The organism is Sphingobium sp. AP49 (assembly GCF_000281715.2).
Taxonomy (GTDB): domain Bacteria; phylum Pseudomonadota; class Alphaproteobacteria; order Sphingomonadales; family Sphingomonadaceae; genus Sphingobium.
The window spans coordinates 4,347,501-4,403,996 of the sequence record NZ_CP124576.1; the positions used below are offsets into that span (position 1 = coordinate 4,347,501).

At 65.0% G+C, this 56,496-nt stretch carries 54 protein-coding genes (2 of these 54 running past the window's edge); 30 read left to right on the forward strand and 24 right to left on the reverse strand.

Annotated elements, in window-relative coordinates; translation table 11 throughout:
* The 3 genes from cysD to PMI04_RS20535 form a co-directional block, all read left to right on the forward strand.
* A protein-coding gene (gene cysD, locus PMI04_RS20525) for a sulfate adenylyltransferase subunit CysD (RefSeq protein WP_283184824.1) crosses the window boundary here: on the forward strand, positions 1 to 248 show its end. Its footprint begins 685 nt before the window's first position; 248 of the gene's 933 nt are visible here — the last part of the coding sequence; its start codon lies beyond the left edge, outside the window; the stop codon is at positions 246 to 248.
* Between the two features lie 127 nt (positions 249 to 375).
* Positions 376 to 2,295, forward strand: a complete 1,920-nt coding sequence (cysN, locus tag PMI04_RS20530; protein WP_007709140.1) for a sulfate adenylyltransferase subunit CysN — start codon at positions 376 to 378, stop codon at positions 2,293 to 2,295.
* 8 nt (positions 2,296 to 2,303) lie between these two features.
* Positions 2,304 to 3,035 (forward strand): 3'(2'),5'-bisphosphate nucleotidase CysQ, encoded by a 732-nt coding sequence (locus tag PMI04_RS20535; protein WP_283184825.1) that lies wholly within the window; start codon positions 2,304 to 2,306, stop codon positions 3,033 to 3,035.
* Here the strand turns inward: PMI04_RS20535 and PMI04_RS20540 are convergent.
* Together PMI04_RS20540 and PMI04_RS20545 are read right to left on the reverse strand one after the other, a co-directional pair.
* The gene (locus tag PMI04_RS20540) at positions 3,032 to 4,483 is read right to left on the reverse strand and encodes a carboxylesterase family protein (RefSeq protein WP_007704427.1); all 1,452 of its coding nucleotides are present in this window, start codon (positions 4,481 to 4,483) and stop codon (positions 3,032 to 3,034) included. The two genes, PMI04_RS20535 and PMI04_RS20540, sit on opposite strands and share 4 nt — an antisense overlap.
* 97 nt (positions 4,484 to 4,580) lie before the next feature.
* Entirely contained in the window at positions 4,581 to 5,141 is a 561-nt protein-coding gene (locus PMI04_RS20545; protein WP_007704426.1) for a TetR/AcrR family transcriptional regulator, read from the reverse strand.
* Between the two features lie 123 nt (positions 5,142 to 5,264).
* Here PMI04_RS20545 and PMI04_RS20550 point away from each other — a divergent pair, with 123 nt between their 5' ends.
* From PMI04_RS20550 to PMI04_RS20575, 6 genes are all read left to right on the forward strand, one after another.
* Entirely contained in the window at positions 5,265 to 5,777 is a 513-nt protein-coding gene (locus PMI04_RS20550; protein ID WP_007704424.1) for a nuclear transport factor 2 family protein, read from the forward strand.
* Positions 5,778 to 5,883: 106 nt separating this feature from the next.
* Positions 5,884 to 6,705 (forward strand): TauD/TfdA family dioxygenase, encoded by an 822-nt coding sequence (locus PMI04_RS20555; protein ID WP_193378279.1) that lies wholly within the window; start codon positions 5,884 to 5,886, stop codon positions 6,703 to 6,705.
* A 48-nt stretch (positions 6,706 to 6,753) separates the two neighbouring features.
* Complete coding sequence (locus PMI04_RS20560) at positions 6,754 to 7,506, forward strand: 3-oxoacyl-ACP reductase family protein (protein ID WP_007704420.1); 753 nt, start codon at positions 6,754 to 6,756, stop codon at positions 7,504 to 7,506.
* Positions 7,507 to 7,714: 208 nt separating this feature from the next.
* Positions 7,715 to 8,299, forward strand: a complete 585-nt coding sequence (locus tag PMI04_RS20565) for a TetR/AcrR family transcriptional regulator (protein ID WP_238535864.1) — start codon at positions 7,715 to 7,717, stop codon at positions 8,297 to 8,299.
* A gap of 72 nt (positions 8,300 to 8,371) precedes the next feature.
* The gene (locus tag PMI04_RS20570; RefSeq protein WP_007704416.1) at positions 8,372 to 9,211 is read left to right on the forward strand and encodes a TauD/TfdA family dioxygenase; all 840 of its coding nucleotides are present in this window, start codon (positions 8,372 to 8,374) and stop codon (positions 9,209 to 9,211) included.
* 79 nt (positions 9,212 to 9,290) lie between these two features.
* Positions 9,291 to 10,298, forward strand: a complete 1,008-nt coding sequence (locus tag PMI04_RS20575; RefSeq protein ID WP_007704414.1) for an LLM class flavin-dependent oxidoreductase — start codon at positions 9,291 to 9,293, stop codon at positions 10,296 to 10,298.
* A gap of 144 nt (positions 10,299 to 10,442) precedes the next feature.
* Here PMI04_RS20575 and PMI04_RS20580 read toward each other — a convergent pair whose 3' ends face one another.
* Positions 10,443 to 11,429: a transketolase C-terminal domain-containing protein gene (locus tag PMI04_RS20580; RefSeq protein WP_007704412.1), complete on the reverse strand. Its 987-nt coding sequence runs from the start codon at positions 11,427 to 11,429 to the stop codon at positions 10,443 to 10,445.
* Complete coding sequence (locus PMI04_RS20585; RefSeq protein ID WP_007704409.1) at positions 11,426 to 12,421, reverse strand: thiamine pyrophosphate-dependent dehydrogenase E1 component subunit alpha; 996 nt, start codon at positions 12,419 to 12,421, stop codon at positions 11,426 to 11,428. The genes PMI04_RS20580 and PMI04_RS20585 overlap by 4 nt, the downstream gene beginning before the upstream one ends.
* A 204-nt stretch (positions 12,422 to 12,625) precedes the next feature.
* Here PMI04_RS20585 and PMI04_RS20590 point away from each other — a divergent pair, with 204 nt between their 5' ends.
* Both PMI04_RS20590 and PMI04_RS20595 read left to right on the forward strand, forming a co-directional pair.
* Complete coding sequence (locus PMI04_RS20590) at positions 12,626 to 13,633, forward strand: NAD(P)-dependent alcohol dehydrogenase (protein WP_007704407.1); 1,008 nt, start codon at positions 12,626 to 12,628, stop codon at positions 13,631 to 13,633.
* A gap of 16 nt (positions 13,634 to 13,649) precedes the next feature.
* Positions 13,650 to 13,922: a hypothetical protein gene (locus PMI04_RS20595; RefSeq protein ID WP_007704405.1), complete on the forward strand. Its 273-nt coding sequence runs from the start codon at positions 13,650 to 13,652 to the stop codon at positions 13,920 to 13,922.
* Between the two features lie 33 nt (positions 13,923 to 13,955).
* On the opposite strand, the gene PMI04_RS20600 is transcribed toward PMI04_RS20595, so the two are convergent.
* A complete protein-coding gene (locus tag PMI04_RS20600) occupies positions 13,956 to 15,638 on the reverse strand; it encodes an FAD-dependent oxidoreductase (protein ID WP_007704402.1) in 1,683 nt (560 codons plus the stop codon).
* 137 nt (positions 15,639 to 15,775) lie between these two features.
* On the opposite strand from PMI04_RS20600, the gene PMI04_RS20605 reads away from it, so the two are divergent.
* Together PMI04_RS20605 and PMI04_RS20610 are read left to right on the forward strand one after the other, a co-directional pair.
* Positions 15,776 to 16,576: an enoyl-CoA hydratase/isomerase family protein gene (locus PMI04_RS20605; protein WP_007704401.1), complete on the forward strand. Its 801-nt coding sequence runs from the start codon at positions 15,776 to 15,778 to the stop codon at positions 16,574 to 16,576.
* A gap of 215 nt (positions 16,577 to 16,791) precedes the next feature.
* Positions 16,792 to 19,344: an HWE histidine kinase domain-containing protein gene (locus tag PMI04_RS20610; protein WP_007704400.1), complete on the forward strand. Its 2,553-nt coding sequence runs from the start codon at positions 16,792 to 16,794 to the stop codon at positions 19,342 to 19,344.
* Between the two features lie 21 nt (positions 19,345 to 19,365).
* Here the strand turns inward: PMI04_RS20610 and PMI04_RS20615 are convergent, their stop codons facing one another.
* The 8 genes from PMI04_RS20615 to PMI04_RS20650 form a co-directional block, all read right to left on the reverse strand.
* A complete protein-coding gene (locus PMI04_RS20615; RefSeq protein ID WP_238535863.1) occupies positions 19,366 to 19,977 on the reverse strand; it encodes a biliverdin-producing heme oxygenase in 612 nt (203 codons plus the stop codon).
* 49 nt (positions 19,978 to 20,026) lie between these two features.
* Positions 20,027 to 21,130: a Gfo/Idh/MocA family oxidoreductase gene (locus PMI04_RS20620; protein WP_007704398.1), complete on the reverse strand. Its 1,104-nt coding sequence runs from the start codon at positions 21,128 to 21,130 to the stop codon at positions 20,027 to 20,029.
* A 1-nt stretch (position 21,131) separates the two neighbouring features.
* A complete protein-coding gene (locus PMI04_RS20625) occupies positions 21,132 to 21,362 on the reverse strand; it encodes a biotin/lipoyl-containing protein (RefSeq protein WP_004209482.1) in 231 nt (76 codons plus the stop codon).
* A gap of 117 nt (positions 21,363 to 21,479) precedes the next feature.
* Positions 21,480 to 22,133: a carboxymuconolactone decarboxylase family protein gene (locus PMI04_RS20630; protein ID WP_007704396.1), complete on the reverse strand. Its 654-nt coding sequence runs from the start codon at positions 22,131 to 22,133 to the stop codon at positions 21,480 to 21,482.
* A 21-nt stretch (positions 22,134 to 22,154) separates the two neighbouring features.
* Positions 22,155 to 22,457: a DUF1330 domain-containing protein gene (locus PMI04_RS20635; protein ID WP_007704393.1), complete on the reverse strand. Its 303-nt coding sequence runs from the start codon at positions 22,455 to 22,457 to the stop codon at positions 22,155 to 22,157.
* A 17-nt stretch (positions 22,458 to 22,474) separates the two neighbouring features.
* A complete protein-coding gene (locus tag PMI04_RS20640; protein WP_007704390.1) occupies positions 22,475 to 23,839 on the reverse strand; it encodes an MFS transporter in 1,365 nt (454 codons plus the stop codon).
* Between the two features lie 161 nt (positions 23,840 to 24,000).
* The gene (locus tag PMI04_RS20645) at positions 24,001 to 25,419 is read right to left on the reverse strand and encodes an acyl-CoA reductase (RefSeq protein ID WP_007704387.1); all 1,419 of its coding nucleotides are present in this window, start codon (positions 25,417 to 25,419) and stop codon (positions 24,001 to 24,003) included.
* Complete coding sequence (locus tag PMI04_RS20650) at positions 25,416 to 26,801, reverse strand: hypothetical protein (protein WP_238535862.1); 1,386 nt, start codon at positions 26,799 to 26,801, stop codon at positions 25,416 to 25,418. The genes PMI04_RS20645 and PMI04_RS20650 overlap by 4 nt, the downstream gene beginning before the upstream one ends.
* A 69-nt stretch (positions 26,802 to 26,870) precedes the next feature.
* On the opposite strand from PMI04_RS20650, the gene PMI04_RS20655 reads away from it, so the two are divergent.
* The 3 genes from PMI04_RS20655 to PMI04_RS20665 are packed head-to-tail and all read left to right on the forward strand — an operon-like array spanning position 26,871 to position 29,663.
* Positions 26,871 to 27,524: a TetR/AcrR family transcriptional regulator gene (locus tag PMI04_RS20655; protein ID WP_238535861.1), complete on the forward strand. Its 654-nt coding sequence runs from the start codon at positions 26,871 to 26,873 to the stop codon at positions 27,522 to 27,524.
* Between the two features lie 52 nt (positions 27,525 to 27,576).
* Positions 27,577 to 28,803, forward strand: coding sequence for an MFS transporter (locus tag PMI04_RS20660; protein WP_007704379.1), 1,227 nt, complete (start codon positions 27,577 to 27,579; stop codon positions 28,801 to 28,803).
* On the forward strand, positions 28,800 to 29,663 hold the full coding sequence (locus PMI04_RS20665; protein WP_007704376.1) for an SDR family NAD(P)-dependent oxidoreductase: 864 nt from the start codon (positions 28,800 to 28,802) through the stop codon (positions 29,661 to 29,663). The genes PMI04_RS20660 and PMI04_RS20665 overlap by 4 nt, the downstream gene beginning before the upstream one ends.
* On the opposite strand, the gene PMI04_RS20670 is transcribed toward PMI04_RS20665, so the two are convergent.
* The 4 genes from PMI04_RS20670 to PMI04_RS20685 all read right to left on the reverse strand — a co-directional run bounded on the left by PMI04_RS20670 (position 29,660) and on the right by PMI04_RS20685 (position 35,655).
* On the reverse strand, positions 29,660 to 30,595 hold the full coding sequence (locus PMI04_RS20670; protein ID WP_007704374.1) for an SDR family NAD(P)-dependent oxidoreductase: 936 nt from the start codon (positions 30,593 to 30,595) through the stop codon (positions 29,660 to 29,662). The genes PMI04_RS20665 and PMI04_RS20670 overlap by 4 nt on opposite strands.
* A 2-nt stretch (positions 30,596 to 30,597) precedes the next feature.
* Entirely contained in the window at positions 30,598 to 31,635 is a 1,038-nt protein-coding gene (locus PMI04_RS20675; protein WP_007704372.1) for a hypothetical protein, read from the reverse strand.
* A 26-nt stretch (positions 31,636 to 31,661) separates the two neighbouring features.
* The gene (locus PMI04_RS20680) at positions 31,662 to 33,842 is read right to left on the reverse strand and encodes a TonB-dependent receptor (protein ID WP_007704370.1); all 2,181 of its coding nucleotides are present in this window, start codon (positions 33,840 to 33,842) and stop codon (positions 31,662 to 31,664) included.
* A gap of 148 nt (positions 33,843 to 33,990) precedes the next feature.
* Positions 33,991 to 35,655, reverse strand: coding sequence for an MFS transporter (locus tag PMI04_RS20685; RefSeq protein WP_007704367.1), 1,665 nt, complete (start codon positions 35,653 to 35,655; stop codon positions 33,991 to 33,993).
* Between the two features lie 161 nt (positions 35,656 to 35,816).
* Between PMI04_RS20685 and PMI04_RS20690 the strand changes: the two genes are divergently transcribed.
* Positions 35,817 to 37,073 (forward strand): acetyl-CoA C-acetyltransferase, encoded by a 1,257-nt coding sequence (locus PMI04_RS20690; protein WP_007704363.1) that lies wholly within the window; start codon positions 35,817 to 35,819, stop codon positions 37,071 to 37,073.
* A gap of 82 nt (positions 37,074 to 37,155) precedes the next feature.
* Positions 37,156 to 37,620, forward strand: coding sequence for a MarR family transcriptional regulator (locus PMI04_RS20695; RefSeq protein ID WP_007704361.1), 465 nt, complete (start codon positions 37,156 to 37,158; stop codon positions 37,618 to 37,620).
* 175 nt (positions 37,621 to 37,795) lie between these two features.
* Here PMI04_RS20695 and PMI04_RS20700 read toward each other — a convergent pair whose 3' ends face one another.
* Positions 37,796 to 38,098 carry a hypothetical protein gene (locus tag PMI04_RS20700; protein WP_007704358.1) on the reverse strand — a complete coding sequence of 101 codons (303 nt, stop codon included), beginning with the start codon at positions 38,096 to 38,098 and terminating at the stop codon, positions 37,796 to 37,798.
* Between the two features lie 199 nt (positions 38,099 to 38,297).
* Positions 38,298 to 39,089, reverse strand: a complete 792-nt coding sequence (locus PMI04_RS20705) for an SDR family oxidoreductase (RefSeq protein WP_007704356.1) — start codon at positions 39,087 to 39,089, stop codon at positions 38,298 to 38,300.
* Between the two features lie 219 nt (positions 39,090 to 39,308).
* Between PMI04_RS20705 and PMI04_RS20710 the strand changes: the two genes are divergently transcribed.
* The 7 genes from PMI04_RS20710 (at position 39,309) to PMI04_RS20740 (ending at position 46,387) form a co-directional block, all read left to right on the forward strand.
* Positions 39,309 to 40,535 (forward strand): CoA transferase, encoded by a 1,227-nt coding sequence (locus tag PMI04_RS20710; protein ID WP_007704354.1) that lies wholly within the window; start codon positions 39,309 to 39,311, stop codon positions 40,533 to 40,535.
* A 37-nt stretch (positions 40,536 to 40,572) separates the two neighbouring features.
* Positions 40,573 to 40,863: a hypothetical protein gene (locus PMI04_RS20715; RefSeq protein WP_007704352.1), complete on the forward strand. Its 291-nt coding sequence runs from the start codon at positions 40,573 to 40,575 to the stop codon at positions 40,861 to 40,863.
* A gap of 10 nt (positions 40,864 to 40,873) precedes the next feature.
* Entirely contained in the window at positions 40,874 to 42,370 is a 1,497-nt protein-coding gene (locus PMI04_RS20720; RefSeq protein WP_007704350.1) for a fatty acid--CoA ligase family protein, read from the forward strand.
* A 1-nt stretch (position 42,371) separates the two neighbouring features.
* Entirely contained in the window at positions 42,372 to 42,533 is a 162-nt protein-coding gene (locus tag PMI04_RS20725) for a hypothetical protein (protein WP_162129633.1), read from the forward strand.
* A 71-nt stretch (positions 42,534 to 42,604) separates the two neighbouring features.
* Positions 42,605 to 44,176: a fatty acid--CoA ligase family protein gene (locus tag PMI04_RS20730; protein ID WP_037485141.1), complete on the forward strand. Its 1,572-nt coding sequence runs from the start codon at positions 42,605 to 42,607 to the stop codon at positions 44,174 to 44,176.
* A gap of 77 nt (positions 44,177 to 44,253) precedes the next feature.
* Positions 44,254 to 45,120, forward strand: a complete 867-nt coding sequence (locus PMI04_RS20735; RefSeq protein ID WP_007704348.1) for a helix-turn-helix domain-containing protein — start codon at positions 44,254 to 44,256, stop codon at positions 45,118 to 45,120.
* Positions 45,113 to 46,387, forward strand: a complete 1,275-nt coding sequence (locus tag PMI04_RS20740) for an amidohydrolase family protein (RefSeq protein ID WP_007704347.1) — start codon at positions 45,113 to 45,115, stop codon at positions 46,385 to 46,387. Before PMI04_RS20735 ends, PMI04_RS20740 begins: the two co-directional genes overlap by 8 nt.
* 165 nt (positions 46,388 to 46,552) lie before the next feature.
* Here the strand turns inward: PMI04_RS20740 and PMI04_RS20745 are convergent, their stop codons facing one another.
* From PMI04_RS20745 to PMI04_RS20765, 5 genes are all read right to left on the reverse strand, one after another.
* Positions 46,553 to 47,914: an aromatic ring-hydroxylating dioxygenase subunit alpha gene (locus PMI04_RS20745; protein WP_007704346.1), complete on the reverse strand. Its 1,362-nt coding sequence runs from the start codon at positions 47,912 to 47,914 to the stop codon at positions 46,553 to 46,555.
* Between the two features lie 75 nt (positions 47,915 to 47,989).
* Entirely contained in the window at positions 47,990 to 48,769 is a 780-nt protein-coding gene (locus tag PMI04_RS20750; RefSeq protein WP_007704345.1) for an enoyl-CoA hydratase-related protein, read from the reverse strand.
* Positions 48,769 to 50,016, reverse strand: coding sequence for an acetyl-CoA hydrolase/transferase C-terminal domain-containing protein (locus PMI04_RS20755; RefSeq protein ID WP_007704343.1), 1,248 nt, complete (start codon positions 50,014 to 50,016; stop codon positions 48,769 to 48,771). The genes PMI04_RS20750 and PMI04_RS20755 overlap by 1 nt, the downstream gene beginning before the upstream one ends.
* Entirely contained in the window at positions 50,013 to 50,894 is an 882-nt protein-coding gene (locus PMI04_RS20760) for a CoA ester lyase (protein ID WP_007704341.1), read from the reverse strand. Before PMI04_RS20760 ends, PMI04_RS20755 begins: the two co-directional genes overlap by 4 nt.
* Positions 50,895 to 50,905: 11 nt before the next feature.
* Positions 50,906 to 52,072, reverse strand: a complete 1,167-nt coding sequence (locus PMI04_RS20765) for an acyl-CoA dehydrogenase family protein (protein ID WP_007704339.1) — start codon at positions 52,070 to 52,072, stop codon at positions 50,906 to 50,908.
* Between the two features lie 165 nt (positions 52,073 to 52,237).
* Between PMI04_RS20765 and PMI04_RS20770 the strand changes: the two genes are divergently transcribed.
* From PMI04_RS20770 to PMI04_RS20790, 5 genes are all read left to right on the forward strand, one after another.
* Positions 52,238 to 53,413 carry a CoA transferase gene (locus PMI04_RS20770; RefSeq protein ID WP_007704338.1) on the forward strand — a complete coding sequence of 392 codons (1,176 nt, stop codon included), beginning with the start codon at positions 52,238 to 52,240 and terminating at the stop codon, positions 53,411 to 53,413.
* 102 nt (positions 53,414 to 53,515) lie between these two features.
* The gene (locus tag PMI04_RS20775; RefSeq protein ID WP_007704336.1) at positions 53,516 to 54,898 is read left to right on the forward strand and encodes an aromatic ring-hydroxylating dioxygenase subunit alpha; all 1,383 of its coding nucleotides are present in this window, start codon (positions 53,516 to 53,518) and stop codon (positions 54,896 to 54,898) included.
* A 20-nt stretch (positions 54,899 to 54,918) separates the two neighbouring features.
* Entirely contained in the window at positions 54,919 to 55,269 is a 351-nt protein-coding gene (locus PMI04_RS20780; protein ID WP_007704330.1) for an EthD domain-containing protein, read from the forward strand.
* A 13-nt stretch (positions 55,270 to 55,282) separates the two neighbouring features.
* Positions 55,283 to 56,203, forward strand: coding sequence for a TIGR03619 family F420-dependent LLM class oxidoreductase (locus tag PMI04_RS20785; protein ID WP_007704318.1), 921 nt, complete (start codon positions 55,283 to 55,285; stop codon positions 56,201 to 56,203).
* Positions 56,204 to 56,228: 25 nt separating this feature from the next.
* Positions 56,229 to 56,496 carry the start of a PD40 domain-containing protein gene (locus PMI04_RS20790; RefSeq protein ID WP_007704313.1) on the forward strand. The gene runs 1,592 nt beyond the window's last position, so 268 of the gene's 1,860 nt are visible here — the first part of the coding sequence; its start codon is at positions 56,229 to 56,231; its stop codon lies beyond the right edge, outside the window.

The window sequence follows — 56,496 nt, forward strand, 5'->3', positions numbered from 1 at the left end:
TGCTGCTGATGGTCGATGATGACCGCTTCCCACTCGCGCCCGGCGAAGTGCCGGTCGAACGCTCGATCCGCTTCCGGACGCTCGGCTGCTATCCGCTGACCGGCGCGGTCGAGAGCGAGGCCTCGACCCTGTCGGAGGTGATCCAGGAGATGCTGCTCACCACCACATCCGAGCGCCAGGGCCGCGCCATCGACAAGGATGCCGGCGGCGCCGGCATGGAGAAGAAGAAGCAGGAGGGGTATTTTTGACGCGCCACGGAATGCGTAGCGTTCCGAAGCGTCAACCCCGGCGAAGGCCGGGGCCTCAGGCCTCCGGGCTGCCCCTCACCAAGATCAACGAGATCCCAGCCTTCGCTGGGATGACGGGACAAAGCCAATGACCGACACGCTCGCCGACCCGATCTACCAGACCGATGCCCTCATCGCGCAGGACATCGACGCCTATCTCGACGTCCATCAGCACAAGACCATGCTGCGCTTCATCACCTGCGGCAGCGTCGATGACGGCAAGTCCACCCTGATCGGGCGGCTGCTCTATGATTCGAAGATGATCTTCGAGGATCAGCTCGAAGCGCTGCAGGCCGACAGCAAGCGCGTCGGCACGCAAGGGGGCGAGATCGACTTCGCCCTGCTGGTCGATGGCCTCGCCGCCGAGCGCGAACAGGGCATCACCATCGACGTCGCCTATCGCTTCTTCGCCACCGAGAAGCGCAAGTTCATCGTCGCCGATACGCCGGGCCATGAACAATATACCCGCAACATGGTCACCGGCGCGTCCACCGCCGACCTGGCCGTCATCCTGATCGACGCGCGCAAGGGCATCCTCACCCAGACGCGGCGCCACTCCTACCTCGCCCATCTGATCGGCATCCGCAACATCGTGCTCGCCGTCAACAAGATGGACCTGGTCGGCTATGACCAGGCCGTGTTCGACGGCATCGTCAAGGATTATGCCGAGTTCGCGCAGAGCATCGGCATCAGCGCCTTCACGCCCATCCCCATCTCCGGCTTCAAGGGCGACAATATCACCGCCCATTCGGAGAATACGCCCTGGTACAAGGGGCCGACCCTGATGGCCCATCTCGAAAGCGTCGAGGTCGATGCCACCACCGCGGCCGCCAAGCCCTTCCGCATGCCGGTCCAGTGGGTCAATCGCCCGAACCTCGACTTTCGCGGCTTTGCCGGCCTGATCGCCAGCGGATCGGTCAAGCCGGGCGACGCCGTGCGCGTCCTGCCCTCGGGCAAGACATCGACGATCAGTCGCATCGTCACGCTCGACGGTGACCTGGACGAGGCGATCGCCGGCCAGTCGGTGACCTTGTGCTTTGCCGACGAGATCGACTGTTCGCGCGGCGACGTCATCGCCGTGGCCGACAATCCGCCGGAGGTCTCCAGCCAGTTCGAGGCGACCATCGTGTGGATGGATGACGAGGCGATGCTGCCGGGTCGGCCCTATTGGCTCAAGATCGGTACCCAGAGCGTCTCGGCCACCGTCCAGGCGCCCAAATATGTCGTCAACGTCAACACCATGGAGCATCTGGCCGCCAAGACGCTGGACTTGAATGCCATTGGCGTGGCTGAACTGGCGACCGACAAGGCCATCACGTTCGAGCCCTATGCCGATAATCGCACGCTCGGCGGCTTCATCCTCATCGACAAGATCAGTAACCGCACCGTCGCGGCAGGCATGCTCCACTTCGCGCTGCGCCGCGCCCAGAATGTCCATTGGCAGGCGACCGACATCGGCCGCGACGCCCATGCGAGCCTCAAGAACCAGACCCCGCGCGTGCTGTGGTTCACCGGCCTGTCCGGCTCGGGCAAGTCGACCATCGCCAATGAGGTGGAAAAGCGGCTCGCCCTCATGAACCGCCACACCTTCCTGCTCGACGGCGACAATATCCGCCATGGCCTCAACAAGGATCTGGGCTTTACCGATGCCGACCGGGTGGAGAATATCCGCCGCGTCGGCGAGGTCGCCAAGCTGATGACCGATGCGGGCCTCATCGTTCTCACCGCCTTCATCTCCCCCTTCCGCGCCGAGCGCGAGATGGTGCGCCAGATGCTCCCCGAGGGCGAGTTCATCGAGATCTTCGTCGATACCCCGCTGGAGGTGGCCGAGGCGCGCGACGTCAAGGGTCTCTACAAGAAGGCCCGCTCGGGCAGCCTCAAGAACTTCACCGGCATCGACAGTCCCTATGAGGCGCCCACCGCTCCGGAAATCCGGGTCAACACCGTCGAGATGACCCCGGAAGAGGCCGCCGAGCATATCATCCGCAAGATCATGCCGCTCAAATGAGCAACGTCATGACAGACGCGGACCTCGCCGCCCATCTCGCCGAGACCGCCGGCCGCCTGCTGCTGGAGGTCCGCGCCTCGGGCCTGTTCAGCGCCAAGGCGCTCGGCAAGGCCGGCGACCAGACCGCCAACCAGTTCCTGGTCCATGCCCTCCAGGAACAGCGGCCCGACGACGGCCTCCTCTCCGAGGAGATGGCCTGTGACGGCGCGCGGCTCCAGCATAGTCGGGTGTGGATCGTCGATCCGGTCGACGGCACCCGCGAATATGGCGAGGCGCGCGCCGACTGGGCCGTCCATGTCGGCCTCGCCATCGACGGCGTCGCCACCATCGGCGCGGTCGCGCTACCCGGCCATGAGGACGGCATCGTCCTGCGCACCGACCAGCCGCGCATCGTGCCGCCCGCGCCCCAGAAACTCCGCATGGTCGTGTCCCGCACCCGCCCCGCACCCCAGGCGGTCGCGGTCGCAGAGGCGCTGGGCGCCGAACTGGTCCCCATGGGATCGGCCGGCGCCAAGGCCATGGCCGTGATCCTGGGCCAGGCCGACATCTATCTCCATGCCGGCGGCCAATATGAATGGGACAGCTGCGCCCCCGCCGCCGTCGCACTCGCTCACGGCCTCCACGCCTCCCGCATCGACGGATCACCGCTCACATACAACCAGCAAGACACATACATGCCTGACCTCCTCATCTGCAGGCACGAACATGCCGACAGCGTGCTGGAGGCACTGAAGGGCTAGGCGCGGGTCGCCAGCCCGGCGCCGACATCGCGGCCCGCCCAGGCGCGCCAGCGATCGCCGTCGGGGTCGACCTCCACCCGGTCCGTCAGGTCGAAGATCTTCACCGCCGGCCGATCCACCGTATAGGCAGGCCAGTCCGGCTCGGGTGCGCCATGGCGGACGAAATGGGCGATATGGTCGGTCATCCGCCGGCCAAGCGCAGCGCGGCGCCCGCGCATCGGCCCGCCCCGGACGAAGGCGGCGCGCAGGCCGCGCATCGGCCAGGCCAGAGTCAGGTCCAGCCCATGGGCGGCGCCGGCAATCGGATGGCGATAGTCGAAGCGGTAGAACCAGGTCGGTGCCTGCCCCGACTGCCGATCGGCGAAATGGCGCGTCGGCATCAGGAAGGCGAGATCCGTGCCGAGCGCGCGGCGCCCCGCCTTGTCACGCGGATAGGCGGCGAGGATGCGCGCGGCATGATCGGCCGGCAATTGTGCATGCAGCAGTGCTTCCAACGCCGGCCAGTCGGTCGGCAGGATATCGCCCGGCATCAGTTCAAACAGGCGGATCTCCTCGCGCGTGGCGCCAGCGAGCAAGGGCACCGGAGCCGCCGGTTCAGCCACCGCTTCCGCCAGCGAGCCGGGCAGCAGGTCGCCGTCGAACCAGGGAGCGGAAGGAATGGTGCCGGGATTGGCCGCGCCGGCCGCGCCCTGCGCCTCGAACAGGTGCAGCAGGTCCATGCTGCGCAGCCGGGCGAGATCGGGATCGCCGAGCGCCGCCATATAATCACGCGCCACCTGTTCGCTGCGGTCCCGGCCATGAATCAGGCTGACCGCACCGCTCTGCATGATCGCCCCGGCAAAGAGGCCGCGCGCGGACGGCGCGTGGAGCAGCAGCGAGACCGACATCGAGCCGGCCGACTGGCCGCCAACCGTCACCCGCGCAGGATCGCCGCCGAAGGCCGCGATATTGTCGCGCACCCAGGCGAGCGCCGCAATCTGGTCACGCAGGCCGAGATTGGATGGCACGCCGGGCACGACCGCGCCGAAATTGACGAAGCCGAGCACACCCAGCCGATAGTTGAGGGTGACGACGATGATGTCACCGTCGCGCGCCAGTTCGCTGCCGTCATAGGCGTGACCGCCGCCCGCAACGAAGGCGCCGCCATGAATCCAGACATAGACCGGCAGCGGGCCGGCAGCGCCGTCGGGCACATGGATATTGAGCGACAGGCAGTCCTCGGCAAAGTCGGGCGTCGTCAGGCGCGCGCGTTTCGCCTGATTGCCATACATTTGCGGGCATTGCGGTCCAGGGCGCGATGAATCGCGCACATCATTCCAGCGGGTCGGCGCTTCGGGAGCGGCGAAACGCTCCGCCCGCGCATAGGGAATACCGCGCCAGCAGCGCACGCCGTCTGCCATGATGCCACGCACCGGCCCGGCCGTCGTCGCCACCGTCAATCCGTCCATGCCATGCCCCTCCTGCTTTGTGGCGGGATGCTAGGCGGCGTCGGATGCGCCGCCAACGCGCAAGACACAGATAGCGGCGGGGCGATGCCCCTTGCGATCAGGGCTGCATCGAGGGGGTGACGACCAGCCGGTCGAGAATTTCCGCCATGCGGTCGAGGGGATAATCCGGCTCCTGCTGCAGCCACCAGGCGAGAATTTCCACCGTGGCGCTGACCGCGAAGACGATGCGCAGTTCGTCGGGCAGCCAGCCGGCATCATGCGGGGTCTGCTGCGCCAGTTGCCGGGCCTGGTCGGTAAATTCCTGCTTGAGCATCGTCGCCGCGCCGCCGGTGAGGAAAGCGGACCAGAGCGCCCGCCGCTCCGCGACATAGGCGAAGAGCGTCAGGCAGGACTGCCGCGCATCGTCGGCGAACAGGATCGGCAGCGCGCGTTGCAGCAAATCGGCGATCTGTCCGGCGGCCAGATCGTGCAGCAGCGCGTCCTTGGAGGGATAATGACGGAAGAAAGTGGCGTAGCCGACCTCCGCCTCGCGCGCGACCTCGCGGATCGTCACCTGGTCATAGGGCCGGGTTTCCAGCAGGTGGAGCATCGCGTCGAGCAGCTGGCGGCGGGAGCGCAGCTGGCGCGCATCGGTGGGCGGGGTATCCATCTTGGCCATGGCTTAGGGCTTTCGCGCCCGGCTGAACAGGGGGATGGATCGCCAGACCGATGATCCGACCCCGGCCCATTGCCCGACGGCCCCGCCCGACTAGGGTCTGCCCGACAGGAGAGGATGGGCATTATGGACAAGCGGATCGAAATGCTGATCGCCAAGGAGGAGATCAGGGACCTGGCGCAGCTCTATTCGCGCGGGGTCGACCGCCAGGATATCGGGCTGCTCAAGACGCTCTATACGCAGGACGCCACCGACAGCCATGGCCCCTATTATGACGGGCCGGCCGACGCCTATATCGGCTTTCTGGAGGCATCGCTGCCGCACATGCATATCGGCGGCCATTTCATCTGCAACCATCTGATCAGTGTCGACGGCGATCATGGCGAGGGCGAGGTCTATGCCATCGCCTGGCACCTGATCCCCGACGGCAAGGGCGGATTGCTGCACGACATGCAGGGGGTGCGCTATATCGACAGCTATCGCCGCGTCGATGGCCAATGGCGCTTTGCCAAGCGGGTGGTGAGTTTCGACATGAAGCTGCTGCACCCCGCCGGCGACCATGGCGACAAGCCCGTGCCGGTGAATGACCCGAGCTATGCGCTGCTGGCGCCGCTGTTTGCCCGGGGGGCCGGCCGCTAACCGCTTCGCTGCAGCGATGTCGCCACCGCTTCCTTGACAGTCAAATCAACAATCCTGTTGATGACAGCGCAGAAGAGACGGGCGCAGCAGGCGCCCGCTGGAGCGGATGATGGCCTTTTCGACGATCGATCTGACCCCGCGCATCGGCACCGAGATCCGGACCGATGCGGCGACTTTGGTGTCGGGTGACCATGCCGATAACATCCTGGAGCTGTTGCAGCAGCGCGGCGTGCTGATCGTGCGCGGCCTGCACATGAGCAGCGACGATCAGCTGGCCTTTTCCCACACGCTTGGCCGGGTCCAGCCGCAGGGCGAGGGCGGCATCTTCAAGGTGACGATCGATCCCAGGGAAAATCCGGGCGCCGAATATATCAAGGGCGCCTTCTTCTGGCATATCGACGGGGCGAGCGACGATGTCCCCAATTTCGCCGCGACGCTGAACGCCAAGTCGTTGTCGAAGACCGGGGGCAGCACCTATTTCGCCAATACCTATGCAGCATGGGACGACCTGCCCGAGGACGAGAAGGCCGCCTATGACGGGCTGCGCGTGGTCCATAGCTTCGAGACGTCGCAACGCTATGTGAACCCCGAGCCGACCGTGGGCGAGCTGAATTTCTGGCAGATGCGCACGCCCAAGGTCCATCCTTTGGTCTGGACCCATGAGACCGGGCGCAAGTCGCTGGTGCTGGGATCGACCGCCGACCATGTCGAGGGGATGGACCCGGCGCAGGGCCGCGTGCTGCTGTCGAAGCTGCGTGAATGGGCGATCCAGCCGCAATTCGTCTATCGCCATGACTGGACGCAAGGCGACCTGCTGATCTGGGACAATAGCGGCACGATGCACCGGGTCGATCCCTATCCGCTGGAAGAGAATCGCATGATGCACCGCACGACGATCGAGGCGATCGAGCAACTGGTCGGCGCCTGAAATCGCGCCAAGCGCGACACCGAAATTGACACATGGGAAGGATGAAGGATGACAAGGTCTCTAAATGGTCGCACGGCCGTGGTCACGGGTGCGGGATCGGGCATTGGCCGCGCCATCGCGCTGCGCCTGGCCGAGGACACGGCAAAGATCGCGGTGTGGGACATTAATGGCGAGGGCGCAGCCGAGACCGTCAAGCTGATCGAGGCGGCCGGCGGCACCGCCATCGCCATCACCGCCGACTGTTCGGACAAGGCGGCGATCCATGCGGCGGCGGAAGAGACGCGCACCAAGCTGGGACCGATCGCGATCCTGGTGAACAATGCCGGCATCGCTCCCTTCACCCCGTTCATGGATATTGACGACGACCTGTTCGACAAGGTGATCCACATCAACCTGCGCGGTCCCTATCTGCTGACCAAGGAAGTGCTGCCCGACATGCTGGCCGCCGGCTGGGGCCGGGTGATCAACATCACCTCCTCCTCGGTCCAGTCGGGCTCCTTCGCCCAGGGCCATTATGTCTCGTCCAAGGGCGGCCTGATGGGCATGACCAAGGCGCTGGCGCTGGAATTCGCGCCGAGCGGCGTGACCTTCAACATGGTGCCGCCCGGCTTCATCGACACGCCGATGCTGCGCGCCGCGCCGATCGACGCCGATGCCTTTGCCCAGACGCTGCCGATGAAGCGGATCGGCAAGCCGGAAGATATCGCCGCCGCCTGTGCCTATCTGGCGTCGGAAGAGGCCAGCTACATTACCGGCCAGACGATCAGCACCAATGGCGGCCGCTACATGGGCTCGCACTGAGAGCTTGATTGAAAATGCGCGAAAGAGCGCATTTTCAAGAGACCGCACCGGCCCACCCCCCCACCCGACCACCCAGCCATGATATCCTGATGGGCGGTCGGGTGGGGGTGTGGGCCGGTGCAGATGCGCCGAAGGCGCCAAACGAAAGCGCAAGCGCTTGCATGGCCAAGGCGCTTGCATGGGCGGCCCGGCTATTTATGCTCCGGCCATGGTCCAGAAACGTCGCGTCGGCGCCGAAAGCTCCGAAACCCGCGCCCGGATCGTGGAGGCCACCGAACAGGTGATCCGCGACGAAGGCTATGCCGCCGCCAGTTCGCGCCGCGTCGCGCTGCGCGCCGAGCTGCCGCCTTCGCTCGTCCATTATTATTTCCCCAGCACCGACGATCTGCTGCTGGCAGTGTTCCGGCGCGGCGCGGAACAGAGCGACGCGATGATCGAGGCGGCGCTGACCAGTGCCGATCCGGTCCGCGCGCTGTGGCGCTTCTTTTCCGACCCCAGCCGCAACGCGCTGGCGATGGAATTTGTCGCCATGGCCAATCATCGCAAGGCGATCCGCGCCGAAATCGCCCGCCACAGCGAGGCGATGCGCACCCGCCAGGCGCAGTTGATGGAGCAGGTGCTGGGCGATCGCCTGGCCGGACACAAGGTGACGGCGGCGGGCCTCAGCCTGTTGCTGGCCGCGGTCGGCCGCACATTGGTGATGGAAGCCGACATGGGGGTCGCCAGCGGACATAGTGATGCCCGCGCGTCGGTCGAAGCCCTGCTGGACGAATTGCTGCCACCCGAAAAATGAGAGGCATTGACTTTTCCATGCCCCTATGTTGAACATGTGTTCAAACGTGCAGGGACGCATAGGAGAGCAGGCATGTCCGCTACAACGATTACCCGTTTTTCGCATGAAGCCATCAAGCCGAGCATCGGCAGCCGTATCCTCAACAGCAAGGAGGAGTTGCTGGCGGGCGAACTGGCGCCGCAGATCCGCGAACTGCTGGAACAGCGCGGCGTGCTGGTCTTCCCGAAGATCAATTTCACCGACGAGGAACAGATCGCCTTCACCAAGACGCTGGGCGCCTTCGCCCCCGAGCACAAGGGCGGCGAGGAAATCCACAAGATCACGCTCGACGTGAAGGAAAATCCGCAGAGCGCCGAATATCTCAAGGGCTCGCTCTACTGGCATATCGACGGCACGATGAACGATGTGCCGATCCTTGCCTCTTTGCTGTCGTGCAAGGTGCCGGCGACCTGGGGCGGCAATACCGGCTTCTGCAACACCTATGCCGCCTATGAGGCGCTGACCGACGAGCAGAAGGCGGAGTATGAGAAGCTGCGCGTGATCCACTCGGTCTGGGCGACGGTCTTCTATTATGAGCCCGAACCCAGCCTCGCCAAGCTGAAGGGCATGCGCCAGGTCGGCGAGAATGAGTTGCCCCTGGTGTGGAACCACAAGTCGGGCCGCAAGTCGCTGGTGCTGGGCTGCACCGCCCAGCGGGTCAAGGATCTCGATCCCTATGCCAGCGCCGAAATCCTGGTCGGGCTGCGCGAATGGGCGACCCGCGAGGAGTTCAGCTACAGCCATGAATGGAGCGTCGGCGACCTAGTGATCTGGGACAATACCGGCACCATGCACCGGGCCGAGAAATATGATCCCGACTGCAACCGCATGATGCACCGCACCAAGCTGCAGGGCGAAGAACCCTTCGAGTAAGAAACGGCCGACCGGCCTTTCCACGCCCGCCGCCCATCCCGGGTTGGCGGGCGTTTCTGTCCTGCCATCGGAGCACGCCATGACCAATCCCCTGACCTTCGGCTATCTCTATGATTTCCGAAACCCGACCCAGTGGGAACGGCGTCCGGCCGACCTTTATGCCGAAATACTGGATTTCGTCGCCTGGAGCGAGACAGCGGGCTTTGCCGGCGCCTGGGTGCCCGAACATCATGGCGCCGACGATGGTTATATGCCCGCGCCCAATGTCGCGCTGGCGGCGATCGCGGCGCGGACCAGCCGGATCAAATTGGGATCGGCGATCGCCCTCGCCCCGCTCTATCATCCGCTGCGCTTTGCCGAGGAATGCGCGATACTCGACATCCTGTCCGACGGCCGGCTGGAGATGGCGCTGGCGATCGGCTATCGCCGCCGCGAGACGCAGGCCTATGGCGTCGATTTCGGCAAGCGCGGCGCGCGCTTCGACGAGTTTCTGGCGATCGTCCAGCGGCTCTGGGCCGGCGAGACGGTCAGCTTTGCCGGCCAGCATTACAGCATCGACAATGCCGTGCTGAAACCCGGCGCGCCGCGCGGTCGCATCCCCCTCTATATTGGTGGCTTCGCCGAAAAGGCGCTGGCGCGGGTCGCGAAATATGCCGACGGCTATTTCGGCAATGAGGAGGTGTGCGGCCTTTATGCCGACAAGCTGCGCGCCGAAGGCAAAGACCCCGCATCAGCGCGCATCCGCATCCAGAGCCTGTTTACGCTGGTCGCCGACGATCCCGAGGCGGCGATGGAGGAAATGGCCCCCTATTTCCACCATGTGAACGAGACCTATGGCGCCTGGCTGGCGGAGGACCAGGCATCGGGGATCGACAATGTGGCGCTGAAACCGATGTCGCTCGACGCGTTCAAGCGCAGCGGCATCTTGCAAATTCTTACCCCCGACGCGGCGATCGACCATTTCCGCGCGATGCAGCAACGCATCAATGTCGAGCATATCATGATGATGCTGCCCCCCGGCCTGCCGCCGGCCAGGTTCCAGCCCTATGCCCAGTGTTTCGCCGACAAGGTGATGCCTGCCTTTTGAGGGGGAGGATCGGCATCTGGCAGCAGACGGTGGAGATGCCAGCGGACACCGTGCCCCTGGACAGTCCCCGCTGAGCGCCAGGACAAAGGGGCCGGGGCGATGATCGCCCCGGCCCCTTGCAGCCTTTCCCTCTGAACAGCCTGATTAGGCCATCAGCGCCTTGACCGCATCGGCCACACGGTCAGGCGAGACGATATAAGCATCCTCCAGCACCTTGGCGAAGGGCACTGGCGACTTGGGCGCACCCAGGCGGCGGACCGGGGCCTTGAGCTGGCCGAACAATTCCTCCGCAATGGTCGCCGCAATCTCGCCGCCCGGGCCGAAGTCCCGCACCGCTTCATGCGCCACCAGCGCGCGCCCGGTCTTGGCGACCGAGGCCAGCACCGCCTCCCGATCCCAGGGCGACACCGTGCGCAGGTCGATCAGTTCGGCCGAGATCCCCGCCTCGGCCAGCGCCGGCAGTGCCGCCTGGCAGCGCAATACCTGCGAAGACCAGGAAATGATCGTGATGTCCGTGCCTTCCTGCACGATCCGCGCCTTGCCCAGCGGGATCGGGGTCGCGACCTCGTCCACCTCGCCGGGGATGAACAGGCTGCCGGCAGATTCGATGAAGATGCAGGGGTCGGGGTCCTGGATGCAGGACAAGAGCAGCCCCTTGTAATCGGCCGGGGTCGACGGCGCGACCACCTTGATGCCGGCGGTATGGGCGAACCAGCCTTCCAGATGGTCGGCATGCTGGCCCGCCGTCTGCCAGCCCGCGCCGGTCAGGGTGCGGATGGTGATCGGCACCGTGCTCTGCCCGCCCGACATGAAGCGCAGCTTGGCGGCATGGTTGAAGATCATGTCCATGCAGACGGTAGTGAAGTTCATCAGCATGATTTCCGCCACCGGCTTGTAGCCGGCCAGCGCCGCGCCGATCGCCGCACCGATGATCGCCTGTTCGGAGATCGGCGTGGATTTGACGCGATCGTCGCCGAAGCGGGTCGACAGGCCAGCGGTCGCGCCGGTGACGCCACCGCCCTCGCGATCGGCGACATCCTCGCCCAGCACCAGCACCTTGTCATCCTCCGCCATCGCCTGGGCGAGCGCCGAATTGACGGCCTGGAGCGAATTCATCTTCTTGGCCGTCATGCGGGCATCTCCTCGGCAAACACGTCGCGGCGCAGTTCGTCGACCGACGGCAGCGGGCTGGCGAGCCCGAATTCCTGGGCATCCTCGACCTCGGCCTCGATCTTGGCCTGCATCTGCGCCAATTGATCTTCGGTCGCATGGCCCTGTGCCACCAGCCATGCCTTGAAGGCCGGCAATGGATCCTTGGCGATCGCCGCAGCCTTTTCTTCCTTGGTCATATATTTGTCGTCGTCGCCCAGGACGTGACCCAGGAAACGGAAGGTCTTGCATTCCAGCAGGGTCGGCCCCTCGCCCTCGCGGGCGCGGGTGATCGCCTCATGCGCGGCGGCATACATGGCGAGCGGATCATTGCCGTCGACGGTATGACCGGGCATGCCGTAACCGATCGCGCGCTTGGCGATGAAGTCGACCGAGGTGCCATTTTCGTAGCGCGTATGTTCGGCAAAACCGTTATTCTGGCAGACGAAGATCACCGGCAGCTTCCACACCGACGCCAGGTTCAGCGCCTCGTGGAAGGCGCCGATGTTCGATGCGCCGTCGCCGAAATAGGCGATCGTCACCCGCTTCGATCCGTCGAGCTTTGCCGCCCAGGCAAGGCCGTTGGCGATCGGCATGGAGGAACCGACGATGCCGGTCGTCACCATCACCCCGGTTTCGGGATGGGTAAGGTGCATCGGTCCGCCCTTGCCCTTGCAGGTGCCATCGACGCGGCCGGCAATCTCCGCCCAGAGCGGGCGCAGCGGCATGTCCTTGGCCACCATGTCGTGAATGCCGCGATAGATGGTGCAGATCTTGTCATCATCGGTCAGCAGCGACGAGATGGTGGCGGGAATCACCTCCTGCCCGCGTGCCGAATAATAGGGCATGACCAGCCGCCCGAGGCGAATGGTCTTGCGGATCGCGTCGTCGTTGCGCTCGATCCGGATCATGCGGCGGTAGATGTCCACCAGCGCTTCCGGGCTTGGCGCCGGGGCGTTGCTCAGCTCTGCCATGGGTTCCTCAATGGCTATTGGATGTGCCCCTTGCATTGGCCGTCCGGGACCGGGGGTCAACTCGCCCCGGCGATATGTGCCGGATGCAGCGGGAAGGCCGGGAAAAGGCCCGTTTTTCCTGCCGATTTCGCTCCACCGATATAGGGTGGCCAATGCTTGCAATGCGAACCGATCGGCCCAAGCTGCCGGCGAGGAGAGCGCGCGATGACGAATATGCTGACCGCCGTCGCCAGGGGTGGCGAAGGGATTGAAGGGATCGCGATCCGCACGGCGCCGATCCCGGCGGCCGGCCCCGGCGAGGCGCTGGTACGGTTGACGGCAGCGACGCTCAATTTCCGCGATCTCATCATCGCCAGAGGCATGATGCCGGGCCTCGCCAAGGAACCCGATTATGTACCGCTGTCCTGCGCCACCGGGGAAGTCGTCGCGATCGGCGAAGCTGTATCGCATGTAAAGCCGGGCGACCGGGTCAACCCGATCTTCGCGCTGGGCTGGCTGGAGGGACGCCAACCGAGCATGGCGATGCTGGGCGGCAGTACCGATGGGGTCGCGCGCCAATATGCCGTTTTTCCGGCTGAAAGCCTGTGCATCGTGCCGGACTCGCTCGGCGATCTGGAGGCGGCAACGCTGACCTGCGCCGGCCTCACTGCCTGGAATGCGCTGTTCCTGCCGCGCCCGCTCCAACCCGGCGAATGGATATTGTGCCAGGGCACCGGCGGCGTCTCGATCGCCGCACTGCAATTTGCCAAGGCGGCGGGTGCCCATGTCGCGATTACATCCTCCTCCGACGCGAAGCTGGCGCGCGCCCGTGCGCTGGGCGCCGACGTCACGGTCAACTATCGCACCGATCCGGATTGGCCCGGTGCGATCCGCCGCGCACTTGGCGGACGCGGAGTCGACATATTGGTCGATGTGGTCGGCGCCAGCCAGATCGAGACCGCAGCCGCCCTGCTCAACCCCGGCGGCGTGATCGCTGCGATCGGCATGCTGGGATCGGAATTCAGCTGGCACTTCGCGGATGTCGGCGGCCATCCGGTCGCCCGCATCTCGGTCGGCAACCGCGCCGAACATGAGGCGATGCTGGCCTTCTGCGCGCAGCACCGCATCCGCCCGGTGGTTGATGCCGTCTATGATTTATCCCGCCTGGCCGACGCCTATCGCCATCTGGAAAGTGGCGATTTCTTCGGCAAGATCGGGATCAACCTGCTTTAGGATCTGGAAGAGACCAATGAACAAGGATGAACAGGCGCGCGAAGCGGCCGAACGGGTGCTGCAGCTGGAGGCCGAGCTGGAGGCGGAGGGCGACGCCCGCACCGGCGGCGATGAACTCGCCCACTCGCGGGCAGTGCTGCATCAATGGGTAGACAGCGTGGTTGCGGTCGTCGCCTCACCCGGCGTGGGTCGGGTGACGCTGATCCATGGCGATGGCAGCCAGACCAAAATCGCTTCGCCCAACCTGCCCTTCCTCCTGTCGCGCCCCGCCCGTTTCGCGGACGAATAGCCAGCGCGGATCAGAAAGGGCTGGCCGCATCACCTAGAATTGATTGTCCAGCCCGGCCGCATGCTTGGCCGCAATATAGCCGAACACCATCGAGGGTCCGATACTCGAACCGGCACCGGGATAGACATTGCCCATCACCGACGCGGTCGATACCCCGGTGGCGTACAGCCCTGGGATCACACCACCATCTGCGCCGACCACCCTGCCCTTCGCATCGGTGATGACACCGCCATAAGTGCTGACGTCCCCGGGCACGACAGGCACGGCATAGAAAGGCCCCTGTTCGATCGAACCGAGCGCGCTCTGATCCGAGAACGGGTCACCGACGAAACCGCAATTGTCATAGGCGCGTTCGCCACGGTGAAAATCCTCGTCCACACCCTTGGCAACGAAGCCGTTCCAGCGCGCAACCGTGGCCGCCAGCGCGACGGCATCGACGCCGATGCTGTGGGCCAGACCCTCCAGCGTATCGGCCCTATGAAGATAGCCGTCCTCAATCCAGCCATCGGGGATCGCCTTGTCAATGAAGCGGCCGGCGACCGCATACAGGCCGACATATTGTCGGTCGAAGATCGCCCAGCTCGGTACGGCCGCGTTTCGTTTGAGCATGGTTTCGCAATATAGTTCGTAACTGCCGCCTTCGTTCATGTAGCGGACGCCGCTCTGGTCGACCAGGATGGCATGCGGCTTGCCAGTCATCGACTGGGCGCCAGGCGCGACATAACCCTTGTCCCAGCCAGGCGCCGGGGTCATCTGATAGCCGACCATCTGGTCCATCTGGGCCAACTGGCCGCCGACCCGTTCCAGTTCCTGAAGCATCTCGCCGGTATCGCCTTCGGGGGTCTGCGACCATTGCGCGCGCGTTCCCGGCATATAATGGTCACGCATCGCCTGATTCCGGGCAAAGCCGCCCGCATTGACGAGCACGCCCAGGCGCGCGCCGATCCGCCATGGCTTGCCGTCCTTCATCGTCACAGCACCAATGACGCCATCATCCCCGACGATCAGTTCGCTGACCGGCGAATCCAGCCGGACGTCGACGCCCGCCGCCAACGCCGCCTTGAGCATCCGTCCCTGCAGCGCCGCGCCGGCCGTGGTATATTTGCGCCCGAACAGCTTGTCGCGAATGGTACGCAGCGCGATCCGGGCGAGCAGCCTGCCCGCCGCCTTGTTCGTTCGCCGATGCCCCTGCGCTTCCATCCCCTCGACCAGGGTCACATTGAATTCCGCGAAACCCTGGCGCAGCTTGTCGGCCCAATCGCCCAGTTCCTTGCGGTTGAACGGCTTGGCGACGACCGTGCGCGAGGTTTTGCAGCCGCCCGGCTGTTCGTCATAATAATCCGGCCAGAAGGTCGATCCGCGTTGCAACGCGATGCCATTATCGACCAGAAAGTCGATCGCGCGTGGCGCCTGGCTGACATAGGCCAGCCGCTTGTCACGCGAGGTGCCCGGGGCCGGATTGCCATCCAGTTGCTGCAACGCATCAAGATAGGTCATCGCCGCGTCCGCGCTGTCCTTCTCGCCATCCGCCAGCATGAAAGGATTGGCCGGTATCCACATCACGCCACCAGACTTGGCGGTCGTGCCACCCGCCCAGGGGGATTTTTCCAGAATGGCGACGGATTTACCGGCCTTGCGCATGACGAGCGCCGAACTCATCGATCCGGCGCCGCTGCCAACGACCACCCAATCGAACGTCTCGTCGAACCCGTTCATCCGCGTCTCTCCCTTTTCCGTTCGTCCGAGCTATCGCGGCAAGCGCGCCATGGGGAGGGCAGCCCCGCGCTTATCGCCACGGCGACGTTGGCGGCGCACGCGCCCATGCTAGAGCGGAGACAAGGAGAGCCAAGCGCATGAGCCAAGACCTGCCCCAATATCGCACTATCCAGCTTGAACGGCGCGCGCGGCTGCTGGTGGTCACGCTGAACCGGCCCGAGGCGCTGAATGCGGTCAATCTCGACCTGCATGACGAACTGCCCGAGGCACTGACCTTTGCAGGCCGCGACAATGGGTCGGACGTGGTGTTGCTGACCGGCGCCGGCCGCGCCTTTTCGGCCGGCGGCGACATCGCCCATATGGAGCATAATGCCGCCAACCCGCATCTCTTCGACCATGAGGCGCGGCAGGCCAAACGGATCGTGTCCGCTCTGCTCGATATCGAAAAGCCGGTGGTGTGCCGGATGAACGGCCATGCCGTAGGGCTGGGCGCGTCGATCGCGTTGCTGTGCGACATCATCTTTGCCGCCGAGGGCGCGAAAATCGGCGATCCGCATGTCGGCATCGGCCTGGTCGCGGGCGATGGCGGCGCGGTCATCTGGGCGCAGCGGATCGGCATCGCCAAGGCGAAAGAATATCTGCTGACTGGCGAATTGCTGAGCGCGACCAAGGCGGCGGAGATCGGCCTCATCAACCACTGCATGCCAGCCGACGAGCTAGACGCGGCGGTCGATGCCTTCTGCGCGAAGCTGCTGGCCGGCGCCCCAAACGCGATCCGCTGGACCAAGATCCTGACCAATATGGAACTGAAGCGGATCGCCTCTGCAGTGATGGACGCCGGCATCGCCTATGAATCGCTCAGCGTCCGTACCGCCGACCATCGCGAAGGCATTGCCGCCCTCAAGGAAAAGCGGACAGCGAAGTTTACCGGGCGATAGCCATAGCGGATACCGGCCCATTCGCCCCATCGCGCCGTCGGTCCATCCCGTTCAGTACACCCCCGTCAGCGACCGGCCAGAAAGCTTAAGCCAGATTAATGACAATGCCGTCCCGCTTCCCTAAGCGATTAGGGCAAGCGCATGGCAACCCGACCCGTAATGGTGCGTTTAGCGAGGCTGGCGATCGATCGTCACGGCGTGAATACGGAGTATATGTGGCGGACTTTGACAAGGTCGACCTGACCAACTGCGATCGCGAACCGATCCACCTCCTCGGCGCGATCCAGCAACCCGGGTTCCTGATCGCCGTCAGCACCGACTGGATCATCGCCCGGGTGTCGAACAATATCCGTGACCTTCTTGGCATGGCCCCTGCCGATCTTATCGGCACGCCCTTGCCGGACTATGTTTCGGCGAACTTTCTCCACGATCTGCGCAATCGCATATCCCTGCTGGCCGAACCCGACATGGTCGAGCGACTGTTTGCCTGCCCATTAGGCCCGTCGGGCCAAATTTATGACGTTGCCGTCCATTTTTCCGATGGCCAGATCATCATCGAAGCCGAGCCAGGCACCGCGGCCGGCGGCGATTCGACCAACGCGGTCCGCGCGATGATGTCGCGGCTCGATCGAACGAAGGACCTGACCGCCTTCTATCGGGAGGGCGCCCGCCAGGTCCGGGCACTGCTCGGCTATGACCGGGTGATGGTCTATAAATTCGCGGCGACCGGCGCAGGCGCCGTCGTGGCCGAGGCCTGCAAGCCCGGAATCGGCAGCTTCCTGGGCCTGAACTATCCGGCCAGCGACATTCCGAAACAGGCCCGCGCCCTCTACAAGCGCAACCTGGTGCGCGTCATCCGCGACGTAAACGCCGAACCCGTCCCAATCGTGCCGTCGATCGACGGCGCGGGCAAGCGGATCGACCTTTCGCTCTCCATCCTGCGATCGGTCTCCCCCATTCATATCGAATATCTCAAGAATATGGGGGTGGCCGCTTCGCTGTCGATCTCCATCATCGTCAATGACGAGTTGTGGGGCCTGTTCGCCTGCCATCATTATGCCCCGCGCGCGCCCACGTTCGAGCGACGGTCGGTATGCGAGCTGTTTGCCGAGATGTTCGCGATGCGGCTGGAATCGCGGGAACGTCGCCTTATCAGCGAATATGAGCAGCGTGCCCGCGACATTTCCGACCAGTTGCTGGGGGCCGTCGCATCCGACGAGACATTGCTCCAGGACCCCGACTGGCTCGGCGACATCCTGACCAGCGCGATCCCGGCCGATGGCGTGGGTGTATGGATCAACGGCAATTACGCTTTTTCCGGCATCGTCCCGCCGACCGAGGATTTCCGGAGAATTGTGCGCGCGCTCAACGCGCTGGCGGCGGGAAGGGTCTACACCACCGATCATATCGGCGGCCTGGTCGATGGTGCCCATGCGTTTGCCGACCAGGTCGCCGGCCTGCTCGCAATCCCCATTTCCCGTTCCCCGCGGGACTATGTCATCCTGTTTCGGCGTGAGCTGAAACAGTCCGTGCGCTGGGCCGGCGACCCGCACAAGCCGATTGAATATGGCCCGAACGGCCCGCGATTGACCCCGCGCGAGAGCTTCGCGGAATGGCAGGAAACGGTGGAAGGCCATGCCGAACCGTTTACGCCTTCACAGATCCGCGTCGCCGAAACACTGCGTGCAACCCTGATCGAAGTGGTGTTGCGGCTCGCCGACGAAGCCGCGGCCGAACGGCGCGTATCAACGGCACGCCAGGAGATGCTCATCGCCGAGCTCAATCACCGCGTGCGCAACATATTGGGCGTGATCCGGGGCCTGATCCGGCAGTCCCAGCCCGACAGCCCCGAAGTGCAGGAATTTGTGCGATTGGTTGACGGACGCATTCATGCGTTGGCCCGCGCCCATAATCAGATTACCGACGATCATTGGGGACCAGCACCGCTGGGCGCGCTGATCGAGGCCGAGGCCGCCGCCTTCGCTGCCGATCGACAGAGCGCCATCCTTGCCGAAGGGGAGCCAACCCTGCTCAATCCCCAGGCCTATTCGACGATGGCATTGGTGATCCACGAACTGGTCACCAACTCAACCAAATATGGCAGCCTGTCGGGCGAGGGCGAAGTGCATATCGGCTGGTCGCGCGACGACTCCGGCGACCTGACCCTGGTCTGGCAGGAGGTCGGGGGGCCGCCGGTCACGCCGCCCCGACGCAAGGGGTTCGGGACAACGATCGTCAATCGCTCCGTGCCCTACGACCTGGGCGGCAAGGCGCGCATCGACTATGCCGTGGACGGGGTGCGGGCGACATTCGTCATCCCGGCGCGCCATGTATCCGAAGCGCGCAATCTGCAGGGATCGGCAATCCAGTTGCCCAAACCGACGGTTTCGAGCCAAAAGGCCGTCGATCCGACCCTGATCGGCCAGAAATCCGTGCTGCTGGTCGAGGATAGCCTGATCATCGCGCTTGATGCCGAGGATATTCTCAACCGCTTTGGGGCGTCGGTATCGACGGCATCGACCCCGGAGGCGGCGCATGATCTGCTCGACAACAGCCGATTTGATTTCGCCATTCTCGACATCAATCTGGGCGACCAGACAAGTTTCGGCGTCGCCGACCGGCTGCGTGAACTGGGCACATCCTATTTCTTCGCATCGGGCTATGGCGAACAGGCAAGCCTGCCGATGGAGCATCGATCCGCCACCGTCGTGCAGAAACCCTACACCACCCACAATATCGCCAAGGCCATCGAAGAAGTGTTTGGCTGACGCCGCGCCAGCCCGATCGCCTCAGCGCGCGCGCTGATCCACAAGCGCAGCGGCGGCAAAGACCGCGAAAGCCTGTTTGGCGCCACGGATTGCCGCGTCCAGCCAGGCCTCGCCCTGCGCGGCATCCTCGATCGTCGCAAGGATGCGTTGCCACCCGCCCTGCGCATGCGCCGCCGAAAGATAGGCCTTGGGCAAGCCATCCCCGACCTGTCGGGCCAGGAATACACCGCCCAACCGTGATCCTTCCAACACATAGAGCGCGCCCCAGCGCGCCGCCCCGTCATAGGCGCCTTCGACCGGCAGAGCTGCCGGGACAGGCATGTCTAGCGCTTTGAGATCGGCCAGCAGGGCATCGGTCCGTCCGGTCCAGTCGGGCAGCAGCGCGCACGGGGCCAGCGCCGCTTCCAGCGCCGGCAGCGCACGGGCATGGGCGGTCAGGAAGCCGGCATAACCGTCCCGGTCGCGCAGATCATAACCGGCGAAAGCCGCATCGACCCTGTCATGGTCGTCCCGGGTCCGGCTGCGCAATGCGGCATGCACATCATGGCGGGATCGACGGTTCTGGCTGGTGTCGGACAATTGCATCGAACGGGAGGTAGGATCGATGGCCGTCGATGTAAATGCTTCGCACATTCAATTCATGACGGAGCATGGACGGCGCGAGACGGGCAGAGGCACCGCTTCAGACGATATCGCCAATCCGGACCCAGCGGCGTTCGGCGCTCGACACGCGGATGGCTTCCTGGATGCGCTCCACCTCCAGCGCGCGGGCAAAGTCCGGGGCCGCCACGCCGCGACCATGGATCGCCTCCACCATGGCCTGCATCGACAGCGCCATCGGATAGCTGGGCTGGGGTTCGCTCTGCCAGTCGAGGGCGATGCCGGGCGTCTGTTTGAAGGCGTCGGGCAGGGCCACCGCCTCCAGCGTGCCGCCCAATTGCCCCGCGCGCAGCGTACAGTCTCGCGCGGTCGGGAAAGTGGGCGAGGTCGACACCATCCGCCCCTTCTCGCCGAACAGGTCGAGCAGGAAACCGTCATGCAGGGCCATGCTCCAACTGATCTGCATCTGCAGCACCAGCCCGCTTTCAAAGCGCAGGATGACATTGGCGAGGTCGGTGGTTTCCGGCGTGATGGTGTCACCGTCCGGGAAGGTCCAGCGCTGCAATATCCGGCTATCATCGGCGACCAGCTCGGCGATCGGGCCGAGCAGATGGAGCAGCAGATAGAGCGCATGGCTGCCATTGTTGCGCACCGCCGACACGCCCTGCCCGGCCTGCGCGAACCAGTTATAGGGGAACAGCTTGTTGGGCTGGTTGAACAGCGAGATGTTGAAATGGCAGGTACCGCCGAGCGGCGTGCCGATATGGTCGTCGTCCAGCATCGCCTTCATCTGGCGCAGGGCGGGCAGATATTGCGAGAAGGCATCGACCACGCCGATGCTGCTACTGTCGCGCCAGGCCGTGTCGATCGCCTGCGCCCCGGCCCAGTCGGGCGCATGGGGGCTGGCATTATAGACATGCTTGCCATGGGCGAGCGCGGCCAGCACCATCGGCAGGCGGACGCTGGGCCGGGTGCCGAGGTCGACAATGTCGATGTCGGGATCGGCGCACATCTCCTCCGCATTCCAGAAGGCACGTGGCAGGCCCAGCCGCTGTTGCGCGGCGCGTGCCGTCTCCTCACGCGAGGTGCAGATCGCCGTCACCTCGATGCCCGGGATGGCGCGCCAGGCAGGCAGATGCGCGAAGGCGCCCCAGGCGGCGCTGACGATACCGACGCGCAACACCATCTTACTCGATCGTGCCCAGGACGGTACCGACCTCATAGGTTTCGCCCGGCTGGGCGATGATGCGCAACGTGCCGCTGGCCGGCGCCTCGACCTCGTTCGCCGACTTGTCGGCTTCGAGCAGATAGAGCGGCTGGCCCTCGGTGACGGTCGCGCCGTCTTCGGCCAGCCATTCGGCAATCTGCGCCTCGGTCATCGAAAAGCCGATCTTGGGCAGCAGGATGTCGGTGGCCATGTTCAGTCCCCTTTTAAGCGGAAATATCTTTCCTCCTGCTATCGCGCCTGCGGCCGCGAACAATGCGCAAAAGCGACCGTCCGCCGCCATATCACTGGCGCGATAGAAGGGCGGGGATCAATAGCCGCGCGTATCGGTCCAATTGTCGGCTTCTCCCGGCTTGTAGGTCTTGCCCGGCGTCTTGCCCGAACCGGTGCGCAGGTCGAAGCCGATCGGGTCGGCCCCGCCCTCGATCCCGACGTCGAAGGAGGAGAGCGCCCAGCTGGTCATGACATAATGGCCGATCGAGAAGACCAGATCCATTTTCTGCCGGGTGTCGAGATAGGTACCCAGCCCGTCCCAGGTGGCGTCGCTGATCTTGCCATCCTCGATCAGTTCGTCGACCGAGCGCAGCACCAGCGCGTCTTCCTCTACCCAGTCGCCGCCTTCGGGGAAATCGCGGACCGCGCCGATTTCCTCCAGGGTGATGCCGGCGTTGAGCGCATAGCCGACATGGTTGTGCCACTCATAGGCCGAGTTCACCCGCCAGGCGACGCGCAGGATCAGCAGTTCGAGCGCGCGGGTCGACAGCGTGTTCGCCATCAACAGATGCTTACCCCAGATATTATACACCTTGCCCAGCGCGGGATGGTTGCCCATCACCATCATGACATTGGTCTTGGACCCTTCCTCCCAGGCATTAGGCTCGCCCCAGAAGGCGAAGACCTCGCGCGCGTCGTCGGTCCACTGGTCGCGCGGCAGATGGGGAATGCGGGGGGTGATGTCGGTCATGATGCTTCCTCGATGGAGAATTTAAAGACCCTCGACCAGCAGCACGCGATAGGGCGCAGCCTGCATCCGCAGCGGGAGCGCGGCCTGATATTCGGGGCTGTCATACCAGGCGCGGGCCTTGGCGGCGTCGGGAAATTCCAGGATGATCGCGCCGTCCGCGCCGTCGCCCTCCAGCAATTGCTGCGCGCCATAGACGGCGAGCGGGCGGATGCCGTAATGGGCGACGAAGGTCGCCGCATTGGCGCGGTTCATCGCGCTATAGGCGTCCATCGCGGCCTGATCGGTGATCGGGCCTTCGCGGGTGATGATCATATATGCGGGCATGGCCAGCGCTCCTGGCGTCAGTGGATGGCGGCCGGCATCGCAGCCCCGCCCCAGCCGCCGACGGCGGCGAAATCCTTGCGGCAACTGCGGCTGGCGAACCAGGCGAGGATGGTGCTGGGGATGCCGACCAGCAGCGCCCAGCGCATCGCCATGCCCAGCGAATCCTCGCCATAGATGGGGCGCAATGCGTCACTGAGCGCGCCGACCAGCACCGGCCCGCCGCCCAGGCCGACGACCTGGATCGACACCATCAGCACCGCGATCGCCGTGGCGCGCGAGCGCGAGGGCACCAGTCCTGCCACGACCGCCATCAGTGGCGCAGCGGACAGGCCGCCCAGCAGCATGTTGAGGCCATAGAGCGGGAAGACGCGCTCGCCCGGCCCGGTCAGGATCATCCAGCCGATGCCGGTCGCGCAGGCCCCCGACAGCATCAATATCCAGACATACCAGCGCAGATCGCGGCGTCCCAGGAAATCGGCGAGCGGCCCGCCCAGCGTATGACCGATCGCCGAGCCGAAGAAGAGCGCGCCGCCCATCTGCAACCCGGCCTGACTGGCGGGCATGCCATGGGTCCGTTCCATGAAAGCCGGCGCCCAGCTGATGAAGCCCATGGTCAGCAGCGCATTGAGCGAAGCGGCAGCGATCAGCGGCGGCAGGGTACGGATCGCCAGCAATTCGCGCGCGGTCTGGAGGAAGGGCACGGGCCGCGCCTGTTCCACCGAGGCACCGTCGGCCAGGCCCGAGCGGCTGTCGCGCAGGGTGAACCAGACGATCGGCGCCAGGATGAAGCCGGGGATGGAGGCAAAGATCAGGGTCTCGCGCCAGCCATAGGTCTGCACCGCCCAGCCACCGACGGCAGGACCAAGAAAGGTACCGAGCGAAGCGCCCAGCAGGAAGATCGACAGCGCGGTCGCGCGCTGGCGGATCGGGAAAAGATCGGCGATCCAGGCCTGTGACGGCGGCGTGAAGCCGCCTTCGCCAAGGCCGATGCCGGCCCGGCCGATCAGCAGGATCCAGAAGCTCTTCGCCAGGCCACAGACGATGACGGCGGCGCTCCACACGGTGGCGGCGATGGCGACGATCTTGCGCTTCGACCAGCCATCGGCCAGCCGCGCCAGCGGGATGATGGCCAGGATATAGACGATCGCGATGATCATGTCCTTGGCCATGCCGATCGCGGCGTCGGACAGGTGCAGTTCGTGGCGGATCGGTTCGACCATCACCACCATCAGATAGCGTTCGCCCTGGACCGAGGCCGACACCAGCACCATCAGGAACAGGAAATAGGCGCGATAGGCCATGGAAGGCAGTGCTTCGGGTTGCTGGACGGCAACGGGCGGAACGGCGGGAGCCGTGTCGAAATGCGGGTCGCTGTCTGCCATGCGCTTGTCCTCACCCTCATGCGGCGCGGTCCTTGCGCGCGACTATTGTGCGGCTGTCTGCCGTCATCCTTGGCGCGATTTGAGACCGGTTCGCCCGGCGAGGCAATGCGGGCGGGAAAGGATCGCTTGCGCGATGGCCCTTCCCCGCCCGCGAGGGAGGATCAGGCGTCCTCGTCGCTCATCCAGTGGACGAAGCGCTGGAGCGGCAACATGCCGTCATGGGCGCCGCCCATCACATGCTTGGCCGCGCCGCCCAGGCGCACGACGCGCTGCGCCCCGGCGCTGGCGAGGCGATCGCGCAGCGCCAGCTTGGCGGCGGGCGGATAGATGCCGATCGTCTGGGTCGCGACATTCACATAGCGCACCGCGTCATCGAGCGACGCGACATGGACGACATTGGCGGTCTTGTTGCTCGGATGGAAATCGACTGGCTCGTCGGTCAGGATGACGAGGCCGCGGCCATCGGGCTTGCCCCAGACTTTGGTGTCGTCGCCCATCAGGGTCAGCATCTCGATCTCGTCGCGCACCTCGACCGGCAGCGGATGCGCCACTGCAGACGTCGTTTCGCGATCGAGGCCAAGTTTCTCCTGCAGCTTCGCGCAAAAGACCTCCACCCCGGCCCGGTCGCCCTCGACAAAGATGAAGCGGCTGGCGAGGCAGGCCTCCTGATTCATCGTCGCGACGTCGGTGGCGGCGGCATCGGCGACATCGTCGATGACGGCGGGGTCGAACCCTTCCGGCCCGATCATCGATATCGACGTCTTGGGATCGAACGAGACCATCTGGATGCCGGGGCCGAGATATTTGATGACATTCTTGATCGCGTCGCCGCCGCCCCAGGCAACGATCTTGTCGAAATATTGCGGGCGATAGAGCGTCCCTTCGATCCGCTCGTCGCCGCCGCGCCAATAGACCGCTGACATGGAGCGGACGACCGGATGATTAGGATCGACATCGGCCATGGTGCGCAGCATCGCGACGCAGGTGAACGGGTCGCTCGACGGCATCTTGAAGACGTTGACCGCCTTCACCAGCGCGCCCTGCGCGATCGAGGAGATGCAGCCGGTGGGCGAATTTCCCGCCAGCATATGCACCATGCGCGGCGGGAAGGCGCGCAGCGCGCCGCGATTGCCGTGCATGTCGGTACGTTCGACCCAGCGGTCGAGCGCGGCAGGATTGAGGAAGCTCGATTCGATGCTGCAGCGGAGCCCCTCGGGCGTCAGGAAATGCTTAGCCCGACGGAACAGATTTTCCACCACCCGGCGCGGCAGCGGATTGACCTTGAGCGTATGCTCCAGTGCCGCCTGCAGATAGGGATTGGTCTCGAAATCCATCCGCTGCCCGGCCTCGACCAGGAAATCGATGATCTCGCTGACCGGCATATCGAGCAGCGGCGGCAGTTCGGATCGCGGCGCGACCAGCGCATTGAGGTCGATCTGCGGCGTCGCGAAATCGACGCCCAGGTCGCGCGAACGATGGCGCACCGCCCCGCCCTCGACCAGCTTCCCGCGCACGAAATGATCGACGCGGATCGGTTCGGCCGCCGTTTCGACCGGCGCTGTCTGTTCAAGCACGCTCATGCCACACCTCGCACATAGGCATCGACGGTACCCGCGCAGCCGATCTTGTCGTCGCCGTCCAGATCGGCATAGCGGGCAATATTGTCGCGAATGGATGGCCCGCTATTGCCGCAGGCACAGGGGCTGTAGTCGACCGATATCCGGTCGCCGGTGATGACCCCGCCCCAGCGGCCGTCGAGCGACAGGTCGAAGAAGGCGGCCCGCCCCTCCACTTCGCCGTCATGGGCGTGATCGATCAGCGCGTCGCCATCCTTGTCGAGGATCATCGGCACGATCCAGGGCGGCACATGATAACGCCCGCCCTCGCGGCATTTGGGCATGCCGCTGTTGAGTTCCTGCATCGAATAATTCTGGAAATGCCGGCCTTCGGGGATGTTGAAGGTTTCGTGCACGAACTGCTGATAGTCGTCCGGCAGTTGTGCGCGCTTCAGGCCGCCGCCGATATAGATGCAGTTGTCCGGGTTGAAATCCTTGGCGCTATAGCCGCGCTCCCGCACCGCCTTGGCGACATGGTAGAGCGCGTTCCACATGCCCGCGATATAGAGTTTGTCGGCGCGATGTTCGATCATCGCATCGGCGGCGATATGAACGGCGGCGTCCATCGCCTCCTGCCGGAAGCGGGACGTTTCCTCGAACTCGGCAATGTCGCCGGGCAGCGCGCTGCCGTCCGCCATCGCCTTGCGCAGCACCACCATGCGGGTCAGCGATCCGACGGTGATCGGCGGCACCGGATATTGGAACATTTCCCTGGCGGGATCGCCAAAGGCCGCGCGCTGGGCTTCCCCGATAATCTCGTTCTTGGGTACCTTGGCAACCGGGGCCAGACCCATGATGCGGCGATCCTGCGCCGGCTGCACGCCCGATCCCCAGGCAAAGACATTGACGGTATCGATCTTCGACCAGTCCATGTCCGCCTGCGACGCGATCAGCATCGCCGACTTGCCGGTGGTGCCGCTGGAGCAGGAGACATAATGGCCGGCCGCCTGCAGCCGGTCGATCCAGTCGTCGACATCGGTGATACCATCCAGGTCGATGTCGGTCACGGGATGGGCGGAAATGGTGTTGAGCCACTGGGTCAGCTTGTCCCAGCGCTGCTGCATCAGCCAGTTTTCGGGATAGCTCTTGTACGCCGTATGCGGGAACAGCAGCTTCACCGCGTCGTCGAGCGAGGTGACTTCGCTAATCCCCGCTTCCCGCGCGCGGTGGCCGAGCAGGCGGATGCCGTCCTTCTTTTCCTGAAACCGTTCGTTCAGCGCCGCGATCTGCGCGCCGCGCAATTCGGCATGGGGAATGTTGAATCGATAGTCCGAACTGACCAGTCCGGTGAGGCGATCGGCCTGCGCGCCCATATCCTGCTCCTTGCCCTTGTGGCTTCGGTGCATTAATAGCACCTGATGCGTATCATTATGCACGATTCGCAAAATGCGGCAAGGGCCATAATGATGCTGGTCATGGACACACCGATTTCAGACCCTCGCCCGGCCGCCGGGCGCCCGACCCGCGCGCAGGCCCAGGCGCGCCAGGCCGAAATGCTCGACGCCGCGCTCGACATGTTCCTCGACAAGGGGTTCGAGCTGACGACAATGGAGGCGGTGGCGACCGCCGTCGGTATGACCAAGCGAACCATCTATGCCCGCTATCCCGACAAGGCGGCCCTGTTCATGGCCGCGGTCGGCCGGGCGATCGCCCGCACCGCCACGCCGCGCGCCGCGCTGGAGGCAATCGCGGGAGAGGATCTGGAAACCACGCTGGTCGCGATCGCCCGGCTGCGCATCGCCGACCTGTCGACGCCGGCGGGCGTCCGGCTGCGGCGGATCATCACCACCGAATCCTATCGCTTCCCCGACCTTCTGATGCTGTCCTACAGTCAGGGTGCCCAGCCGGTGCACGACCATCTGGCCGATTTGCTGCGCCGGCATGATAGCGCCGGGGCGATTTGCGTGGACCGGCCGGACATGGCAGCCAGCCTATTCATGACGATGGTGCTGGGCGGGCCGATCCGGCTGGTGGGATCGCCCCAGCCGATGAGCGCCGCCGAGGTGGACGACTGGGTACGGGCCGCCGTGCGCCTGTTCCTCAACGGCATAAGGACGAGAGACGACTAGACCGCTGACCGCCCGAAAGAGGCGGCAGGTAGCTTTATCGAAGGAGAGGGAGATGGAATCAGCCTATTGGGGTGAGTTGCGGACGCATTGGCGCCCCCTGCTCGCCGCGACGATGGGACTGGGCTTCGGCATCGGCCTGTCGGCCTATTCGATGAGCCTGTTCGCCCCGAAGATGATCGACGCGTTCGACTGGCCAAAGTCGCAATTCGCCCTGCTGGGCAGCTTTGGCCTGCTGATGCTGATCATGCAGCCGATCACCGGGCGGCTGACCGACCGCTTCGGGGTACGCGCGGTATCGGCCGTCGGCGTGCTGGCGGGGCCGATCGCCTATCTGGGCTTTGCTTTCCAGCCCGGCAGCATCCGCGCCTTCTTCGCCGTCGCCGTGCTGCAGATCATCCTCGGCACGCTCACCACATCGCCGGTCTATACCCGCATCGTCGCCGAACGGTTCGAGCGGGCACGCGGCCTGGCCTTCTCGATCGTAATGACCGGTCCGCCACTGGTCGGCGCGGTGATCGCGCCGCTGCTCGGCAGCTTCATCGAGAGCCAGGGCTGGCGCAACGGCTATCTGCTGATGGGCGCCATCACCCTGGTCTTCGGCCTGATCGCGGTGCTGCTGACGCCACCGCATGTGGGCGTGCATCCGCATGACGAGGCGGAAGATCAGGCCGGGCCGGCTCCGGTCGGCAGCCGCGTCATCTTCCGCAATCCCGCCTTCTGGGTGCTGATCGTCGGCATGGTGCTGGTCAATTTCCCGCAAGGACTCGCTTCGGCCCAGATGAAGCTGGTGCTGATGGACAGCGGCGCCGCGTCGCAGACGGCGACCTGGCTGATTTCCATCTATGCGATCGGCGTGCTGCTCGGCCGTTTCGCCTGCGGCCTGTCGCTCGACCGGATGCCGCCGCACCATGTCGCCGCGCTGGCGCTGGCGATGCCGGCGATCGGCATGGCGCTGATGGCCTCGCCGCTGGATGCGACCATCGTCCTTGCCCTCTCGGTCGCGATGATGGGGCTGGCGCAGGGGGCGGAGGGCGACATTGCCGCCTATCTCGTCTCGCGCCGCTTTGGCCTGGGCGTGTTCAGCCTGGTCATGGGTTTTGTCGGCGCGGCGATCGCGGGCGGGGCAGCGCTGGGGTCGCTGACGCTCAGCCTCACCTTAAGCATCTGGGGCAGCTATGCGCCGTTCCTGGCGCTGAGCGCCTGCGTCACCCTGGCCGGCGCGGCCCTGTTCCTGACCCTGGGGCGCCGTCCCCCCACCATGGAGCCCGTCTACGCATGAGCGACACCCAACGCACCGCGATCGTCACCGGCGCCAGCGCCGGCGTCGGCAAGGAAGCCGCCCGCGCCCTGCTGCAACAGGGCTGGCGGGTGATCGGCATCGGCCGTGACGCCGCGCGTTGCGCCGAGGCGGAGGCCGATCTTAAGGCCACGGCGGGCGCGGATTTCACCATGTTCCGCGCCGACCTGTCTTCGATGGCCGACACCGCGCGTGTCGCCGGCGAAATTGCCGCGATCGCGCCGGAGATCGACGCGCTACTCAATAATGCCGGCGGTGTGGTGGCGGAAAGGGTCATCACGCCAGAGGGGGTCGAGGCGACCTTTGCCTCCAACCATCTCGCGCCCTTCCTGTTGACGCAAAAGCTGCTGCCCAATCTGCGCGCCGCTGCTGCCAAGAGGGGGCCGGGCGCAGTGCGCGTGATTGCCGTTTCCTCCACCGGGCATGAGCAAAGCCAGGGCATCCAGTGGGACGACCTGACCTTTGCCGATCATTTCGTCGGCGGCGCGGCCTATTGCCATGCCAAGCTCGCCAATATCCTGTTCACCCGCGAACTGGCCCGCCGCGTGGCCGATGACGGCATCCTCGCCCACGCCATGCACCCGGGCGTCGTCGCCAGCAATTTCGCCAGTCACTGCGACGCGCCGATGCAGGCCTATATGGAATCGATCCTCGACCGATCGGTGACGCCGGCGCAGGCCGCCGACACATTGGTCTGGCTGGCCAGTGCCGAAGAGCCGGGGCGCAGCAGCGGCGGCTATTTCCATCAGCGCGCCGAGCTCACGCCATCCGCCGCCGCGCAGGATGATGCGCAGGCGCTGAAGCTGTGGCAGCTCAGCGAAGCGATGGTGGCGGGTTTCTAACCCCGCCCCTCGGCCACGATGCGGAACTCGTCGAAAATATCGCTCGGGATGGCATAGCCGGCGTCATCGTCGCGGATCGTGTCAATATGGGCGGCGACCTGCTCGGCACTGGGTGGTGCATCCAGCCCATGATCCCATCCCTTTGTGGCGCCGACGAACACCCGTGATATCCGGCCGCCCAGCGCCGAATAGATGCTATGGGTAGACGTGCAGCTGTCATGCGCGAGATAGGCGACGAGGCCGGCGGTGAAGCGTGGATCGAAGCTGGGGCCGAGCGCCCGGCCCCAGGGGTTGTCGCCCAGCGTACCCTGGCTCATGCCTGCGGACATGCGGCTGGCAGCGTTGGGCATGACCGCGTTGCAGACTATGCCATAAGGCCGGCCTTCCTCGGCCAGATTGTGCATCAGACCCATGACCCCGCCCTTGGCCGCGCCATAGGCCGAAAGCTGGGCCATCCCCAGCATCCCGCCGCCCGATGTGGTGAGGACAAGCCGGCCGCCGCCCTGCGCCCGCATATGCGGCCAGGCGGCGCGCGCGACATTGAAGGAGCCGCGCACATGGACGGCGAGCAGCGCGTCGAGATCGGCGGCGGTCAGATCCTCGACCGGCGCAAAGCGCATATTGCCGGCATTGGCGATGACTGCGTCAATCCGGCCGAAGCGGGCGATGGCAAGGTCGATCATCGCCTGCGCGCCGTCGGGCGACGACACATCATCGCCATTGGCGATCGCGATGCCGCCCGCCGCAACGATGTCTGCCGTGACCGCATCGGCCATGGTCGGGCTGGCCCCCTCCCCCATCACTGATCCGCCCAGATCATTGACGATGACGGCGGCGCCACGCGCGGCGATGTCCAGCGCATAGGCACGGCCCAGGCCCCCGCCCGCCCCGGTGATGAGGACGGTGCGGCCGGTAAAGTCGATCCTCTCCATGCTCATCCCAGTTGCGCGATGACCTGCGGCAGATCGGCGGTGGTGCGGATGCCCGGCGGCGCATCGCACACGGCCGGAATGGCGTTTACTGCCCGATGAGCGGTGAGACCGGGGGTAAAGGCGGCATAATCCTCCGGCGCCACCGGGAAGCTGATGTGGACGTCGAGCGGGGTGTCGCCCTCCACCCGGATGCGCCAGCCCGATTCGCGCAATTCCCAGTCGGGCCGGTCGATGTCGCGGGTGCAATACCAGTTGGCGCGGAAGCGCAGCACGGCCTTGTCGCCCTGCATCCCCGATATGGTGATGCGCTGGGCGCCGACCGTGCCGGCGGCAATCGTGCCGGCCGCGATCGTCACGTCGCGGGTCGCCGCCGCCATTTCGCCAAATGCTTCCCACCGGTCGACCGCGATGCCGGCGGCGTCGGCCAGTTGGGCGAGCGAGCCGGCGAAATCATGCTTCACATAGTCGACCTTGCGCTGGTCGAATTGCGTCGGCGCGACGCCATAGCCCATGATGTTGAACAGCAGGTCGGGCGAATCCCGGCTTTCCATGTCCGCAAATTCGTCGATCGTCAGGCAGTCATGCCGACGCGAGAGCGAGAGCAAGGGAATGGTCAGCGCCTCGGTCACGAAACCGGGGCTGGAGCCGGTGCTGTAGATCGAACTGTTGCCGGCCTGGCAGGCGGCCTCGATCCGGGCGCGGACATCCGGGTCCATGGAGGCGGGATGATGGAAATCGCCGCGCGTGGTGACGACATTCTTGCCCGATGCCAGCAGCCGGCACAGTTCGTCGATATCGGTCCCCTGCCGCATGTAGAGGACGCAATCGGCCGGGGTCGCGACCAGCGCATCGACATCGCTGGTGGCAACGATCCCTTGCGGATCGATGCCGGCGAGCGTGCCCGCGTCCTGCCCCGCCTTCGCCGCTGAACTGACCCACAGGCCGGCCAGGTCCAGCCCCGGATGCTCGATCACAGCGCGCAGGGCGCGACCGCCGATATTCCCGGTCGCCCACTGGATCACCCGATAGTTTCTACCCATCGCCATCCTCTCCCTTGCCGCCCCGATCAGAATTTGACGCCGGCCTGGACACCCCAGGTCGCTGGCGCGCTCCAGACATTGCCGATACCGAAATTGTTGCTGAGTACCTGGGTGCGGTAGCGGCTGTCGGTGACATTGTCGCCGAAGACGGCCAGCGAGAAACGGTCGCTGGCGTCGGTCCATTCCGCCCGCAGCGCCAGCACTTCATAGCCCTTCTGCGCGAACTGGGTGCCGGACGGACCGAAATAGAATTTGGAGGTGTAATAGAGATTGCCCGAAAGCGCGAGCGCCCCGCCGGCCAGGTCGAGCGTGTAGCGCGCGCCGACATTGCCGGTGAAGTCGGGCGTACGCTGCATATGCACGTCGTTGAGTTGGGTCGGCACGACGACGAAGCTGATCCCCTGCGCCGCGCAGGCGGCAAGGGTGCAGCGCGTGTAGATCGGCGCATCCTCGAAATTGGTGTAGCGCGCATGGGTATAGGCAGCGCCAACATTGAACTGGAACCGGTCGGTCAGCCGGTAGGAGAGTTGTCCCTCCAGGCCATAGATTTCCGACGAGGCGGCGTTGATGATCTGCGCGGAGGGCGGGTTGCCGCGATAGAGCGACACCTGGAGATTCTTGTAATCATAATAATAGGCCGACAGGTCGACCGACAGGCGGCGATCATCATATTTGAAGCCGACTTCATAGGCGTCGATATCCTCGGGCGCGACCTTGTTGCCGGTATTGCCGCCGACGTCGAGAATGCCCGACTTATAGCCCTTGCTATAGGAGGCATAGATGCTCGATTCCTCGCTCGGCTTATAGCGCAGCACGGCACGCGGCGTGAACTTGTCGCCCTTGAGATCGGGCACATAGGTCCGCACCCCCGAGAAGGCGACCATATAATAGGCATCACCGATCTTGTCGTGGCTATAGCGACCACCGACCGTAAGGAAGAGGTCCGGCGTAAAGGCATAAGTGAGGTCGGCAAAGGCGGCATAGGATTTGCTGTCGGTGCCCGAGCCGCCAAGCGGAATGCTGGCCAATGGATCGGTCGCGGTTGGCGTGCCGACCCGCGTGCCCCATGTGTCCTTGTTATTGAAATAGAAGAGGCCGGCGGTCCATTGCAACGGCCCGCCGGGCTTGGACGTCAGCAGCAGTTCCTGCGAGAAGGTCTTGCTGCGCACCGGGATGTGCAGCAGGAAGATGTTGGCCGCCGTGCTGTCCAGATCCTCGACGATCAGCGAATTTTCGTCGCGATACTGCGTGTATGAGGTGAGGTCGGCAAAGCCGAGATCGGCCTTGAGCGTCCCCTGGATCACGTCGTTGTTGGAAAGAAATTCGGTCGGACCGCCGGTCGCGACCTCATCATGCTTGGTCGCATAGAGGCTGGGCGGCAGGTTGGTGCCGGCCCCGCCGATATCGTCGCCGACATAGATATTGGTGTTGAGCAGGGTCGGATCATCGGTATCGCTGTGGGTGTAGCGCAGCAGCAGCGACACCGAATCGCTGATATCGGCCTTGATCCCGCTGCGCACCGACCAGTTGCTGTAACGCCCGTCGCTGTCGCTGCCGGTGGTGATATTATGGACGAAGCCGTTGCCGCGCCGGAACAGCGCCTCGACGTCCATCGCCACATCCTGGACCACGCCGAACGTGGCATAGCCCTGCACCGCCAGGCTGTTGAAACGGCCATAGCTGACCTTGAACTCGCCCGCGCCGTCGCTGCTGGGGTCGGCCGTGGTCAGCAGGATCGCGCCGCCGGTGGTATTGCGGCCGAACAGCGTGCCCTGCGGTCCTTTCAGCACCTGTACGCTCTTGAGGCTCATCAACTGGAAATCGGCGGCCAGGGGGTTGGGCGAATAGAAACCGTCCACATAGATGCCGACATTGGCGCCACCACCCGAACTGGCGACCGCCGTGCCGACGCCGCGAATGGTCGGCTGGACGAAGGCGGCAGCGCTGTCGAAGCGCAGCGCCGGGGTGACGGTGGCGATGTCGGTCAGCTGGCTGGCGCCGGCGCTGGTCAACTGGTCCTGGGTCACGGTGGTGATACTGATCGGCACGTCGCGCGACAGTTCCGCGCGACGCTGCGCGGTGACGACGATCAGATCGCTGTCATTCTGCGGTGCGGCGGCCTGCGCATTGGCCTGTTGCGACGCGGTGGCGAGCAACATCGCCATCGTTGCGCACGATGATGCGATAAGGGTGTTGCGACGGATCATATAACCTCTCCCATGGCACGGCGCCGGTTGTCCGACGCTCTATTGATGGGCGGCATGATAGAACGGAGAACGCCGGTCTCTCGCCTCGTTTGTGCAGCCAGAGGAGGCGCGTGCGCCATCCATCGCCCGGGCGTTGCCCCGCCCGTCGCTATGGTCCGATATAGCCGATCCTGTCCTGACGCGGGTCAGGTGTGTCGGCGCGCCAGCGGACCGAACCGAATGGCCGTTCCAGCCGGCGTCGTACGCGCACCTGCCCGGCCTTGCGATCGAAGGCGCGGGCCGCCTGCTGCGCCAGCTTGTCTGCGTGGGTGAAACGATCGCGCATATGCAGATAGTCACCCCAGGTCGGACATTGATAGCGTTCGGTCCACAGCGCCGGATCCGCGATGTCGCGCGCGATCGACCAGTTGAAGCCGCCATTGCGCATCCGGGTGCGCTGCACCTCCACCATCGCGGCATAGAAATCGCGCGCCAGATCGGGATCGACATCATAGTCGATCTCGATGATGACTGGTCCCGACCGCCGGGTAAGTGCCATGCCGACCTCTGGTTCACCGGCGATGACGAACGGTTCGACGTCGGCCTCGCTGGTTTCCGGCAGCGGCAGCAGCAGCCCGACGACCGGCAGCAGCGCCAGCGCCAGGCCAGAACCATACATGGCGATGTCGACCGACCAGCGGCTGGCGACCAAGCCCCACAGCAATGCGCCGATCGCGATGCCCCCGGTCAGCGCCGAAGAGAAGAGCGAGAGCGCGCGCGCCGTCACCCATCGCGGCGCGGACAATTGCACCGAAACATTGAACAGGGCGATGGTCAGGATATTGGCGCCGCCTGCCACCAAAAGCGCAAGGCAGGTCAGCGATACATCACGGCTGACCCCGACCAGAGCCAGCGCAATGCCACTGATGATCGCCAGCAGGGCGGTCGTCGCCTGCGTGCCGAACCGATCCCGGCATGGCTCCACCAGCAGCGCACCCAATACCGCCCCCACGCCGCTGGCCCCTAGCAGCAGACCATAGACGCTGGCGTTACCACCCAGCAGATCCTTGGCGACCAGCGGCGCCAGCGCCGATGCCGACGCACCGGCGAGGCCGAACAGGAAGGCGCGCGCCAGCACGGTCCGGATTGCCCCGGCATGCAGGGCATAACGCATGCCCGACACCAGCGCCCGGTGGAATTGTTCGGGCGGCAGCCGTCCGGGAACGTGGCGGCGGCGCCACACGAAGAAAGCCAGGAAGAGCGGCAGATAGCAGATGGCGTTGATCGCGAAGGCGGCATGCGCGCCCGCCGCCAATACGATGATACCGCCCAGTGCCGGACCAAAGCTGCGCGCGACATTATAGCTGATGGTACCAAGCGCGACGGCCGCAGGCAGCAGGCGCGGCCCAACCTGTTCACTGATCGACGCCTGCCATGCAGGCGAATACAGCGCCACGCCCGCACCGATAAGCGAACAGAAGCCGAGCAACATCCAAGGCGAAGTGTGGCCCGTCCAGGCAAGGACGGTCAACAGCGCCGCACAGGCCGTGGAAAAGGCGAGGCCCGTCATCGCGATCCTGCGCCGGTCGAACATGTCGGCAAAGGCGCCGGCCGGCAGGGTGACCAGCATCAGCGGCAGCATCAGCGCGGTCTGCACCAGTGCGACCATGCTGGGCGATGCGCTCATCCGCGTCATTTCCCAGGCGGCCCCGACCCCCAGGATCAACTGGCCAAAGTTGGAGAGCAGACTGGCGGTCCAGATACGGCGGAACACCGGTTCGCGCAGCGGCGCGAAGCTGCCGCCCGCCCTCTGTGCGACGTCGTTATCCGCCATCCCTCTCTCCTCATTCCGCGTCTTTCGGCCAGCCTGCACCAGCGTGGCCGCAGAGGCCAATAACCGCGCCATCAATCGCCCGCGCGATTGGGTGACCTCACGCTTCCATGCGATAGGATTCGAGAGTCCCGCCTGCGGGAAAAGAGATCAGGAGAAGAGCCTTGGCCGAAGCCTATATCATTGATGCCGTCCGCACCCCGCGCAGCATCGGCAAGATGGGCAAGGGCGCGCTGTCGCACATGCACCCGCAGCATATTGCCGTCGCCGTGCTGAAGGCGCTCAAGGATCGCAACAATCTCAACACCGCCGATGTCGACGACATCATCTGGGGCACCAGCGCGCAAATGGGGCTGCAGGGTGGCGATCTGGGACGCATGGCAGCGCTCGACGCGGGCTATGACGTCAAGGCATCGGGCGTAACGCTCGATCGCTTCTGTGGCAGCGGTCTCACTGCCACCAACCTGGCTGCGGCGCAGATCATGTCGGGCATGGAGGATCTGGTCATCGCCGGCGGTACCGAGATGATGTCCTATGTCACCTGGTATGGCCAGTCGCTGCGCGAGGCAGGGGTGAAGGCGCCCGGTGGCCTTGGCACCGGCAATATGCGCCTGCAGGAGAAACATCCCCAGTCGAACCAGGGCGTGGCGGCCGACGCGATCGCCGCGATGGAAGGCATCACCCGCGCGGATCTGGATGCCTTTGGCGCGGAGAGCCAGCGCCGCGCCGGGATTGCGCTCAAGGAAGGCCGTTTCGCCCGATCGACCGTGCCGGTGCTGGACGATGACGGCACCGTCGTTCTGGATCATGAGGAATATCCCCGGCCCGACACCACCGCCGAGCAGTTGGCCGGGCTGAAGCCGGCCTTTGCGGCCTTCATGGACATGCCCTCACGCCAGGACGGACCGACCTTCCGCCAGCTCATCAACCAGAAATATCCCGACCTGGCGATCGAGCCGCTGCACCATGCCGGTACCTCGTCGGGCGTGGTCGATGGCGCGGCCGCCATCCTGCTGGCGTCGAAAGCCTATGCCGATGCCCATGGGCTGAAGCCTCGCGCCCGGATCGTTGCCACCGCGAATGTCGGCGACGATCCGACGCTGATGCTGAATGCCCCCGTCCCGGCCGCGCGCAAGGTGCTGGCCAAGGCCGGCCTCACCGTGGCGGACATCGACGTGTTCGAGGTGAACGAGGCATTCGCCGTGGTGACCGAGAAATTCATCCGCGACCTCGGCATCGATCGGGCCAAGCTGAACCCCAATGGCGGCGCGATCGCGCTGGGCCATCCGATCGGCGCGACCGGGGCGGTGCTGATCGGCACTGCACTGGACGAGCTGGAGCGAACCGACGGCCGCTATGCCCTCATCACCATGTGCGCGGCCGGCGGCATGGCGCCCGCCATCATCATCGAACGTGTCTGAGCGCATAGTCCGTCCGCAGCGCTGCGCCGAACAGGAGGAGGCCGCTTTCGTTTCGCCGCGATGGCGCTATGCTGCGCGCACAATGGAAAGCCTGCAGGACAAGACACTCGCCGACAACCCGCCGGCGCTGATGCGCAACGCGACGATGAAACTGACCATCATCGCGCGCCAGCTCCGTGCCCATTTCGACCAGAGCGTGGTGCGGCTGGGCGTTACCCGATCGCAATGGACGGTAATTGCCGCCGTCGCGCGCTATCCCGGCACGACCCAGCGCCATATCGCCAACCTGCTAGAAATGGCCGAGGCATCGGCCGGTCGATTGATCGACCGACTGTGCGCAGACGGACTGCTGGAGCGGCGACAGAAGGATGATGACCGTCGCGCCCACGCCGTGTTCCTGACCGAGCGGGGCCAGGCCATCACCATGCAATTGTCAGGCATCGCCCAGGAGAATGAGGAAGTCGCCTTTGCCGGCTTCTCAACCGACGATCTCAAGCGGCTGAACAGCCTGCTCGACACGATCTCGGAAAATATCGTCAAGCCCTGAGGGCGATTGCCGTTCCGGCCGATGCAACGGCCTGCCCAACCTTCATCGTCCCGCCGCAGGCCCGGGTGCGATATGCCGGCGCCCTTCCTGCCCGAACAAAAAAAGGGCCGCTCCTGTCGAGGAGCGGCCCATTCGCTATCGGCAGGGCGCAGGGGAGGCCGCGTCCTGCGATCTCTTAGCGTGCGGTCAGCAGGTCCTTCTTCGACAGGCTGGTGGTCAGCTTGCCGTCAGCCGCGGTCAGGCTGGACGCCGGCACATTCACCATCTTGCCGTTGAGGATGATCTGGGCATTGCCATCGGCGGCGACGCGATAGACGGCGGCCAGGCGATCACCACCGGCAGTGTAGAGCATCTTGCCCTTGAAATCGGCGGCACTGGTGGCCGACGTGATCTGGACGGCTTCGTCAGCGGCAGCGATCTGCGGCAGAGCTGCGGCGGCGAAGGAGAGCGACAGAGCGATCTTGGCGAAACGAGTCATGGCACAACCTCTTCAACTAAAAACTGTCGGGGACCCATATCCCCTTAACACTAAGCTAGGTTAGCTATTCCCGGAGATAATGTCAACCTAGCTTAGTATTTATTTTTGCATGTGCGAACAGCAACTTGGATGGGTACGAAAAAGGGCCGCGCCCAGGCTGAGCGCGGCCCAATGGCCCAATTGCAGCGACTCCGCGGACTCAGCGCGGCGGAAAGCGAATCGCGCCGTCGATGCGGAACAGCTGAGCGTTGATGTAGCTGTTGCGCGTGATCTCCAGCGCCAGGCCGGCAAATTCCGCCGGCTTTCCAAGGCGCTTGGGGAAGGGCACGCTGTTGTTGAGGCTTTCATACATGGCCGGATTCATGTCCTTGAAGCGCAGCATCGGCGGCGTCGCAAAGATGCCCGGCATGATCGCATTGACGCGAATCCCCAATTCCATCAGGTCGCGCGCCATCGGCAGCACCATGCCATTGACCCCGGCCTTGAGCGAGCCATAGGCAACCTGGCCGACCTGCCCATCCTGCGCCGCAGCACTGGAGGTCAGAAGAATGCTACCTCGCTCGCCATCCTCGAGTGGGTCGAGCGCGGCCATGCCGAGCGCCGCGATCGACGCCATGCGATAGCTCGCAACCAGCACGCCTTCGGCCGAGATCGCATAATCCTGTGTCGACATGCGCTTGAAGCCGCCGGTCTCCTTGTCCTTCGACACGGTCTTGCCGCCCTTCGACACCACCGCGCAATGGACCAGGATACGTTCCTGGCCCTGTGCGGCACGGGCGGCATCGAAGCCGGCGAGCACGCTGTCTTCCGACATGATGTCGACCTTGCAGAAGGTGGCGCCGACCTCCGCCGCGATCGCGTTCCCGCTCTCTTCGTTGATGTCGAAGATCGCGACCTTCACCCCCGCGTCGCGTAATGCCCGTACCGTCGCCAGCCCCAGGCCCGACGCGCCGCCGGTCACCACGGCGGACAGGGAAGAGTCGAGTTTCATGGCATGTCTCCCACATCTGTTTTCGGACCGGCTATGGCATAGCCGCAAGGCGGCTCAAGCCATGACCCGATCAACGCCGCCAATATCGCTGCGGCGCTAGGGCGCCGGGGCGCATCGCGATAGCGATAGCAGGCCTGCCGGGCTTGCAGCCACCAGCGCAGCTTCTACCCTTTCTGCAACAGGCCGCATCATGCGGCAGATGAGGGGATGGCTGATTTTATGACCCAGGTGATGAAGGGGGTGCGCGTTCTGGAAGTGGCGCAGTTCACCTATGTGCCGGCTGCCGGCGCGATCCTGGCCGACTGGGGCGCAGACGTCATCAAGATCGAGCATCCGGTGCGCGGCGACACGCAGCGCGGTTTCCTGAACATGGGCGGGGTGCAGCTCGATCCGCTGCGCCACACCCTGTTCGAGCATCCCAATCGCGGCAAGCGCAGCGTCGGCATCGACCTGTCGACGGAGGAAGGCCAGGCCGTGCTCTATGAGCTGGCCAAGAGCGCTGACGTGTTCCTGACCAACTATCTTCCCCAGGTGCGGCAGAAGAACAAGTTCGACATCGAGCATATCCGCGCGGTCAATCCCAACATCATCTATGCCCGTGGCAGCGCGCTGGGGAACAAGGGACCCGAGCGCGAGGTCGGTGGCTTCGACGGCACCTGTTTCTGGTCGCGCAGCGGCGTCGCCTATTCGATGACGCCCGAGGAACTGCCCGGCCCGCTGACCCAGGGCATCCCCGCCTTTGGCGACTCGATCGGCGGCATGTTCATCGCCGGCGGCATTTCCGGCGCTCTGCTCCACCGCGAAAAGACCGGCGAGGCGGTCGAGCTGGACGTGTCGCTGCTGTCGAGCGCCTGGTGGGCATCGGGGGCGCTGATCGCGCAGGTGATGGAAACCGACATCCTGACCCGCAACGGCATGCCGACCTCCGGCGGATCGCTGCGCAACCCGTTCATGGGCAATTTCACCACATCGGACGGCGGCACGATCAACCTGTGCATGGTCAGCCCCACCGGCCTGATCGCCGACACATTCGCCCATGTCGGCGTGCCCGAGGCGGCGGACGATCCGCGCTTCAAGGATGTGCTGTCGCTGATCGACAATGCTGGCGCGGCGAGCGACATATTGGTCAAGGCCTTCGCCCAGAAGCCCTTCGCCTATTGGCGCGAGCATCTGAAAACCATGAAGGGCCAGTGGGCACCGATCCAGAGCTTCAAGGATCTGCTGACCGACGAGCAGGCGCTGGCCAACGACATGATCATCGAGGTCGAGGGTGCCGACGGTGGCGCACCATTGCGGCTGGTCCGCGGCCCGGTGCAGTTTGACGGCCAGCCGGTGCAGACCACCCGTTCGCCCCAGGCGTCGGAACATACCGAACTGGTGCTGATGGAACTGGGCGTCGAATGGGACCAGATTGAACAATGGAAGGCCAGCGGCGCTATTGCCTGAAGGGGCGGACGTCGGGGGGCTGGAAGGCAGGAATGATATGAAACCGGGTACGAAACTGAAGAGCGCGGTGTGCGACACCGAAGTGATGGTGATCCGCAGCGGTGCCGGCGCGATCGAATGCGGCGGCAGCGCCATGGGCGAGGCCAAGCCGGAAACGGTGGGCACGCCCGCCGCCGATTTCAGTGCCGGGACGCTGATGGGCAAGCGCTATGTCGATCCGGCCGGCAGTTTCGAGCTGCTGTGCGTCAAGCCGGGCAAGGGATCGCTGTCGGTCGACGGCGTGGCGCTGAGCCCCAAGGACGCCAAGCCCCTGCCCGCTTCGGACTGACGCCCATCCCATGAACATCGCCCTGTTCCTCGAAATGGCGGCTGATGCCGCGCCCGACCGCATCGGCCTGGTCTGTGACGGCCAGCGCTGGAGCTATGCCCGGCTGCTGGCCGGCGCGCGCGGCGCCGCCGCGCTGATCCGCCAGAGTGGGTGCAGCCATGTTGCGCTGCTGGACGAGAGCAGCGAGGCGGCGGCAATGGCGCTGTTCGGTGCGGCGATTGCCGGCGTGCCCTATGTCCCGCTCAACTATCGGCTGGCGGACGCGGACCTCGCCGCCCTGTTGCAGCGGATTACCCCGGCACTGATCGTCGGCGACGTCGCGCGGGTGGAGCGCCTGTGTCCCTCGGCTGAGAACAAGGTGCTGGCGCGGGGAGATTTCGTGACCGCCGCGCTCGACGCTGCGGCTGATGCGCCGACCGAGGCGGATGAGGGCGATGGCGTCGCCATCCAGCTGTTCACCAGCGGCACGACCGCCGCGCCCAAGGCGGCGATCCTGCGCCACGCCAATCTGGTGTCCTATATATTGGGCACGGTCGAGTTCGGCGCGGCGCCCGAAGAGGATGCCGCGCTGGTCAGCGTGCCGCCCTATCATATTGCCGGCATCGCCGCCTTGCTCAGCTCCATCTATGCGCTGCGCCGCATATTGCTGCTCCCCGCCTTCGATCCGGCCGCCTGGCTCGACCTGGCGGCAGGCGAGCGGGCGAGCAACGCCTTTGTCGTGCCGACCATGCTCTCGCGTATCATCGAGACGGTGGACAAGGGTGTCCAACCCGACCTGAGCAACCTGCGCGCGGTCGCCTATGGCGGCGGCAAGATGCCGCTGGAGCTGATCCAGCGCGCGCTCGACCTGTTCCCCGACACCGGCTTCACCAACGCCTATGGCCTGACCGAGACCAGCTCAACCGTCGCTTTGCTGGGACCGGATGAGCATCGCGCCGCCCATGTGGCGACCGATCCCGCCGCCCGCGCCCGGCTGGCGTCGGTCGGCCGGCCGCTGCCGACGGTCGAGATCGAGATTCGCGACGAGGAAGGGCGTTGCCTGCCCGCCGGAGAGCCGGGCGAAATCTATGTCCGTGGTGACCAGGTGTCGGGCGAATATCGCGAGCGCAGCGCGCTCGACGCCGATGGCTGGTTCCCGACCCGCGACGCCGGCTATATCGATACGGAGGGTTATCTGTTCCTGTCGGGCCGCGCCGACGACGTGATCGTGCGCGGCGGCGAGAATATCTCGCCCGGCGAGATCGAGGATGTGATGCTGGCCCTGCCCGCCATTGCCGAAGCGGCGGCCGTTGCCATCCCCTCGGCCGAATGGGGCGAGGCGGTCGGCCTGATCGTGGTCGTGCGCGACGGACATGACGCGCCGGCCGACGAGGAGCTGAAGCAGGTCATCCGCGCCCGGCTGCGCTCTTCGCGAGTGCCCGAGCGCGTGCTCTTTGCCAAGAGCCTGCCCTATAATGAAATGGGCAAGCTCCTCCGCCGGGAAATCAAGAAGCTCTTCGCAGCCTGACATGGCGGTCGCCCCGCCGGCCGGCTGGGCCGAGGCGCAACGGGACGCGATCCAGACGCTGGCCAGCAATGCAGGCGTCGAAAGTGACAGCGATGCTGACACCCCCCGACGGCGCTGGCCCTCCATCTCGCTGCATCGCTGGGCCTGCGCCAACAGCGTATGATCACGGGCGGCAGGCTGGGGCGGGGCACGGCAAAGCCAGACTATTTACTCATCGCCACGGCGTTGCGCACGATGGCTGACCGGCGGCCGGTCCTGACGCACAATCGTGCGATGGAGACGGATCACCCCAACCTGCCGGCGCTCGCGGCCGCCGCGCTGCAACGGCCCGCCGATCAGCCGGCGATAGACTATGAGGGCGCATGGCTGGGCTGGGGGCAGTTGCGCGCCGTAGCCGATGCGATTCGCGCGACGCTGGACGCAAGCGGCATCGCGCCCGACGCCCCCGTTGCCTTCGTCGCGCGCAATCGACCGGCGGCGCTGGCCGCGCTGCTCGGCCTGATCGCGCAGGGGCGGACGATCCGCATGATCTATGCCTTCCAGGCCGGCGCTACCATCGCTCGCGATCTGGCCCGCATGGCACCCGGTGCGCTGGTCGCCTTTGCCGAGGATATCGGGCCGGACATCCGGGCCGTGCTGGAACAGGAAGGCATCGTCGCGGTCGCGATCGACGGCATGACCGCCGCCGCCCTGCCCGGCCATGCACGGGCATCGGCGCAGGCCCGGCTTCGCCACGGCCCCGCCGCACCGCAGATCGAGATCTTGACCAGCGGCACCACTGGTCCGCCGAAAAGCTTCGCCGTGCCCTATGCGCTGCTCGAACGGCATTTCCTCTCGACGCCCCTGACCCGGCAGCAGGTGGACGATCCCCAGGCAGCGCCGCCCTTCCTGCTCTATTTCCCGCTCGGCAACATCACCGGCCTCTATTCGACCCTGCCGATGCTGCTGCGCGGGCAGCGGGTCGAACTGCTGGAGCGCTTTTCGCTCGACGCCTGGCATGCGCATGTGCGGCGCTGGCGCCCCAGCCATGGCGGGCTGCCCCCGGCGAGCGTGCAGGCCGTGCTGGACGCCGGCATTCCGGCCGAAGACCTGGCCTCGCTGCGCGCGATCGGCTGCGGCGCGGCGCCGCTCGACCCCGGCGTGCAGCGGGCGTTCGAGGCGCGCTACGGCATTCCCATCCTGCTCTCCTATGGCGCGACCGAGTTCGCCGGGCCAGTGGCGTCGATGACCGCTGCGCTCCATGCCGAATGGGGCGCCAGCAAGATCGGTTCGGTCGGGCGCGCCATGGCGGGGGCGCAGTTGCGCATCGTCGATGCCGAAAATGGCGCGCCGCTGCCGCCCCATACGGAAGGGTTGCTCGAAGTCATCTCGCCCCGGATCGGACCGGACTGGATTCGCACCGCTGATATCGGGCTGATCGACACCGACGGCTTCCTGTTCCTGCGCGGTCGGGCCGATGGCGCCATCATCAGGGGCGGCTTCAAATTGCTGCCCGAGTCGATCGAACGCGCCCTGATGCTGCACCCGGCCGTGGCAGAAGCGGCCGTTACCGGCATGGCGGACAGCCGCCTGGGACAAGTGCCAGCCGCCGCGATACGACTCCACCCGGCCATTGCTGCGCCCAGCACGGTTGCACTTGAAGACCATGTCCGGCGGCATCTTCCAGCCACGCATGTTCCCGTAAAATGGATTTTTCTTAATGACTTACCGCGCACATCATCGCTGAAGACGGACCGTTGCGCGTTACAGCAGCTCTTTGCAGATATGTCGTCAGACATGCGGAATGAGACAGAAGATATCACATAAACGAGAGCGTCTCATTTTCTGTTGACAGCCCTCCACCGTTAGTGAACAACTATGTTCAATAACGAAGGAGAGGAACCATGGCTCTAATCGAGTCCCATAAGGCGAAGGCGTGCAAGCCGGAGTCCAACAAGGCGAAGATTGCCAAGCGCGTCATCGAGGTGTTGGAGTTTTTCGACGAGGAACATCCCCAGGCGACGGTGATGGACATCGTGCGCCGGTTCGACCGTCCTCAGTCGAGCACCTCAGAGCTTCTGTCGAGCTTGGTCGACCTGGGTTTGCTGCACAAGGATCCCGGCTCGCGATCCTATTCCCCCACCCCTCGCGCAGCTCTGCTGGGCGCAAGCATTCAGCCCAAGCTGGTTCGTGACGGCGTGCTGACCGGCCTGATCGATCGCCTGTCGGCGCAGACCGGCCTTGGCATCGCCGTATTCGGCATGGTCGGTCTCAATGTGCAGATCGTCAACTGGCGCGCCGGCAAGCGGGTGTTCCGTACGGCCGGTAGCGGCGGCCTTGCCGGCGGCCAGCAGGAGCGCCTGTCAGACTCGGTCGCAGGCCTGCTGATGCTGTCCACCGTAGCGCAGCCGCGCCGTGACGGCCTGATCCGTCGCCTGAACGCGGAAGCCGCACCGGAACGCAAGTTCAACTTCCCGGAGGTTGCGGCCCGTGTCCAGCGCTGCCGTGACGAAGGCTATATCACCGGTTTCGCCGGCTTCGGCTCGATTGCCGACGTCACGGCCATGCTGCTGCCCCATATGCCCGACGGCCAGCCGCTCGCGATCGGCTTTGTCTATGAACCGTCCGAACAGATCGACGCCGCCGGCCTTCAGCGCACGCTCCATGAAACCGTGCGTCGCTCGGTCGAGGAACAATCGCCGGCCGCGTCCGTCCAGCCGATCTTCGAAGCTGCCAGCTGGCAGGGCGCGCTGGAGGTGAAGCATGGCTGATGTGAAGGACAAGGACGTCGCCGACGCCCAGGCCGCAAAGAAATATTGGTCGGCCGAAGGCTATACCGAAGGCGGCGTCATCCGCGAGGTCGATTATTCCACCCAGTCGGGCGGGCTTGATCCGTCGCTGGCCGGCATCAAGATTGTCGATACCGACACCCATATCACCGAGGCGCCCGACCTGTTCACCTCGCGTGCGCCGGCCCAGTACAAGGCCAAGGTGCCTTATGTGAAGCTGGACAATGACGGCGTCGAGCGCTGGTATGTGGGCGACCGCAATTTCGGATCGATGGGCGGCAACGTCATCCGCGCCGACAATAACAAGCTGCTCGGCCGCCTCGCCTTCCCCAAGCTGGCGCAGGCCCATCCCGGTGGCCATCTGATGAAGGAACGGCTGCAGGCGATGGACGATATGGGCATCTATGCCCAGATCGGCTTTCAGAATTCGGGCGTGACCCAGGCCGGTTCGCTGATGTCGCTGGGCGACCCCGACCTCGCCGTCGCGATCATCCAGATGTATAATGACGCATCGGCCGAATATCAGCAGGTGTCGGGCAACCGCATCTTCAACATGGCCCATCTGCCCTTTTGGGACCAGAAGGCGATGGAGACCGAAGCCCGGCGCTGCGTCGACATGGGGCTGCGCGGCTTCGTGCTGCCCGACACGCCCGAGCGCGTCGGCGTGCCCAGCTTCCTCAATGACTATTGGACGCCGTTTCTGGAAATGTGCGAGGCGGAAGAACTGCCGATCAATTTCCACCTCAATGCGGCGATCGACCCCAATACGCTCACCTGGGACGGCTTCGGCTTTGAACAGACGCTGTCGGTGGTCGCCACCATGTTCTCGATCGGCAATGCCGCGACGCTGGGCAACTGGATGGTCTCGGGCCGCCTCGACCGTCATCCCAAGCTCAAGATCGGCCTGATCGAGAGCGGTGCGGGCTGGGTGCCCTTCGCGATCGAGGCGCTGGAGCATCAGTTCAACGAGATGCTGCCGAGCAAGATGGGCATGCTGCACAAGCGGCCGTGGGAATATTTCCGCGACCATTTCTGGGTCACCTTCTGGTTCGAGAAGGTCGCGCCCAAGCTGTTGCTGGAAACGATCGGCGTCGACAAGCTGATGTTCGAGACCGATTTCCCGCACCCGACCTCGCTCTATCCGGGCGTGCAGGAACATCTTAAGGATGTGCTGGGCGGCTATGACTTCGCGGTGAAGAAGAAGGTGCTGCAGGACAACGCCGTGCACCTCTACAAGCTGCCCTTCTGACGGCAGCGGCCAGGACAAAAGCAGAAGGGGCGCTCCTGTCGGAAGCGCCCCTTTTTCGTTGCGGATGCGCGGTCGTCAAGGACAGCCGGTCATTGGAGCGGACATGTAAAAGCGCTCCGCCGCCCGACAATCCGGGCGGCGATGCCATGATCGGATAAGCCTATTTCAGGCGAGCGGCTTGGGCGCCCCGGTATCCATATAACGCGACAGGTTATAATGGAGGCTGGCCACCGCCCGCTCCATATAGGGGTTAGGCTGGGTGCCGCGGAAGCCGACATTCTTCATGCCCTGCTGCACCGCCTGCATGTTGGTGAAGTCCTGCTGCAGCACCGGGGGCCACTCTTCCGCGCTGGTATATTCCCATTCGGTAGCGGGCGTTTCCGCTTCCGGGAAGAGTTCATAGACCGCCGCCTCGAAAATGCACTTGTCCGGGTCCGCGCCATAGGGGCGGGCGGAATAGCAGAGCATGTTGTTGACGGCATGGCCGATCTGGAAATTGGGGAAGATCTGCCAGGCGGTGCCGCTCTTGGCCGTATGGGCGGGTTCGACCACCGGCCAGAAGACCCCGCGCTTCTCATCATCGGCGCGGGCGGTGGCGAGCCAATGTTGCAGCACCTGCGGCGCGGGGGTGCCCTCGGGCAGTTCGTCCTTCAATCGCTGGGCGGCGGCGACCAAAGTCATGGTCGTGTTGGTATTGGCATTTTCCCAGGTGAAAAGCTGCATCTCTGCGGTCGACAGGCGCGGATCCTCGCCCGATCCGATGCGCAGCTTGGCCTGGTTCTCGTCCATATTCTTGGGCGCTTCATAGCCGATATTGGTGTGCAGCCCATGTTTGCGCGCCCAGCCGCGAAATTCGCCGAAGGCGTTGAATTCGGGATGGGTGGTCTGGACATGATAGGTCTCGCTGAACGCCTCCATCGCGACCTTCCAGTTGCAGTCGAAGATGATCCATTTGCGCCAGCGATAGCGCATATTCTGGAGGCCGAAGGGATCGAGCATGTCGGGCACCACGCCCAGATAATCGGCGAGCGGGCCGCAATCGGGATCGAGATTGATCCAGGCCCAACCGCCCCAACTATCGACGCTGACCTTGCCGAGCGCGGTGCGCTGCGCCGTCAGCTTGCCCTGCCAGTCGTCGGCATGGTTGGCGAAGGTGCATTGCCCCTGGCGGTCGAAGGTCCAGCCATGGAAGCCGCAGATGATCGACTTGCGGTTGCCGCGCGCGTTGCGCTGGCCCGCCGGCGTGTCGATCAGCCGGCGGCCGCGATGCGGGCAGACATTGTGATAGGCGCTGAGCTCATCCGGCCCGGTGCGCATGATGATGACCGAATCTTCGAGAATGTCATAGGTGACGAAATCGCCGACATTGGGGATATCCTCCAGTCGGGCCGCCTGCAGCCAGACCTTGCGCCACAGCCGATCCTGCTCGGCGCGGGCATAGTCCTTGGACACATAGGCTTCGACCGGGACGATGACCGGTTCGATAAGGTCATTACCGGGCGCCACGATGCTGCTGATCTCGTTCATGGCCTATTCCTTCTCCATTCTACCCTTTTGCCATGCCCGCGTCGCCCGGGCTTGACGAATTAAGACAGGATCGGGTCAGCGCCCGGTCCATTGCGGCTTGCGTTTCTCGGCAAAGGCGCGCGGTCCTTCCTGCGCATCCTCGCTATGATAGGTATATTCCGAAGCCGCGCGGGCGGCCTGCAGCGCGGCGGCGCGACCCATCTCGGTCGCCAGCATCACCGTGTCGCGCCCGGCCTTCACCGACAGGGGCGCGCCCTCCAAAATCTCCGCCGCCAGATCGAGCGCCGTCTGCATCAGCGCCTCCGGCTCGGCCAGGCGATTGACCAGGCCGATCTCATAAGCGCGCTGGGCGGTGATCGGTTTGCCGGTGAGGATGATCTCCATCATGATCCGCTGCGGGATCATGTGAATGAGCGGCGCGGCCCAGGGCGAACTCCGCCCGACCTTCACTTCGGTAATGGCGAAGCGCGCGGCCGTGCTGGCGACGCACAGGTCGCAGGCCTGGGCGATCATCCAGCCGCCGGCAAAGGCGACGCCGTTGACTGCCGCGATCGTCGGCTTGCTGAGTTCGATACTGTCATAGGGCAGCGGGAACATGGCGCGCGGCGGCACGGTCATGCCGGTATCGACCATTTCCTTGAGGTCACCGCCCGCGCAAAAGGCCTTGTCGCCCGCACCGGTCAGGATGGCGACGCGCAGCGCGGGATCATGCTCGAACCGGTCCCAGGCGGCGCGCAGCCCCTCGCGCACGTCGCGGCCCAAGGCATTGCGCTGGTCGGGGCGGTTGATGGTGAGGATGGCGATGCCGTCGGCCCGCGCCTCAAACAGGACTGCGTCGGTTGAAGCGTCGGGCATCAATACCCCCTCTGCTGGATGATATGGGCCGCCCGCTCCAGTTCCTCGCGGAAGGCGGGGTCGGCGATGGCGATCAGGCGGCGGGTGCGTTCGGCGAGCGTCTGCCCCTTGAGTTCGGCCGCGCCATATTCGGTGACGATGATGTCGACATCGCTGCGCGCGGTGGTGACCGGGCCGGACAGGCTGGGCACGATCTTGCTGAGGCTGCCGCCCTTGGCCGAGGCGGAGAGCGCAATGATCGAGCAACCGCCGGGCGAGCGGGCACCGGCACGGACGAAATCGACCTGGCCGCCGGTGCCGCCCAGATAGGCCGCGCCCGACTGTTCGGCATTGACCTGACCGGTCAGGTCCACCTCCAGCGCGCTGTTGATCGTGACGAGGCGCGAAAGCCGCCCGAGGACTGCGGCGTCATGGGTGTAGCTGGTCGCGCACATGCGGATGGCCGGATTATTATGCGCCCAGTCATAGAGGCGCCGGGTGCCGATCAGCGCGCCATTGATCGAAACGCCAGTGTCGATTTCCTTGCGCGCATTGGTCAGCACGCCGGCCTGCGCCAGTTCGACCAGCCCATCGCCCAGCATGCCCGAATGGACGCCCAGATCCTTGCGATCACCCAGCAGCCGCAGGATCGCGTCGGGCACCGCGCCGACCCCGGTCTGGATCACCGATCCGTCACCGATATAGGCGGCGCAATGGCGCGCAATCGCCTGGTCAGTCTCGCTGATCTTCGCGGGCGCCACCTCGACCGGCGGGCGCGACACGGGAATGGCGACGTCGATGGCGGATGCCGGGATCAGTTCGCCCGGCACATAGGGCACGGCTTCGTTGATCTCCGCGATCACCACCCGCGCCTTGTCCACGGCGGCGCGGACATAGTCGCCGATCAGGCCGCAGCTATGATTGCCATCGGCATCGGCAGGGCTGAGCTGGATCATCGCCACGTCGCAGCCGATGATGCCGGCCGTGATCATCGGCGCGACCTGGCTGACATGGACGGGGATGACCTGCAGCTTGCCAGCCTTGGTCATCGACCGCAGCGCGCCGATCGCACCCATGGAGGAGAGGCGGAAACTGTCGGCGCTTTCGGGAGTGAAGAGCCCTGAGAAACTGGTGGCGATGAAGGCGGACAGATCGCCGATCCCGGCGCCCTGTTCGATCAGCGCACTGACCAGGCTGACCGGCTCGCCGCAGGCCTGGCCAAAGACGATGCGGTCGCCGCGCCGTAGATAGGACGTGAGGTCGATCACAGCTTCCCGACCTGGCGCAGCAACTGCTCGGCTCGGCTGAGATAGGGCCGATCGAGCATCCCGCCCTTGTAGCCGATCGCGCCGACGCCGGGATTGGCGGCGAAGATGTCGACGATCGCCTGGGCTTCGGCGATTTCTTCCGCGGTCGGAGTGAAGGCAGCGTTGATGACATCGACCTGCGCCGGATGGATCGCCAGCATGCCGCGATAGCCGTCGCGCCGCACCTTCTCGGCCCGCGCCTTCAGCCCGTCGAGATCGCGGAAATCGCCCTGGATCGTCTCGATCGCGGTGACGCCGGCGGTCGCGGCCCCCAACAAGCACATCGACCGCGCCAGTTCATAAGTGAAGCCATAGCTGCCGTCGGCATTGCGGTTGGAACTGGCGCCGATCGAGTCGGCCAGATCCTCCGCGCCCCAGGTCAACGCCACCACGCGCGGCGCGCCCTTGTAATCGCCGGTGTGGAACATCGCCTCGGCCGTTTCGGTGACCAGCACGATCAGCGGGGTTGATCCGCGTTCGATGCCATGGGCAGCCTCGAAGGCGGTCAGATAATGGTCGAGCAGTTCGACATCCTGCCGGCCATAGACTTTGGGCAGCATGATACCGCCCGGCCGCGCCGGCATGATCGCGACGAGATCGTCGAGCGTATAGGGGCCGTCGAGCGGATTGACCCGGACCCAGAGTCGTTCGCGGCCTTCGCTGCGGGCGGCGAGAAAGTCATGCACCATCTGGCGGGCGAGCGGCTTGTTCTCGGTCGCGACAGCATCCTCCAGATCGAACAGCGCGATATCGGCGGCGCTGTCCGCCGCCTTGGCCATCTTCTTCTCGCTGTCGCCCGGCGCGAACAGCCAGGAGCGCATCTTGATCGGCAGCGTCATCGTCTTTCGCCTCAATAGGATTTGGGCAATTCCAGCACCTTTTCGGCGATGAAATTGAGGATCATGTGGGGGCTGACCGGGGCGGTGCGCGGGATCAGCACTTCGCGCAGCAGCCGTTCGACGTGATATTCCTGGGCATAGCCCATGCCCCCCAGGGTCAGCATCGCGGTATGGCAGGCCTCGAACGCGGATTCGGCGGCGAGATATTTGCCGCTGTTCGCCTCCACGCCGCAGTCATCGCCCTTGTCGAACAAAGTGGCGGCCTTCATCACCATCAGGTTCGCGGCCTCCAGCTGCATCCAGCATTTGGCGAGCGGATGCTGAATGCCCTGATTCATGCCGATCGGCCGGTCGAAGACGATGCGTTCGCGGGCATAGCGGGCGGCGCGCTGGATCGCGTTGCGGCCGATGCCGATCGCTTCGGCGCCGAGCAGGATGCGCTCCGGGTTCAGCCCCTTGAGGATGATCCTGAAGCCCTGCCCCTCCTCGCCGATCCGATCCTCCTCGGGGATGAAGAGGTCGTTGATGAACAGCATGTTCGAGCCGACCGCGTGGCGGCCCATCTTGGGGATCAATTGATGCTCGATCTTCTCGCGATCGAGCCTGGTGAAGAAGAGAGACAGGCCCTGCGTCTTGTTCTTCACCTGATCGAGCGGCGTGGTGCGGGCAAGCAGCATCATCCGGTCGGCGACATGGGCGTTGGTGATCCAGATTTTCTCGCCATTGACGCGATAGCCGCCCTCGACCCGCTCGGCCCGGGTCTTGAGCTTGGTGGTGTCGAGCCCGGTATTGGGTTCGGTCACGGCAAAGCACATCTTCTCCGCGCCCGAGATGATCGGCGGGATCATCCGCTGCTGCTGTTCTTCCGTCCCGAACAGCGCGATCGGCTCCAGGCTGAAGACCGGGCCGTGGATGCTGGATGCGGCAGTCATGCCGCCGCCGGCCTCCGCCACCGCCTGCACCATGATCGCCGCCTCGGTAATGCCCAGGCCCGCACCGCCCGCCGCTTCGGGCATGGCGATGCCCAGCCAGCCGGCGTCGGCCATCGCCCGGTGGAAATCGAACGGGAAGACGGCGTCCTTGTCGCGTTCAAGCCAATAGTCATCGGGGAACTGGGCGCAGAGCTGGAACACGGCATCGCGGATGTTCCGCTGGTCTTCGGTAAGGGCAAAATCCACGGGTTTTCCGGCCTTGGCTTGGGGAGGGTCCAACGGATTTCGGGGTATCAGCGGGCATCCGGCCCGACAATTGAGCCGCCCCACATATCGGTGGGGCGAAGGGGTTGCGCGTGGATTTCGCGCCGTCCTTGGCCTAGCCAAAAAGGGATGGAACAGGAGAGCAAGATGAACGCGACGCAGGCGCATGGGGAGGCGCGCAAGGGGCCTTTGGCCGGGATCCGCGTGGTGGACCTGACCGCCATGGTGTTCGGCCCCTATGCGACCCAGATCATGGCCGACATGGGCGCCGACGTCATCAAGATCGAGCCGCCGGCGGGCGACAATACCCGCTATATCAACGCCGGACCGACGCCGGAGCTGGGCGGCGTTTTCACCAACGTCAATCGCGGCAAGCGCAGCGTGGTGCTGGACCTGCGGCAGGAGGAGGACAAGGCGGCGCTGCGCGCACTGATCGCGACGGCCGATGTCTTCATCCATTCGATGCGGGGCAAGGCGATCGCAAAGCTGGGTTTCGACTATGCCGCAGTGAAGGCGATCAGGCCCGACATCGTCTACACCAATTGCTATGGCTATAGCCGGCGCGGGCCGGATGGCGACAAGCCCGCCTATGACGACACGATCCAGGCCGAATGCGGCATTCCCCATCTGCAGCAGTTGATGACCGGCAAGCCCGATTTCATGGCGACGATCATCGCCGACAAGGTGGCGGGCCTCACCGGCCTCTATGCGACGATGATGGCGCTGTTCCACCGCGAGCGCACCGGCGAGGGGCAGGAGGTGGAAGTCTCCATGTTCGAGACCATGGCCTCCTTCATGCTGACCGAACATGCCAGCGGCATGTTGTTCGAGCCGCCGCTGGGTCCGGCCAATTATCACCGCGTCGTCGCCCGCAACCGCAAGCCCTATGCGACCAAGGACGGCCATGTCGCCGCGCTGGTCTATAATGACAAGCATTGGAACGCCTTCGTCGCGGCGGTGAACCCGCCCTGGGCAACCGAGGAGTTCGACACGCTGACCAAGCGCGCGAAGCAGATCGACCGGGTCTATGGCCTGCTCGGCGAGACCTTTGCCGAGCGGACGACGCAGGAATGGCTCGACCTGCTGGAGGCACTGCATATCCCCGCCGCGCCGCTGCGCACCACCGACGAGCTGTTCGACAATGCGCATCTCAACGCGATCGGCTTTTTCGAGACGGTGGAGACGCCGCAGGGGCCGGTACGCTTCCCCGGCGTGCCGACATGGTTCTCGCAAACGCCGGGCCGGGTTGCAGGTGGCGCGCCGGAACTGGGCGCACATAGCCGGGAAGTGCTGGACGAACTGGGCGTGGTCGCCCATCGGTAGGGCGATGGGTTGGGGCGGCGCCTTGGCGCTCCCCGGCCCGCCCTATACCACTTCACCCAAGCAAGACATTGGGTGAGGCATGTGATGGTTGAGGCTGCTGAAATGACGCGCGCGGCGTTCCCGCTGGAAATCAGCGATCCCGAGCGCATTCCTACCGCGCGCTATTATGACGAGGCCTTCTACCAGCGCGAATGCGAAGAATTATGGCCTCATGTCTGGCAGATGGCCTGCCGTGTCGAACAGGTGCCCGAAGTCGGCGATTGGATCGAATATAGCAATCTGGGCAAGTCCGTCATCATCGTGCGGACCAAGGACGGTATCCGCGCCTATCATAATGCCTGCCGCCATCGCGGCGTGCCGCTGACCGAGGGCAGCCATGGCAATTGCAAGGGCAAGGGGTTCATCTGCCCCTTCCATGGCTGGCGCTGGAATATCGAGGGCAAGAATACCTTCGTCTATGGCCGGCACATGTTCTCCGAGCATCAGCTGGACGAGCAGGACCTGGCCCTGCGCCCTTGCCGTACCGAGATCGAGATGGGCTGCGTCTTCATCAATTTCGATGACGAGGCGCCGTCGCTGCGCGAGCAGCTTGGCCCGCTGGCGATCGGGCTGGAGGCCTATAATGCCGACAAGATGCGCGCCGAATGGTGTTTCGGCACGGTCCTGCCGGCCAATTGGAAGATCGCGATGGAAGCCTTCATGGAAGGCTATCATGTCATGCGCACCCATCCGCAGCTGCAGCAGAAGGTGCCGATCCTCTATAACATGATGTACGGCATGGACACCGGCGGGATCGGCGTGCCGATCAATCCCAACCGGTCGATGAAGGAAAATATCGAGGACCAGGTCGAGCATATGCAGTTGCTGAGCGACGGCATGGCCGGCATGTGCCACGCCAAGGATGTCGCCGTCGCCCGCACCCTGATCGACGTCGAACTGCCCGAGGATCCGGGCCAGGCGATCATGCAATGGTTCGGCATGGTCAATCATTTCGTGACCCAGGCCGGGCAGGCACGCGGCGAGCCGACGCCCGACCTCAACAAGATCGCGGTCGAAACCCCGGTCAAGTCGGTCGAGTTCATCTTCCCCAATTATTTCCTGCTGCCCTTCCTTTCCAGCATGGCCGCTTATCGCATCCGCCCGCTCGGCCCGGAAAGCTGCATGTTCGAGCTGTGGTCGCTGACCCATTTTGCCGAGGGGCAGGAGCCGCCGGTGGTGATGGAGCCGGTGATGCTGCCCTATGACAGCGACCAGTTCCCGATGATCCCGCGCCAGGATTATTCCAACATCCCGATCCAGCAGAAGGGCCTTCATGCCGAAGGGTTCGACTTCATGCGCCTGTCCAAGGATATCGAAGGGCTGATCAGCAATTACCAGCGGATCATCGACGGCTATCTGAACGGCGTGTCGCCCGACAAGCTGGTTGCAGGCACGCAGAAGCTGGCCGGCAATTTCGACGGACCGATCGTCGACCTGGGCTTCTGAACGCATAGGGAGGCGCGGCGATGCACAAGCTGGTCATCCTGCTCAAACGTCGCGCCGACCTGACACCGGAACAGTTCCGGGCCTATTATGAAGGGCAGCATGCCCCGCTATGCCTGCGCTACATGATCGGCGTCAGCCATTATGCGCGCCGCTATATCGGCCCGGGGCCGGGTATGCCGGACCTGCCCTTCGACGTCATCACCGAGGTGTGGATCAAGGATCGCGCGGCGTTCGACATGGTGCTGGACGCGATGGGCAAGGGCATTCTGCCCGACGATGTGATCGCCGACGAGGCACAATTGTTCGACCGCGCCCAGTCGCGCTTCTGCGCCATGCTGGCCGAACATGAGACGCATATTCCGGCGACATGAAGGGACGACAGGCATGAAATTCGCGTTCGGCATGCCCCGGCTGATCGAGCTGAAGGCGACGATGCAGCCCTGGGAATTGTCGGTCACGGGGGCGGACCAGACGCGGCTGGCCAAGCTGGCCGATGACCTCGGCTATGACATGATCAGCGTGCCGGAACATTTCCTGATCCCCCGCGCCCATGTCGATCTGTCGGGGCCGCATCATTTCCATGCCTATGCGGCGATGGGCTATTATGCCGGCGCGACCAGTCGTATCCGCATCAACAGCTCGATCGCGATCCTGCCGCTGCAGCATCCCGCGATCACCGCCAAGGCGCTGTCGACGATCGACTGGTTGTCGGGCGGCCGGGCGATGGTGACCTTTGGCGCGGGCTGGCTGGAGGAGGAGTTCGACCTGCTCGGCGCCCCCTTCCACCAGCGCGGGCGGATGTGCGACGAATATTTGGCTGCGATCGTCGAGCTGTGGACCAGCGACGATCCACATTATGAGGGCGAGTTCGTGTCCTTCCGCGACGTCGCCTTTGCGCCGCGCCCGGTGCAGCAGCCGCATCTGCCGATCTGGATGGGCGGGGAAGCCGACGCGGTGTTGAAGCGCGCCGCGCGCCATGCCAGCGGCTGGTGGCCCTATCTGACCAAGCCCGAGGATATCCCGGCGAAGATCGACTTCATCAAGTCGCAGTCCGGCTATGACGGCCGCCCGTTCGACGTGATGTACGGCTTTGCCACCAGCCGGGTCGGCGAAGGCCATGCCGTGGTCGACGATCCGCGCGCCCGGCCGGGCATGACCGCGCCGGAGATCATCGATCGGCTCGGCTGGTTCCAGACGCTGGGCGTGACCATGAGTTCGGTGCCGATCCCGGCGGTGCGCAGCATCAGCGAATATGAGGATTATGCCCGCTGGGTGATCGAGGAGATCAAACCCAGGCTGGCCTGACAAGAACAGATTGAGGAGAAGGATGATGGCAGGCAGGCTTATGGGCGGAGCCACACTGATCCCGGCGTCGCTGCTGCTGGTCGTGGGACATCAGGCCGTTGCTACCACTACCCCACCCAGCCACGAGCGGGTGGTGATCGATGCCCTGCCGCTGCCGCCGACCGCGCCATCCGATACGCCTGGCGCCTGTACCACCGCAATCAATCCGCGCGCTACCGGCTGCATGTCCGCCCATTATTTCGCGCTGCAGGCGGGCAGCTTCCTGCCGGACGGGCGTCATGTCGTGGCGCGGG

Coding starts and splice junctions, on each gene's coding strand:
- cysN (WP_007709140.1), top strand. CDS start 376: ATGACCGACACGCTCGCCGACCCGATCTACCAGACCGATGCCCTCATC.
- PMI04_RS20535 (WP_283184825.1), top strand. CDS start 2,304: ATGACAGACGCGGACCTCGCCGCCCATCTCGCCGAGACCGCCGGCCGC.
- PMI04_RS20540 (WP_007704427.1), bottom strand. CDS start 4,483: ATGGACGGATTGACGGTGGCGACGACGGCCGGGCCGGTGCGTGGCATC.
- PMI04_RS20545 (WP_007704426.1), bottom strand. CDS start 5,141: ATGGCCAAGATGGATACCCCGCCCACCGATGCGCGCCAGCTGCGCTCC.
- PMI04_RS20550 (WP_007704424.1), top strand. CDS start 5,265: ATGGACAAGCGGATCGAAATGCTGATCGCCAAGGAGGAGATCAGGGAC.
- PMI04_RS20555 (WP_193378279.1), top strand. CDS start 5,884: ATGATGGCCTTTTCGACGATCGATCTGACCCCGCGCATCGGCACCGAG.
- PMI04_RS20560 (WP_007704420.1), top strand. CDS start 6,754: ATGACAAGGTCTCTAAATGGTCGCACGGCCGTGGTCACGGGTGCGGGA.
- PMI04_RS20565 (WP_238535864.1), top strand. CDS start 7,715: ATGGTCCAGAAACGTCGCGTCGGCGCCGAAAGCTCCGAAACCCGCGCC.
- PMI04_RS20570 (WP_007704416.1), top strand. CDS start 8,372: ATGTCCGCTACAACGATTACCCGTTTTTCGCATGAAGCCATCAAGCCG.
- PMI04_RS20575 (WP_007704414.1), top strand. CDS start 9,291: ATGACCAATCCCCTGACCTTCGGCTATCTCTATGATTTCCGAAACCCG.
- PMI04_RS20580 (WP_007704412.1), bottom strand. CDS start 11,429: ATGACGGCCAAGAAGATGAATTCGCTCCAGGCCGTCAATTCGGCGCTC.
- PMI04_RS20585 (WP_007704409.1), bottom strand. CDS start 12,421: ATGGCAGAGCTGAGCAACGCCCCGGCGCCAAGCCCGGAAGCGCTGGTG.
- PMI04_RS20590 (WP_007704407.1), top strand. CDS start 12,626: ATGACGAATATGCTGACCGCCGTCGCCAGGGGTGGCGAAGGGATTGAA.
- PMI04_RS20595 (WP_007704405.1), top strand. CDS start 13,650: ATGAACAAGGATGAACAGGCGCGCGAAGCGGCCGAACGGGTGCTGCAG.
- PMI04_RS20600 (WP_007704402.1), bottom strand. CDS start 15,638: ATGAACGGGTTCGACGAGACGTTCGATTGGGTGGTCGTTGGCAGCGGC.
- PMI04_RS20605 (WP_007704401.1), top strand. CDS start 15,776: ATGAGCCAAGACCTGCCCCAATATCGCACTATCCAGCTTGAACGGCGC.
- PMI04_RS20615 (WP_238535863.1), bottom strand. CDS start 19,977: ATGTGCGAAGCATTTACATCGACGGCCATCGATCCTACCTCCCGTTCG.
- PMI04_RS20620 (WP_007704398.1), bottom strand. CDS start 21,130: ATGGTGTTGCGCGTCGGTATCGTCAGCGCCGCCTGGGGCGCCTTCGCG.
- PMI04_RS20625 (WP_004209482.1), bottom strand. CDS start 21,362: ATGGCCACCGACATCCTGCTGCCCAAGATCGGCTTTTCGATGACCGAG.
- PMI04_RS20630 (WP_007704396.1), bottom strand. CDS start 22,133: ATGACCGACATCACCCCCCGCATTCCCCATCTGCCGCGCGACCAGTGG.
- PMI04_RS20635 (WP_007704393.1), bottom strand. CDS start 22,457: ATGCCCGCATATATGATCATCACCCGCGAAGGCCCGATCACCGATCAG.
- PMI04_RS20640 (WP_007704390.1), bottom strand. CDS start 23,839: ATGGCAGACAGCGACCCGCATTTCGACACGGCTCCCGCCGTTCCGCCC.
- PMI04_RS20645 (WP_007704387.1), bottom strand. CDS start 25,419: ATGAGCGTGCTTGAACAGACAGCGCCGGTCGAAACGGCGGCCGAACCG.
- PMI04_RS20650 (WP_238535862.1), bottom strand. CDS start 26,801: ATGCACCGAAGCCACAAGGGCAAGGAGCAGGATATGGGCGCGCAGGCC.
- PMI04_RS20655 (WP_238535861.1), top strand. CDS start 26,871: ATGGACACACCGATTTCAGACCCTCGCCCGGCCGCCGGGCGCCCGACC.
- PMI04_RS20660 (WP_007704379.1), top strand. CDS start 27,577: ATGGAATCAGCCTATTGGGGTGAGTTGCGGACGCATTGGCGCCCCCTG.
- PMI04_RS20665 (WP_007704376.1), top strand. CDS start 28,800: ATGAGCGACACCCAACGCACCGCGATCGTCACCGGCGCCAGCGCCGGC.
- PMI04_RS20670 (WP_007704374.1), bottom strand. CDS start 30,595: ATGGAGAGGATCGACTTTACCGGCCGCACCGTCCTCATCACCGGGGCG.
- PMI04_RS20675 (WP_007704372.1), bottom strand. CDS start 31,635: ATGGGTAGAAACTATCGGGTGATCCAGTGGGCGACCGGGAATATCGGC.
- PMI04_RS20680 (WP_007704370.1), bottom strand. CDS start 33,842: ATGATCCGTCGCAACACCCTTATCGCATCATCGTGCGCAACGATGGCG.
- PMI04_RS20685 (WP_007704367.1), bottom strand. CDS start 35,655: ATGGCGGATAACGACGTCGCACAGAGGGCGGGCGGCAGCTTCGCGCCG.
- PMI04_RS20695 (WP_007704361.1), top strand. CDS start 37,156: ATGGAAAGCCTGCAGGACAAGACACTCGCCGACAACCCGCCGGCGCTG.
- PMI04_RS20700 (WP_007704358.1), bottom strand. CDS start 38,098: ATGACTCGTTTCGCCAAGATCGCTCTGTCGCTCTCCTTCGCCGCCGCA.
- PMI04_RS20705 (WP_007704356.1), bottom strand. CDS start 39,089: ATGAAACTCGACTCTTCCCTGTCCGCCGTGGTGACCGGCGGCGCGTCG.
- PMI04_RS20710 (WP_007704354.1), top strand. CDS start 39,309: ATGACCCAGGTGATGAAGGGGGTGCGCGTTCTGGAAGTGGCGCAGTTC.
- PMI04_RS20715 (WP_007704352.1), top strand. CDS start 40,573: ATGAAACCGGGTACGAAACTGAAGAGCGCGGTGTGCGACACCGAAGTG.
- PMI04_RS20720 (WP_007704350.1), top strand. CDS start 40,874: ATGAACATCGCCCTGTTCCTCGAAATGGCGGCTGATGCCGCGCCCGAC.
- PMI04_RS20725 (WP_162129633.1), top strand. CDS start 42,372: ATGGCGGTCGCCCCGCCGGCCGGCTGGGCCGAGGCGCAACGGGACGCG.
- PMI04_RS20730 (WP_037485141.1), top strand. CDS start 42,605: ATGGCTGACCGGCGGCCGGTCCTGACGCACAATCGTGCGATGGAGACG.
- PMI04_RS20735 (WP_007704348.1), top strand. CDS start 44,254: ATGGCTCTAATCGAGTCCCATAAGGCGAAGGCGTGCAAGCCGGAGTCC.
- PMI04_RS20740 (WP_007704347.1), top strand. CDS start 45,113: ATGGCTGATGTGAAGGACAAGGACGTCGCCGACGCCCAGGCCGCAAAG.
- PMI04_RS20745 (WP_007704346.1), bottom strand. CDS start 47,914: ATGAACGAGATCAGCAGCATCGTGGCGCCCGGTAATGACCTTATCGAA.
- PMI04_RS20750 (WP_007704345.1), bottom strand. CDS start 48,769: ATGCCCGACGCTTCAACCGACGCAGTCCTGTTTGAGGCGCGGGCCGAC.
- PMI04_RS20760 (WP_007704341.1), bottom strand. CDS start 50,894: ATGACGCTGCCGATCAAGATGCGCTCCTGGCTGTTCGCGCCGGGCGAC.
- PMI04_RS20770 (WP_007704338.1), top strand. CDS start 52,238: ATGAACGCGACGCAGGCGCATGGGGAGGCGCGCAAGGGGCCTTTGGCC.
- PMI04_RS20775 (WP_007704336.1), top strand. CDS start 53,516: ATGACGCGCGCGGCGTTCCCGCTGGAAATCAGCGATCCCGAGCGCATT.
- PMI04_RS20780 (WP_007704330.1), top strand. CDS start 54,919: ATGCACAAGCTGGTCATCCTGCTCAAACGTCGCGCCGACCTGACACCG.
- PMI04_RS20785 (WP_007704318.1), top strand. CDS start 55,283: ATGAAATTCGCGTTCGGCATGCCCCGGCTGATCGAGCTGAAGGCGACG.